14 protein-coding genes (1 of these 14 running past the window's edge) are annotated in these 57671 nt (G+C 70.0%); 7 read left to right on the top strand and 7 right to left on the bottom strand.

Annotated elements, in window-relative coordinates:
* The 6 genes in view from FL344_RS16870 to FL344_RS16845 are tightly spaced (at most 14 nt apart) and all read right to left on the bottom strand, a layout consistent with a single transcriptional unit that may run on beyond the window.
* A protein-coding gene (locus FL344_RS16870; protein ID WP_141619255.1) for a non-ribosomal peptide synthetase crosses the window boundary here: on the bottom strand, window positions 1-2681 show its 5' portion. The gene continues 1867 nt to the left of window position 1, outside the view; 2681 of the gene's 4548 nt are visible here — the first part of the coding sequence; the start codon lies at window positions 2679-2681; its stop codon lies off the left edge, out of view.
* Complete coding sequence (locus FL344_RS16865) at window positions 2678-9118, bottom strand: type I polyketide synthase (protein WP_141619254.1); 6441 nt, start codon at window positions 9116-9118, stop codon at window positions 2678-2680. The genes FL344_RS16870 and FL344_RS16865 overlap by 4 nt, the downstream gene beginning before the upstream one ends.
* Window positions 9115-24663, bottom strand: coding sequence for a type I polyketide synthase (locus tag FL344_RS16860; protein ID WP_141619253.1), 15549 nt, complete (start codon window positions 24661-24663; stop codon window positions 9115-9117). The genes FL344_RS16865 and FL344_RS16860 overlap by 4 nt, the downstream gene beginning before the upstream one ends.
* A 12-nt stretch (window positions 24664-24675) precedes the next feature.
* Window positions 24676-30249, bottom strand: coding sequence for a type I polyketide synthase (locus FL344_RS16855; RefSeq protein WP_141619252.1), 5574 nt, complete (start codon window positions 30247-30249; stop codon window positions 24676-24678).
* 14 nt (window positions 30250-30263) lie between these two features.
* Window positions 30264-35852 (bottom strand): type I polyketide synthase, encoded by a 5589-nt coding sequence (locus tag FL344_RS16850; protein ID WP_141619251.1) that lies wholly within the window; start codon window positions 35850-35852, stop codon window positions 30264-30266.
* The gene (locus FL344_RS16845) at window positions 35849-42838 is read right to left on the bottom strand and encodes a type I polyketide synthase (protein ID WP_255508217.1); all 6990 of its coding nucleotides are present in this window, start codon (window positions 42836-42838) and stop codon (window positions 35849-35851) included. Before FL344_RS16845 ends, FL344_RS16850 begins: the two co-directional genes overlap by 4 nt.
* Window positions 42839-43530: 692 nt before the next feature.
* Here FL344_RS16845 and FL344_RS16840 point away from each other — a divergent pair.
* On the top strand, window positions 43531-44316 hold the full coding sequence (locus FL344_RS16840) for a phytanoyl-CoA dioxygenase family protein (RefSeq protein ID WP_141619249.1): 786 nt from the start codon (window positions 43531-43533) through the stop codon (window positions 44314-44316).
* 20 nt (window positions 44317-44336) lie between these two features.
* Here FL344_RS16840 and FL344_RS16835 read toward each other — a convergent pair whose 3' ends face one another.
* Window positions 44337-50801 carry a MupA/Atu3671 family FMN-dependent luciferase-like monooxygenase gene (locus tag FL344_RS16835; protein ID WP_141619248.1) on the bottom strand — a complete coding sequence of 2155 codons (6465 nt, stop codon included), beginning with the start codon at window positions 50799-50801 and terminating at the stop codon, window positions 44337-44339.
* A 357-nt stretch (window positions 50802-51158) separates the two neighbouring features.
* On the opposite strand from FL344_RS16835, the gene FL344_RS16830 reads away from it, so the two are divergent.
* The 6 genes from FL344_RS16830 to FL344_RS16805 all read left to right on the top strand — a co-directional run bounded on the left by FL344_RS16830 (window position 51159) and on the right by FL344_RS16805 (window position 57481).
* On the top strand, window positions 51159-52526 hold the full coding sequence (locus tag FL344_RS16830; protein ID WP_141592147.1) for an MFS transporter: 1368 nt from the start codon (window positions 51159-51161) through the stop codon (window positions 52524-52526).
* A 171-nt stretch (window positions 52527-52697) separates the two neighbouring features.
* A complete protein-coding gene (locus tag FL344_RS16825) occupies window positions 52698-53915 on the top strand; it encodes a glycoside hydrolase family 19 protein (RefSeq protein ID WP_141619247.1) in 1218 nt (405 codons plus the stop codon).
* Window positions 53916-54665: 750 nt separating this feature from the next.
* A complete protein-coding gene (locus FL344_RS16820) occupies window positions 54666-55202 on the top strand; it encodes an RNA polymerase sigma factor (RefSeq protein ID WP_228565113.1) in 537 nt (178 codons plus the stop codon).
* Between the two features lie 43 nt (window positions 55203-55245).
* Window positions 55246-55566, top strand: a complete 321-nt coding sequence (locus tag FL344_RS16815) for a hypothetical protein (RefSeq protein ID WP_141592161.1) — start codon at window positions 55246-55248, stop codon at window positions 55564-55566.
* Window positions 55563-56291: an ImmA/IrrE family metallo-endopeptidase gene (locus FL344_RS16810; protein WP_141619245.1), complete on the top strand. Its 729-nt coding sequence runs from the start codon at window positions 55563-55565 to the stop codon at window positions 56289-56291. The genes FL344_RS16815 and FL344_RS16810 overlap by 4 nt, the downstream gene beginning before the upstream one ends.
* Window positions 56292-56293: 2 nt before the next feature.
* Window positions 56294-57481: a hypothetical protein gene (locus tag FL344_RS16805; RefSeq protein ID WP_141619244.1), complete on the top strand. Its 1188-nt coding sequence runs from the start codon at window positions 56294-56296 to the stop codon at window positions 57479-57481.
* Window positions 57482-57671 lie beyond the last annotated feature (190 nt).

Genomic DNA, 57671 nt, shown 5'->3' with positions numbered 1-57671 from the left:
GACGTGACGAACCGCTCCGCCGTCAGCTCCGTCCGGCCCAGGTAGCCCCGCGCGACACCATGCCCGCCGATGTAGACCTCGCCCGGCACCCCCACGGGCATGGGCTCCCGGTTCGCATCCAGCACATAGACCTGGGTGTTTCCAACGGGCCGGCCGATGGTCGGCGTCTCGCCCCGGTTCACACGGGTGAACGTGGAATAGGTCGTCGTCTCGCTCGGGCCGTAGAGGTTGAAGACATCTCTCACGTGGCCCAGGGCGTAGATGGAGTCAACCAGTGCTCCCGCCAACGCCTCGCCCGCCAGGTTGACGATGGTGACCGACGCCGGCACCCCGCCCCCTCGCAGCAGCGCGCCCATCGCCGAGGGCACGGTGTTGACGAGCGTCACCTCCTTCGCCGCGGGCAGTTCGGGCAGCTCCAGCGCGTTCTTCGCGACGATGACCTTCGCCCCACAGCACAGGGGCGTGAAGATTTCGAAGACGGACAGGTCGAAGCAGATGGACGTCGACGCCAGCGTCCCCGCCAACGACTCCGGCGAGAAGACACTCTGGGCCCACTGCAAGAAGGCCACGGCGTTCCGGTGGTCAATCATCACGCCCTTGGGCTTGCCGGTGGAGCCCGAGGTGTAGATGAGATACGCGAGTGAATCGGGCGTCGTGACACGCCCGGGGTTCACCTCCGGCTCGGCGCCGAGGGCGACGGCATCCGCGTCCAGGCACACCACGCGTGCCTCGGTGGCGGGAAGCTCCGGGAGCAGCCGCTGCTGCGTGAGCAGCACGGGCACCTGCGCGTCCTCGAGGATGAGCGCCAGCCGCTCCTTCGGGTAGGCGGGGTCCAGTGGCACGTAGGCGCCGCCGGCCTTGAGGATGGCCAGCAGGCCGATGACGAGGTCCTCCGTCCGCTCGACGCAGAGGCCCACGCGCGCCTCGAGCCGCACGCCCAGCCGCCGCAGGTGATGGGCCAGTTGGTTCGCCCGGCGGTTGAGCTCGGCGTAGGTCAGCGTCCGCGTTCCGCTCACCACGGCCACGGCGTTCGGCGTCCGCTCCACCTGGGCCTGGATGAGTTCGTGCATGCACAGCGCCGGGACGCCGAGCACCGGGCCGTTCCAGGCCGTGAGCAGCCGCATCCGCTCTTCCGTCGACAGCACGGGCAGCTTTGACAGTGGCGTCTCTGGTTTCGCGACGACGGCCTCCAACAGCACCTGGAGGTGGCCCACCATCCGCTCCGCCGTCGAGGCGTCGAAGAGCTCACGCGAGTATTCGAGCATGCCAGCCAGGCCCTGTTCGCCAGAGGCCAGGATGAGGGACAGCTCGAACTTGGCGACGCCTTCCACGCTGCCGTCGGGTGCACCGCCCAGGAAGGACCAGCGCGTCCCGGGCAGGTCCAGCGTGGGCGCGGGGATGTTCTCCAGCGTGAAGCAGGCACGCACCAGCGGGTTGAGCCCGCCCTCACGCGATGCGCCGACCGCCTTCACCACTTCGCTGAAGGGCAGCGCCTGGTGGTCCTGGGCGTCGAGCACCGTCTTGCGCGCCCGGGCCAGCCACTGCGAAAAGGTCGGGTCACCGGACACGTCACTCCGGAGCACGAGCGTGTTGGCGATGAAGCCGATGAGGTCCGGCGGCACGCTCCCCCGGTTCGCGGTCACCGTCCCCACGCCGAAGTCGAGCTGCCCCGAGTAGCGATGCAGGAGCGCGGCGAACGCGGCGTAGAGCACCATGAAGAGACTGCACCCTTCACGTTGGCCGAGCTCGCGCAGCGCCTCGCTCAACCCGGGCGAGAAGGCCACGGGCACGGTCGCACCCCGGTGGCTGGTGGCGCTAGAGACACCCCGGTCCACGGGGAGCTGAAGCGGCGGCAGTCCCTGGAGCTTCTCCTTCCAGAAGGCCCGCTCCCGGGCACCAGCGGCCCCCGCCAGCCATGCCTGCTCACGCAGGGCCGACTCGGCGAACTGCATGGACACGGGTGGCAAGGCCGCGGCCTGTCCCCGTACGAAAGACGCGTAGAGCGCCGACAGCTCCCGGACGAAGACGCCGAGCGACCAGCCATCCGTGATGATGTGGTGCTTCGTCACGAAGAGCGCGGAGTCGTCGGCGTCCAGGGACACCAGCGTCACGCGGAACAGGGGGCCCTGGGCCAGGTCGAAAGGCTGCTGGGCCAGGGCCTCCGAGCGCCGTTGGACCTCCTCGTCGCGCTGCACCTCCGACAGCCCCCGCACGTACACGACGCTCAGCGTCGCGCCCACGTCGGGCGACGCGATGACCTGCCTTGGACTCCCGTCCACCTCCGGGAAGGACGTCCGGAGGACCTCGTGCCGACGGACCAGCTCGTCCAGGCTCCGGCGCAGCGCCACCGTGTCCAGCGCGCCGCGCACCCGCAGCCCCAGGTGGACGTTGTACTGCGCGGTGCCCGGTGACAGCCGGTCCAGGAACCAGAGCCGCTCCTGCCCGCTGGACAGCGGGATGACCTGGGGCCTCGTGATGGGCTGCTCAGGGCCACTGCCCACCTCGTCGCGCGCGGTGTGCTTGCGCAGGAACTCGAGGATGTCGGCCTTGTTCGCCGCCAGCTCGGTCCGCAGCTCCGGCGTGAGGACGGCCTTGCCTGCCTCCACCACCAGCTTGTCACCGTCGACGCGCAGGCGAACGCCCCTCGCCGCGAGGGTGCCCAACAGCTCCCGTACACTCATAGGACGAAGACCTCGTTGTCGTTGGTTGCGGCCGCCTCTGCCTGGATTGCGAGCGTCTCGACCAGGGCGCGATCCATGACTTCACTCTGGAGATGCGCACAGAGCGCCTCCAGCGTCGGGTGCTTCCAAATCAGTGACGCCGGGAGCGACAGCCCCAGTCCCGACGCCAACCGGTTGCGCAGCTCGAGCCCCATCAGCGAGTCGAGCCCGAACCCTTGGAGCGGCGCTTCGGCGTCGATGCGCGCGGAGTCGAGCCGGAGCACCCGGCCCAACTGCTCGCGAACGAACTTCTCCAGCGCCACCCGCGCGTCCCGAGGTGTCGCCGTCCGCAGGGCTTCAAGCAGCGCCACATCCCGGGCGGCCTGCGCGCCCTCCCCCGCGCTGGCCGGGACGAGCTCCGACAGCCAATGCGAGGACTTCGCTCGCGGATAGAACTCCACCCACTTGCGGAGGTCGAGCGGCATGACCGCCATCTGCGTCACGTCGCCATCCAACAGCCGGCCCAGGATGGCGTTGCCTTCCGCGGGCGTCAGACTGTCGGAGCCCCGCTGAGCCAGGCGCTCTCCCCGGTTGGACTGCGCGGCGGCCAGACCGACCTCGGAGAAGGGTCCCCAGTTGATGCTCAAGCCCGGCAGCCCCAGCACCCGGCGGTGATAGGCCAGCGCGTCGAGGAAGGCATTGGCCGCCACGTAGTTTCCCTGCCCGGGTGCGCCGAACAGGGAGGCCGCCGACGAGTACAGCACGAAGAAGTCGAGCGGCAGGTCGCGCGTCAGGACATGCAGGTTCCAGCCCCCGAGAACCTTGGGCGCCATCACCCGGCGGAAGCGCTCCACCGTCTGCTGCAACAGGACGCCGTCATCCAGTACACCCGCCGCGTGGATGACGCCTCGCAGCGGTGCTCCACCCTCGGCGATCTCCCCGAGTACCCGGGCCAGCTGAGGCCGGTCGGACACATCCGCCGCCATCACCCGCACGCGCGCCCCCTCCGCTTCGAGCGCGGCCACGTCCGCCTGTTGCGCTGACGTCAACGTGGCGTCACGCCCAAGGAGGACGAGGTGCCGTGCGCCCTGCTCCACCATCCACTTCGCCACCGCGAAGCCTAGTCCTCCCAGGCCGCCCGTCACCAGGTACGTCCCATCCGCGCGGAGTCGCCGAGCCCCCGTGGCCGGCACCACCACGCGTGCCCCGGGATGTTTCAGGGTGAGCGTGCTCACCTCCTTCACGGTGGAGGGCAGGCCCCCGGCCTCGGAGGCGTCCTTCACCTCGCGCCACAGCCGGGCGAACCGATCGGGCTTGCGGCGCGCGAAGGTGTGCACGTCGACCACGCACCACGCGACGTTCGCATCCCCGGCTGAAGGCGCTTCGGACGTCCCTCTCAGGTCGATGACGCGAGCCCCCTCCGCCAGCACGGCGAGGCTCGGCTCAAGGCCGACAGCGCCCGGCGCGATGACCGCCAGGTCCAGCCCTCGGCCTCCCGTCATATCCAGCAGCCCCGTAGCGAATGAGGCGTCCGTGGGGTCCACGACGTGGGCGGCGCCGAGCTCCAGCAAGGAGGCCCGCTGCTCATCCGTCGTGGCTTCGGCGAAGACCTCCGCCCCCATGCGCCGTGCCAACTGGATGGCCGTTCGCCCGAGTCCGCTCGAAGCCCCGAGGACCCATACACGGTCTCGCTTCTCCAAGCGTCCCAGGTGGAACAGGCCGCACCAGACAGGCAGCACAGTCGCTGCCAGCGCCGCGGCCTCTTCATGCGACGACGAGGGCGGACGCGGCGCGGTGTGCCCAATGGGCACGCACAGGTGTGACCCGAGGCCCGACGTCACGAGCGCGATGCGCTCCTCGCCCACCGTGACGTCCTTCACGCCCTCGCCCACCGCCACGATGCGCCCACTGCATGCGGTGGCACCTGCTTCGTCCCAGCGCTCCGGGCTCGACGCCCCGCCGGGCCCCGGACGCGCCGCCACTTCGACTTCGAGTTCGACCTCTCCAGGCCCCGGCGGACGGCGGGTCGCGGACCGGTACTCCTGGCGCCCCTGAGCATCACGCTCGACCCGGAAGGATTGGCCCTCGGCGGGGACGATGGCCTCATGGGAGGCCCTGCCGGGTGTGCCACGAACGATGCGGCCGACATGTCGCCCATCAGGGCGGAGGGAGATTTCCTCCTCCGCGTCCGCCACGAGCAGCTCGCGCACCAGCGCGCCGGTGGCGTCCTCGGTGCGCATGACCGCGGACACGTCCACCCGTGTGCACTTCAGCTCGGCGTGCTCCTGCGCGAGCGTGCGCCCCAGGCCCCACAACGGCGCCTGCACGACGTCCGAAGCGGAGCGGCTGTCCGAACCATGGTGGACCCCCTTCGTGACCATCCACAGACGTGGCGGACTCGACAGGCCCATCCGGGAGAGCCCCTGCACGAGGTGCAGCACGCCGCCGCAGCCCATCAATGGGTCCACGTCGTCCGATTCCAGCCCCGTCAGGTGAATCACGCCGCGCGCAGCGGCCCCCTTGCCGAACGTCTCCGCCAGCACCTCATCGAAGGCCATCGGCGACGACACGTCCACGATGCGGCGGCCCGGCTTGGAGCCACCCAGGTCGATACGGGTGACTTCGCCCTGGCGCGCGCGGAGCTGTGACTCCACCGTGTCCGCCAGCTCGCTGCCATCCGTGATGAGCAACCAACGTCCGCCCGCCTCGGTGCCCTGTGCGGGGAGCTGCTCGACGGAGGGGGCATGGCGCCACGCCTGGGCGAAGTAGAGGTCCCGGCCCTCCGCATCAGCCACGGGAGCATCCAGTTGCTGAACCCGCAGCCCCAGCGCCTCCAGCAGCAGCGTGCCGGACGCATCGCGCAGCACGAGGTCGAACTCGTAGACGGCCCGGCGCGTGCCCTCGGGTGTCCGCATCCGGACGTGGCAGAAGCCCTCCGTCTGGGGCGGTGCGTGAAGCCGCAGGTTCTCGAGCGCCACCGGGACGGCGGGCCCCGCGTCCTGTGGCACGTCCTCCGGAGGCACCGCGGCGGACACCAACTGGAAGCAGGCGTCGAGCAACGCGGGATGGATTCGATACGCCGAGGCCCGCGCGGCCAATGACTCCGGCAGGCGGAGGTGACCGAGCGCCTCCCCTCGCCCTCGCCAGACCTGCTGCACGCCCTGGAACGCGGGCCCGTAGGCCACGCCGTTGCGTGCCAGCGTCTCGTAATGCGCCGCCTGGGTCAGGACGTCGGGGCAACGCTCGCGGATGGCCTCCAACGATTCGGACGCCTGCCCCGCCTGCCCTGCGTCCAAGAGGCGGAGCCTGCCCACGACGTGCGTCATCCACCCCGCTGCTTCCGCCTTCTGGCTCGACAGCTGAAACGTGAGGGTGCGGCCCTGCTCGCCGTGCAGCGCCAGTTGGACGGTGCGCTCCTGGCCCTCGGGCAGGAGCAGCCCCTCCTTGAAGGAGGTGTCGACCAGCTCGTGCGCGGTGCCTCCCGACATCGCATGCGCCGCGGACAGCGCCATCTCCAGATAGGCCGCGCCTGGCACCACCACCGAGCCCGCCACGCGATGGTCCGCGAGGAACGAGGGCTCGCTCGCGCTCAGTGTGGATTCCCAGAAGCGGGTCTCCTGCTTCACGGAGGTCGTGAAGGAAACGCCCAGGAGCGGATGGGCACCCGCCCCTGCTCGAACGAAGCGGCCTCCCGCGGCACGCGTGGGCCTCAGCTCCAGCCAATGCCGTTCCCGCTGCCAGGGATACGCCGGCAGTGCCACGCGCCGCCGCTTGTCCGGATGCAGCCGGAGCCAGTCCACGCGGTCCACTCGGGTGGCCAGCGCCCCCAGTGACGCGAGCAGTGATGGCCACTCCTCCTGTTCCCGGAGGAGGCTCGGGACGACCAGGCCACGTCCGGAGGCGTCACCTTCCCGCAGCATCGCGTCCACGAAGGGCACCAGGATGGGATGCGGGCTCAGCTCGATGAACAGGACGTTCCCGTCCTGGATGAGACGCTGCACCGCGTCCGCGAACAGCACGGGCTGACGCAGGTTGCGCACCCAATACCCGGCGCTCAGCTCCCGGCCGTCGATGGGGGCGCCCGTCACCGTCGAGTAGAGCGGCACCGTGCTTCCCGTCGGACGGATGCCAGCCATCCGCTCCAGCAAGTCCTGCCGAAGCGGGTCCATCTGTGGGCTGTGGGACGCCACGTCCACCTTCACCCAACGGCAGAAGACCTCGCGCTTCTCCAGGCGCTCCAACACCTCCTTCAGCGCCGCCGGGTCTCCCGAAAGCACCGTGGCCTTCGGACCGTTGCTGACGGCGATGGCAATCCGGTCCTCCGCGCCCCGAATCTCCGCTTCGGCCTGTTCACGCGAGAGGTCCACCACCGCCATGGCGCCCTGGCCGCTGACCCGCCGGAGCAGCTTGCTGCGCTCGCAGATGATGCGCGCGGCGTCGTCCAGCGACAGCGCCCCCGCGACGTGGGCCGCGGCGACCTCGCCCATGCTGTGCCCCACCACCGCGTGCGGCTCCAGGCCCAGTGAACGCCACACCGCCGCGAGCGACACCTGCAAGGCGAACAGCGTCGGTTGGATGACGTCGATGTCATTCCAGCGCGGTTGCTGACCGGGGTTCGTCAACAGCTCGCGCAGCGACCAGTCCGTGTAGCGGCCCAGTGCATCGTGGCACCGGTCGATGCCCTCACGGAAGGTCGTGTCCTGGGCGTACAGCTGCCGTCCCATGCCGAGCCACTGCGAGCCCTGGCCGGGGAACACAAAGACGACCTTCTGGCTGTTGCTCCGGCGCCCCACGGAGAGACCGGGGTGGCTCTCTCCAGCAGCGAACGCATCGAGCTGCGCGACCAGCTCCTGGGGAGACTTCGCCGCGAGCGCGAGCCGGTGGTCATGGTGCGTGCGGCACAGGGCCGCCGTGTAGCTGAGGTCCGCGAGCGTTCCCACGTCCTCGCGCTTCAGGAACGAGCTCCACGTCCGGGCCAGGTCGGCCAGCGCTGGCGCCGTCTTGGCGGACAGGACGACGAGCTGCGCGGTATCGACCTCGGAAGCGGCGGGCGTGGCCGCGGGCGCGGGGGCTTCTTCCAGCACCACGTGCGCGTTGATGCCACTCAGGCCGAAGGAGCTCACCCCCGCGATGCGCCGCCCCTCGTGGGCCGGCCAGGGGACTCGCTCCACGGGGACACGCGCGGGGATGCGGTCCCATTCCACGTGGGGATTGGGCGTGTGGAAGTGCAGGTGCGGCGGTATCTCCTGGTGCTGGAGCGACAGAATCGTCTTGATGACGCCGGCGATTCCGGCCGCCGGCTCCAGGTGGCCAATGTTCGTCTTCACCGAGCCGATGAAGAAGGGCCGGTCCTCCGGACGTCCCTTGCCCAGCACGGCCCCCAGCGCCCGGAGTTCTATGGGGTCGCCCAGCGGCGTGCCCGTGCCGTGGGCTTCGATGTAGCCCACGAGGGCCGGCGGCACGCGCGCGTTCTCCAGCGCCTTCGACACGACGGCTTGTTGCGACGGTCCGTTGGGCACCGTCAGTCCGCCGCTGGCCCCGTCATGATTGACGGCGGAGCCACGAATCAACGCGAGGATGTCGTCGCCGTCACGCTGCGCGTCCGACAGGCGCTTGAGCACGAGGATGCCGCAGCCCTCCCCGCGCACGTACCCGTCGGCCGCCGCGTCGAAGGTCTTGCAGCGGCCGTCGCTCGCGAGCGCCTGCATGCTGCAAAGGCAAATCGTCGTCTCGGGGGACAGGATGAGATTGACGCCGCCCGCGAGCGCGAGATTGGACTCGCCGCGCCGGAGGCTCTCGCAGGCCAGGTGGAGCGACACCAGGGACGACGAGCACGCCGTGTCGACTGGCATGCACGGCCCCTGCAGGCCCAGCACGTAGGAGATTCGCCCCGGGACGAAGCTGTAGCCGTTGCCCGTCGCCATGTACCCGTCGAAGCGGGTCGCGTCGTCTTCCTTGAGCAGGCGTGCCATGTAGTCGCTGGACATCACGCCCATGAAGACGCCCGTCTTGCTGCCCATGAGCTGCCCAGGCGCCACGCCCGCGTTCTCCAGTGCCTCCCACGCCACTTCCAGGGCAATGCGCTGCTGTGGGTCCAGGCTCGCCGCTTCGCGCGGCGCGATGCCGAAGAACTCGGCGTCGAAGTGCTCCACGTCATCGAGGAAGCCGCCGCGGGTGCCGTACATCTTCCCCGGCATCCCGCGCGTCGCGTCGAAGTAGCCCTGCACGTCCCAGCGGGACTCGGGCACCTCGCGCAGCGCATCCACGCCGTCTCGAAGGATCCGCCAGTACGACGGTCCATCGACAGCGCCACCAGGAAAACGGCAACCCATGCCGATGACGGCGATGGGCTCGGTCCGGGCGCGTTCCACCGCATCGAGGCGGGCCTGCATCTTCTCCACGAGCAACGCGGCGCGCTGCAACGCGGAGGGCTCAGCTGACTTTGGCGAGTTGCTCATGTTCCTTCTTCCATCAGTGCGGCGAGCTTCGCTTCGAGCGAGGCGGCAAGCTCATCCGGCGACAGCTCCATGATTCGATCGAGAAGCGCCGTGTCCTGAGCCGCTCCCTGTCCTTCCTCGGCCGGCTGCGGCTCCTGGCCGAAGACTTCGCCCAGCAGGTAGGCCGCGATGGCCTCCGCCGTCGGGTAGTCGAAGACGAGCGTCGAGGGCAGCGACGCACCGACCGTCTTCTGCAGCCGGTTGCGCAGCTCCAGCGCCATCAACGAATCCATGCCCACTTCGAACAGCCGCTGCCGTGGCTCCAGCGGCGTGGATGCATCCAGGCCGAGCACCCTCACCGCCGCATCCAGGACGTGCTCCAGGAGCAGCGCCATGCGCTGGCGGGGTTCCGCGGTGTCGAGCCGGCGCCGCAACTCCGAGGCCGACGGGCCGTCCGCCTCGGACTCGGCACGCACCTGCCCTGCCACGTCGGCGAGCAGCGTGGGCGCCGCCCCCCGTGGGAACTGCGCCAGGTAGCGCGACCACTGCACCTGCAACAGGGTGAGTTGCGGCTGCGCTCGGCTGAAGGCCTTACCGAAAGCCTCCAGCGCCTCGGCCGGGGTGAAGGCCTCCACACCTTGCGCCTGGTAGCGGGACGCGAGCTCCGCGGCCATGCCCACCTCGGCCCAGGGTCCCCAGTTGATGCTCAGCGCCGGAAGTCCCAGGGCACGCCGGTGATGCGCCAGCGCGTCCAGGAAGGCATTGGCCGCCGCGTAGCTTCCCTGCCCCGGCGCGCCCAGCAGGGACGACGCCGACGAGTACAGGACGAAGAAGTCGAGCAGCTTGCCCTGCGTCAGCGTGTGCAGGTGCCACGCCCCGTCCACCTTGGGCGCGAGCACCCGGGTGAACCGCTTCCAGTCCTGTTGCAGGAGGACGCCGTCATCCAGCACGCCCGCCGCGTGGACCACGCCGCGCAGAGGCGCCAGCTTCTCCGCTTCATCCAAGGTGCGACGGACGTCCTCCTGCTTCGACACATCCGCCTGGAGCACGAGCACCTTCGCGCCCGCCGTCTCCAGCGCGCGGATGGCCTCTTGCGCTTCCGGCCTGGGGCCGCCGCGCCCGATGAGCACCAGGTTCCTGGCGCCCTGCTCCACCATCCACCCAGCCAACGCGAGGCCCAGGCCGCCGAGCCCGCCCGTGAGCAGGTAGCTCGCCTCGGAGTTCAGGCGCGGCAACTCCGTCCGCGCCACGTCCCGCGAGGCGCGAAGACGGGCCACATGCCGTTGCCCTTCGCGAATCACCACCTGCCGCTCACCGTCCGTGGCGCCCAGCTCGCGCCAGATGGCGACGGCCGCGTCACCCGGTACAGAGGAGGGCTCCAGGTCGATGAGCGCGCCTGCCAGCTCGGGGTGCTCCTGCGAGAAGACGGCGCCCAGGCCCCAGAGGGGGACCTGCTCCATCGCCAGCGGCGTGGGACGCGTGTCGAGCGCGCGAGCGCCCCGCGTCACCCACCAGATGCGTGCGGTGAAGGTGGAGTTCGCCAGGGCCTGCGCCAGGGACAGCGCGCTGCCCGCTCCCAGTTGGTGCGCCTCTCGCAGGGCCTCCACATCCTCCCCACCGGGCCCACGCAGCGCCCAGAGGTGGACGATGCCGCCCAGGGACTCGCCGGGAAGCACCGCCTCCTGGAGCAGCCGCGCGTAGTCCTCGGGCCGCTGGGCATCCAGCGTGAAACGCCCTTCACCATGACGGATGAACGCCGCTCCCGGATGGACCAGCACCGGACGGCCGCCTTGCTTCCGGATGCGCTCCGCGAGCGCCTCCGCGGTGCCCGAGGTGTCGGCGAGCACAATCCAGCAGCCGGCTTCGGGCGAAGCCTCGGGCACGGGCTGCGGCTTCCAGTCCAGTTCGTAGAGGGAGTCCCGCTGGCCGTGGCGCAGCACCGCCATCAGGGCCTCGCGCGGCGCTCGCTTGTGCTTCAACCCCTCAATCTCGATGAGCACCTGCCCCTCCGAGTCGACCACCAGGACGTCGCCGGTGATGACCTCGCCCACCGCCTCCTCCGCGTCCCGTCGCACGGCGTAGGCCCAGACGGAGCCGGTCGGCTGCGCGTGGAAGCGGAAGCGCTCCACGGAGATGGGGACGTAGACGGTGCTCAGCATCGCGTCCTCACGGATGAGGTCCGTTCCCATCGCCTGCAGGAACGAGTCGACCAGCCCCGGGTGGACGTACAGGCTCCGGTCATCCAGGTCCGTGGGCAGGCGCATCTGACACAGCGCCTCGCGGCCCCCACTGTGGATGCGTTCAATCCAGCGGAACGCGTGCCCCAGGTTGAAGCCGATGTCCCAGTTGCGCTCGTAGAGCCCTCCGTCGAGCTGACGCGCGCAGCGGGCCTCGATGTCCTTCCGCGAGAGGGGCGCGGGACGGGCGGAGCCGTCTCCCACCACCAGCGTTCCCGTGCCATTCAGCAGCCATCCCTCGGTCTCCTCGTCGGCGGTGGAGGAGAGGCTGTAGAGCTCGAAGTCGTACCGGCCCTGTCCCTTGGGCGCGAGCACGAGCTGGACGAGCTGTTCCTCGTCGTCCGCGAGCACGATGGGCTGCGAGAAGACGCACTTCTCGATGGTGTACGGCCCTGCGCCGAACGACTGCGCCGCCGTCGCGATGATGCGTGCGATGTGGCACGAGCCGGGCACGACGATGGTGCCGTAGAGCCGGTGGTCCTCCAGGAACGGCAGCGACTGCGCGCTGTAGCGTCCCTCGAAGACCAGCGACTTGCTCAAGGGCGAGCGCACCCGCTGACCGACGAGCGCCTGCGCGGTGGTGTGCGTGGAGGCCGTGCGGGGCGTCTTGGGGGCATCCAGCCAGTGCCGCTGGTGCTGCCACGGGTAGACGGGCAGCGCGACACGGGCGCGGTGGCGCTCGCCATTCAGCGCGCTCCAATCCACATCCACGCCCTGGGTGTAGAGCGCGGCCAGGCTGGAGAGAACCTGCGCCTGCTCGGGCTGCCCCTTGCGCAGCGATGGCAGCCAGGTGCCCGCGTCGTCCCCAAGGCCCTTGAGCGCCATGCCCATGAGCGTCGGATGCGGGCCGACCTCGACGAAGACGATTCCCCCCAATGCCCGCAGCGCCTTGAGTCCGTCGTGGAAACGCACGGCCTCTCGGACGTGGCGGCGGAAGTACCCGGCGTCGAGCACCGTGCCCTCCTCGAGCACCTGCCCCGTGACGTTGGACGCCAGGTGGATGCGCGGCGCCCGGAAGGTGAGGTGTCCCGCCGCCATCTCGAACGCATCCAGCATCGGCTCCATCAACGGCGAGTGGAACGCGTGGGACACGGTGAGCCGCCGGACCTTGAGGCCCTGCGTCTGGAACGCGGCGGAGAGGGCCTCCACTGCCTCACGCTCGCCCGCGATGACGGTGTCCGCGGGCCCGTTGACCGCGGCAATCGACACCCGGTCCGCATACGGAGTCAGCGCTTGCGCGACGACCGCCTCGCTCGCCGTGATGGACACCATCTCCCCATTGCGAGGCAGCTCCTGCATGAGCCGCGCGCGCCTGGTGATGAGCCGGAGCGCGTCCTCGAGTTCCAGCACTCCCGCCACACACGCGGCCACGTACTCACCCACGCTGTGCCCCAGCACCGCCCAGGGCTCGACGCCCCAGGAGCGCCACAGCTCCGCCAGGGCGTACTCCAGCGCGAAGAGCGCCGGCTGCGTGTAGCCGGTGTCGTCGATGCGCGCGTCCGCCCCGTGCATCACGGAGAGGAGTGAGTCGCTCCACTCGCCCTCGAGCAGGGCGTTGCACCGGTCCAGGGCCGCACGGAAGACAGGCTCCGTCTCGTACAACTCACGGCCCATGCCCGCGTACTGCGCGCCCTGTCCCGTGAAGACGAAGACGACCTTGGGCTCCTCTCCCTCGAATCGGTGCTGGGCCAGCCGGGGCACTTCCTCCCCTCGGGCGAAAGCCTGCAGCCGCTCCCGGGCCTGCTCCGCCGTCTCCACCACGAGCGCCATGCGGTGAGAGAACGACGTGCGCTGCGTGTTCGCCGCGTGGGCGACATCCGCGAGCGACAGCTCCGGCCGCTGGGCGATGTGCTCCCCGACCCGGACCGCGAGCTGCGCGAGCGCCCCCTTCGTCTTCGCCGACAGCGCGAGCACCTGCGCGCCGCGCTCGGCCTGCGCCTTGACGGGCTCCGGCCGAGGCGCCTCCTCCACGACGATGTGCGCGTTGGTGCCGCTCAAGCCAAAGGCGCTGATGCCGGCGATTCGTGGACGCGCCCGCTCCGGCCACGCGGTGACTTGCGTCGGGATGTCCAGCGGGAAGCCGTTCAGCTCGATGTGCGAGTTGAGCTTCTTGAGGTGCAGGTGCGGCGGAATCACGCCGTGCCGGTGCGCCAGGACGACCTTGATGAGCCCGGCGATGCCCGCCGCGGCCTCCAGGTGGCCAATGCTGGTCTTCACCGAGCCCATCAGCAACCGCTGCTCGGGCGTGCGTCCCTCGCCGAGCACGTTGGCCACGGCGCGGACCTCGATGGGGTCACCGAGCGACGTGCCCGTGCCGTGCGCTTCGATGTAGTCCACGTCCGAGGGCGCGACGTTCGCGTTGGCCAGGGCGGCGCGGAGGACCTGCTGCTGGGCATCCCCGTTCGGCACGGTGAGCGCGCTGCTCGGACCATCGTGATTGACGGCCGAGCCACGGATGACGGCGAGGATGTCATCGCCATCCCGCTTCGCGTCCGACAGGCGCTTGAGGACGACCATGCCGCAGCCTTCGCTGCGCACGTAGCCGTCGGCGGATTCGTCGAACGTCTTGCACCGTCCATCCGAAGAGAGGGCCCGGAGCTGCGCCAGGTAGATGGTGGAGTGCGGCGCGAGCGTCATGTTGACGCCACCCGCCAGCGCCAGGTTGGCCTCGCCACCACGCAGGGCCTGGCAGGCGAGGTGCACGGCCACCAGTGACGACGAGCACGCCGTGTTGAGGCTCATCGCCGGCCCCTGGAAGCGGAGCAGGTAGGCCAGCCGGCCCGCGGCGAAGCTCGCGTCGTTGCCGGTGGCGATATAGGCGTCACCCGCCGCCGACGCGCTCCCCACGCCGTTGAGCATCGCGTACTCGTTGCTGCCGATGCCGACGAACACCCCCGTCTTGGTGTTGGCCAGCCGCGCGGGCGCGAGTCCCGCGTGCTCCAACGACTCCCAGGCGACCTCCAGCAGCAGACGCTGCTGTGGGTCCATGTTCGAGGCCTCGCGAGGCGCAATCCCGAAGAACTGGGCGTCGAACTGGTCTGCGTCGTCCAGGAAGCCGCCCCAGCGCGTGTACGTCTTGCCAGGGACGCCCGGCCGCGCGTCGTAGTAGTCGTCTACCTTCCAGCGCGAGGCGGGGACCTCGCGGATGGCATCCACGCCGCCCTCCAGCAGCTTCCAGAAGGCGTCCGGGCCGGAGGCCTGTGGGACGCGGCAACCCATGCCGATGATGGCAATGGGCTCCGTCGCGTTGCTGACGACGCGGCTTGTCTCCTCCTTCGCCTCCTCCTCCAGCCGGAGCACGTCCTTGAGCAGATACGTGGAGAGGGCCAGGACGGTCGGACGGTCGAAGGCGATGGTGGACGGGACCTGGACACCGAAGCGCGCCACCAGCCTGCGCCGAAGCTCCACGGCGGTGATGGAGTCCATGCCCGTGTCGAAGAAGCCCTGCTCCAGCTTCACCGCCGCGCTGGAGGCGAAGCCCAGCACTCGGGACACCTCCTCACGCACCCACGACGTCACCAGCTCCTTGCGCCGCGCGGGCGTGGCGTTGCGCAACTGCGCCAGCGTCTCGCTGCCGTCCACCGGGGCCACCGGCGTGGGCACGGAGGGAGCACCGAGCACCTCCAGGAGCGGTCGGGGCGCCCGCGACTCGTACACGGACTTGAAGCGGCTCCAGTCAATCTGCGCCACGCTCCGCTGCGTCACGTCCATGGCGAGCAGCGCTCCGAGCAACTGGAGCCCGCCCTCCACGGTGACACCGCGCACGCCGATGCGCTCGAACCAGCGCAGTCCTTCCTCGGCGACCATGCCTTCGGCCGCCCACGGCCCCCAGTTGATGCTCAGTGCATGCTGGCCCCGCGCGCGGCGGTGGTGCGCCAGCGCATCGAGGAACTGGTTACCCGCGGCGTAATGCCCCATCTGCGCCGAACCCCACACGGCCGAGCCCGACGAGAAGTAGACGGTGAAGTCCAGGTCCAGCCCCTGCGTGAGCTGGTGCAACACCCACCCACCCGCCACCTTCGGGCGCAGGATGGACGCGAGCGCCGCCTCGTCCATGGCCTCCAGCGATACCTGCGTGGAGACTCCCGCGGCGTGAATGACGCCCTTCAGCGGAGCCGGTCCCCGCTGGACGGCGTCGATGACCTCCGACATGCGCGCCGCATCCGCCACATCCGCGCTGAGAGCGTGGACGACGGCGCCCTCCGCTTCCATGGCCTCGATGGCGGAGACCTGCCGGCCCACATCATTGTCGCGGGGAATGGCGGCCCACGCGTCGCGGCTCGGCAGCCCCTTCCGGCCCAGCAGCACGAGGTGCCGCGCGCCCTGGGAGACGAGCCAGCGTGCCACGTGGAGTCCCAATCCGCCCAGACCACCCGTGACGAGGTACGTCGCATCCGCGTGAAGCGTGAGGCGGGCATTGCCAACGGCAGGCTCCGAGGGAACCAGCCGAGCCACGTGACGGGTGCCATCGCGGAGCGCCGCCTGGTCCTCGCCATCCGCTCCGGACAGCTCGCGCCACAGCGCTTCCACCTCGCCCTCCGGCGCGGCGGGGTCCAGGTCCAGCAAGCCGCCCCAGACCTCCGGGTGCTCCAGCGCCAGGACACGGCCCAGGCCCCACAGCGGCGCCTGTACGGGCGAGCCGCTCGTGACGCTGCCCACCGGCTGGGTCCCCCGCGTGCACAGCCACAACCGGGCGCCGCTCGCGGACGGTGACTTCACCAGCGCCTGCACCAGGCGCAGCGCCGCGTGGACGCCTCGTTTCTGCGCGGACTCCACCTCCGCGAGCGTGGGCTCCGCGCCGGACACGGTATCTGCGCCCCACAGGTGCACCACGGCCTTCACCGGCCCCACGTCCTGGAGCAATTGCGCGTAGTGCTCCGCGTTGTCCGGGTGGATGGACCGCACCTTCTGGCCTTCGACCGCCGCGACCTCTCCGGGGACGACCAGCCAGCACGGTTCGCCCAGGGCTTCCAGATGGGCCGCCAGCGCGGCACCAACACCCTCACGGTTCCCGAAGACGAGCCAGGCTCCCTCGCCCCTGGGCGCACGCGGCGAAGGCGCCCCCCGCTCACGCGCGTGCCAGGTGATGTCGTAGACCCATCCACCCGGGCTTTGGCCATTCGACGTGTCCGCGCTCCGGGCCACGGAGGCCCGGGTCAGCGCCTTCACGGGGGCATCGTCAATCCAGTACCGCGAGCGCTGCCACGGGTAGAGCGGCAGCGACGCGAGACGGCCTCCCTCCGGGAAGAGCCGACTCCACTCCACGGGGTAGCCCTTCACGTGGAGCCCGCCCAGCGCGCCCAGCATCACCGTCTGGCCAGCCCGCCCCTTGCGCAGTGACGGCACCGCCGCGCCTTCCAGCTCACGGCGTCGCAGCGCCTGCTCCACGTACCGGCCGAGCGCGGGCTGAGGCCCCAGCTCGACGAAGAGCCGGTGCCCTTGCTCCAGCAGCGCTTCCACCGCCGCTGAGAACCGCACGGGCTCTCCGACATTGCGCGCCCAGTACGCCGCGTCGAGTGCCGTGCCGTCGATGGCCTCGCCACTCACCGTGGAGAACATCGGGACGGACGTCGGCCGCGTTTCGATGTAGCCCAGGACCTGGGTCAGCTCCGCCTGGAGCGGTGCCATCTGATGGCTGTGGAAGGCGTAGTTGACGCCCAGGTCCCTCGTGGCGACACCTCGCGTACGCAGTGCTTCGAGGACCGCTGCGAGCGCCGCCGGTTCACCCGACAAGACGACGCTCCGGGCGTCGTTGATGGCCCCCACCGACAGCCGGCCCGCGTAGGGCGCCAGCTCGCGCTGAGCCTCGTCGGGCGACAGTTCGACGGAGGCCATGCGGCCCTGCCCCGTCGCCTTTTGCATGATGCGGCTGCGGTGCGCTACCAGCCGAGCGGCCTCGGACAGGCTCAGCGCTCCAGCCACATGCGCCGCGGCCACCTCGCCCACGCTGTGTCCCACGACCGCGGACGGGACGACGCCCAGTGCACGCCATGCGGCCGCGAGCGCGACCTGGATGGCGAAGATGGCGGGCTGGGCCACCTCCGTCTCCTCCAGACGGGACTCGGGCCCGTCCGCCATCAGCGCGTCGATGATGGAGTTCCGGGTGTGCGGAGCCAGCGCCGCGTCCACGTCACGCAACGCGGCGGCGAAGTCCCCGTTGCTCGCGAAGAGGTCACGCCCCATGCCCTGCCACTGGGAACCCTGGCCTCCAAAGACGAACACCACCTGTTCCCGGCGTCCCTCCGCGACGCCCGTCGTCAGGTACGGAGGCGCCCCGCCTTCGAGGAACGCCAGGAGCTGTTCGCCCCACTCCACCGCCGTACAACCAGCCACCGCCAGCCGGTGTTCGTGGGGGTTGCGCCGCAGCGCCGCGGTGTAGGCCAGGTCTTCGATCCGCGGCGCCGCGTCCCCAGGTTGAGCCAGGAGCGCGTGGTACGAGCGAACCAGGGCTCGCAGCGCGCCCTCGCTCCTCGCGGACAGCGTGAGCAGCCGCGCGGCGGTCTGGGTGGCCTCGGGCACGGGCGAAGACGCGGGGGCCTCTTCGACAATCACGTGCGCGTTCGTCCCGCTGATGCCGAACGAACTCACCGCCGCGTAACGGCGCCGCTGGGAGACGGGCCACGGCTGTTGCTGCGTCGGGATGGCGAAGGGCGTGTCCTCGATGGAGATGCGAGGGTTGAGCGCCTTGAAGTGCAGGTGCTTCGGAATGGCCTCATGCCGGAGCGCGAGCAGCACCTTGATGAGGCCCGCCATGCCGGCCGCTGCCTCCAGATGACCGATGTTCGTCTTCGCGGAGCCGAGGAAGCAGCGCGAGTCATCCTCGCGCCGGTGGCCATACGTCTCCCGAAGGGCCTCCACCTCTATCGGGTCGCCGAGCGGCGTGCCGGTGCCGTGGGCTTCGATGTAGCCAATGTCCTTGGGCGACACCTGGGCCGCTGCCAGTGCCTCGCGAATCAGGGCCTGCTGCGACAGGACGTTGGGCGTCGTCAGGCCGGTGGAGCCACCATCCTGGTTCACCGCCGATGCGCGAATCACGCCCAGGACGTTGTCTCCGCTGGCCAGCGCGTCGGAGAGCCGCTTCAGCACCACGACGCCGCAGCCCTCACCCCGGACGAAGCCATTCGCCCGCGAGTCGAAGGTCCGGCAGCGCCCATCCGGAGACAACGCCGTCAGCTTGGAGAGCCAGGAGCTGGGCCGCTGCGACAGGAGCAGGTTGACGCCGCCCACGAGCGCCGCGTCGCACTCGCGGTTGCGCAGACTCTGGCCGGCCAGGTGCAGGGCCACCAGCGAGGACGAACAAGCCGTGTCCACCGACATGGCCGGCCCCCGCAGGTCCAGCAGGTACGAGAGCCGCCCGGCAATCACGCTGTTGGAGCAGCCGATGACGGAGTAGACGTCGCCCTCCACGTCGCGCTCCGCCTGGAGCATCGCGTAGTCATTGCCGCAGACGCCGACGAAGACGCCCGTCCGAGTGCCCGACAAGCGCGCCTTCGGCAGGCCCGCGTCTTCCAGCGCCTCCCACGCGACCTCGAGCAGCAAGCGCTGCTGCGGGTCCATTGCCACGGCCTCACGCGGCGCAATCCCGAAGAACTCCGGGTCGAAGCCATCCACCCGGTCCAGGAAGCCACCCCAGCGCGTGCCCTTGTGCTCCGCCGCGTCCGTGCTGCTCTTCCAGCGGTCGGCGGGCACCTCGCGGACTGCGTCCACGCCTCCACTCAGCAGCCGCCAGTACGCCTCCGGGTCATTCGCGCCGCCCGGGAAGCGGCAGCCCATGCCGACGATGGCGAGCAGCTCGGGGCCCTGCGCCGTCGTCCCCACCGCCGGAACAACCTGCGCCTCCTTCACCACCGGACGCGCCGTGACGCGCGACTCGGCGTCGAGGACGGGCTCCAGCTTGCCGAACAGGTGCGCCGTCAGCGTCTGCACCGTGGGATAGGCATAGGCCAGCGTCGCGGACAGCGTGAGCTTCAGCCCGGACTCGAGCCGGTTGCGCAGCTCCAGTCCGGTCAGGCTGTCCATTCCGAGGTCGCCAAACGGCTGCTCGGGGTCGATGCGCGCCGGCTCCATGCGGAGGATGCGTCCCAGCTGCTCACGCAGGTAGCCCTCCAGCAATCCCCGCCGCTGGGAAGGCTCCGCCGCCGCGAGCATCTCCCGCGCGGTCCCCTTGCGCGAAGCCGGCGTGCTCACCCGTTCCTGCATCAGCGCGGAGAGGAAGGGCGACTGCGCCGCGCTCAGGTAGAACTCACGCCACTGCCGCAGGTCGAGCGGCACCACGGCCACCTGCGCGGCCTCCTTCGCCAGCAGGCGCCCCAGCGCATCCAGGGCTTGCGCTGGCGGCATGTTGCCCACGCCACGCAAGGCCAGGCGGTCGCCCCGGTTCGTCGCCACCGCGGCCAGGCCCACTTCGGCCCAGGGGCCCCAGTTGACGCTCAACGCGGGGAGTCCCGCCGCACGCCGGTGGTGCGCGAGCACATCCATGAAGGCGTTGGCCGCCGCGTAGTTGCCCTGTCCCGGCGAGCCGAGCATCGACGCGGCGGAAGAGAACATCACGAAGAAGTCCAACGGACGGCCCAGCGTCTGGGCATGCAGATTCCACGCGCCCTGGACCTTCGGCGCCAGGACCGTGCGAAGCCGCTCCGCGTCGAGCTGCGCGAGTACACCGTCGGCGATGACACCCGCCGCGTGGACGATGCCGCGCAGCAGCGGCAGCTCCGCATCCATCGAAGCCAGCAGGCGCGTCACGTCGTCGGCGCGGGTGACGTCCGTCGCGTAGACGCGCACCTCGGCGCCGCTCGCCCGGAGCTCGTCCAGCGTCCGGTTCGCCTCGTCGGTGGGCGCGCTCCGGCCGGTGAGCGACAGGTGCCGGGCGCCTCGCTGGATGAGCCACTTCGCCACTTCCAGCCCGAGCCCGCCCAGGCCGCCGGTGATGAGGTACGTCCCCTCCGCCGAGAGCTCACGGGGCTCCGTCGCCTTCCCGCCAACAACACCCCGCCCCAACCGGGCGACGTGGCGCTGACTTCCGCGCAACGCAATCCGGTCCTCCGCGCTGTCCGCGAGGAGCTCCGCGGCCAGCGACGTGACTTCCTCGGGGGACGGCTGCGCGCTCAGGTCCACATGAGCGCAGCGCAGCTCCGGGTGCTCATGGGTGATGACTGCCGCGAGGCCCGCGAGAGGAGCAGCCGCCGGAGCCCCCGGCGCCGAATCCCGGGCGAGGACGTGCAAACCCGACGTCACCAGCCACAGTCGCGGTGCGTCGCGCCAGCCCCGCTGGGCCCACGCCTGGAGCAGGGCCACGACGCTGTTCCCACTCAGCGTCACGGCCTGCTCGAAGGTCTCTGGCTCCGCCACGCTGGACGCCACGTCGAGCCCGTACAGGTGCACCATGCCCTTGCACGGCGACTGCTCGCTGAAGGCGTCTCGGAGGAGCGCCTGGAAGTCCTCCAAGCGCGACGGGTTGACGCGGTAGTGGTCTTCAGAGAGCCGCGCGTAGGCGGGCCCCGCCTCCACCACGACGCTGACCTCGGCGTGCTCCGCGAGCCCCCGGGCCAAGGACTGGCCGACGCCACGCTCATCCGCGAAGACGAGCCACCGGCCCGCCCCCCGCCCTGCCACGGCATCCTCCCGAGCCACGCGAGGCTGCGGCTGCCACTGGACGGAGTACGTCCAGCGGTCCACTTCATCGGCAGGCTGGCTGCCCGCGGAGACCTTCTTGCAGACCAGCCGCTGCACCTCCGCCACCAACCGTCCCTGGTCATCCAGGAGGGTGACGTCGCACTCGATGGCGCTCGCCCCCGAAGCGGCCCCATTGACGATGCGGACGTGACTCCAGAGCGCGGCCTCCGCCGGAGCCAGGGCGCGCAGCCGGGAGAAGGACGAAGGGACATACACCCCGCCTTCGCCGTCCACGCCTCCCAACGCCGCCGCCAGGACCTGGAAGCAACCGTCGAGCAACGCGGGGTGCAGGCTGTACCGGGCGTCCTCAGCCGTCCGCTCGCCCGCGAGCTGCACACGGCCCAGCGCCTCACCCTCCGCGCGGTAGAGCTCCGTGACGACGCGGTAGCTGGGGCCATAGTCCAGGCCGATGTCGCGAAGGCCCTGGTAGTGCGCCTCCACCGACACCGGGGTACTCAGCCGCGCACGCAACGCCTCCAGTCCAGCGGGCTCCGCGATAGCCGAGTCGCCCTGGCGGAGGGTGCCTTCCGCGTGGAGCGTCCAGTTCAACTCATCCGACGGCGTCTCCCGCAGCACGGGCGCGCTGAAGAGCCGGAACGCGTGCGTCCCTGAACGCTCCGTGGAGAGCCAGAGCTGGAGCACCCGTTCCTCGTCCTCCGGGAACGCCATGAGCGCGCTGAAGCTCACCTCCTCCAGGGATACGGGCGCCCCCAGCGTCTGTCTGGCCGCGCTCAGCGCCATGTCGGCCATGGCCGCCGCGGGCAAGGCGGGCACGCCCTGGACGCGATGCTCCGACAGCAGCGGGAAGTGCTTCGGGCCCAGTTGCACCTGCCACAGCCGGGAGACATCCCCCTGCGCGGACAGGTCGATGCGCTCACCGATGAGCGGATGCCCGGAGGTGGACCTCGACGTCCGCGCCTCACGGGACACGGGCTCCATCCAGAAGCGCTCGCGCTGCCAGGGGTACGTGGGCAGCGGCACGAGCTGGCCCTTGCTCGGGTACAGCCGGTTCCACGCAACGCGGTGGCCCGTCGCGTAGAGGGCGCCCAGCGAGGACAGCATCGTGTGCCGTTCGTCCGCTCCACGCCGCAGGGACGCCAGCACCACGCCCTCCGCGTCCGCGGCGCCCAGGGTCTGCTCGACGGCCGGGAGCAGCACGGGGTGCGGACTCACCTCGATGAACACGGAGTGTTCGCTCGCCAGGAGCCGCCGTGTCGCCGCCTCGAAGCGCACCGGGAGGCGGAGGTTGTTGCCCCAGTGGACGGCGTCCAGCTTCGTGCCATCCAGGAACTCACCCGTCACAGTGGAGCAGACGGGCACCTGCGCGGCACGCGGGGAGATGCGCGCCACGCGGCCCTCCAGCTCGCGGCTGATGACCTCCACCAACGGCGTATGCGACGGCACGTCCATCTTCACCCAGCGGGTGAAGACACCGCGCTGCCCCAGCGCCGCGACTGCCTCCTGGAGCGCTTCCGGCTCCCCCGACAGCACCTGCGACCGGGGGCCATTCAGTCCGCCCAGCCAGAGCTTGCCGCTCCAGGGACGGATGGCCTCCTCTGCCTCCTCCACCGACAGCTCGACCAGCGCCATGGTCGCGCCTCGGCCACCCAGGCTCCGCATCAGCTTGCTGCGGTGACAGATGATGAGGCAGGCATCCTCCAGGCTCAGCGCGCCAGCGACGTGTGCGGCGACGACCTCGCCCATGCTGTGCCCCATCACCGCGTCGGGCTCGATGCCCCACGAGCGCCACAGGGCTGTCAGCGCCACCTCGACGGCGAAGAGGACCGGCTGGTTGATGTCGATCTCCGCCAGGCGCGAGCGCTGCTCGTCCGCGGCGATTTCGTCGAGCACGCTCCAGCCCAGATGGGACCGCAGCGCCAGGTCCACCTGGACGAGCGCGTCCCGGAACACCGGCTCCTGCTCCATCAGTGCCCGGCCCATTCCTGCCCGCTGCGCGCCCTGCCCCGGGTAGACGAAGACGACCTTCCGGCGCGCGCCGAACGCCTTGCGCCCCGTCCAGGTGCCCTCGGGCAGCTCACCTCGCGCGAAGGCCCGGAGCCGCTCCGCCGTGCGCTCGGGGGCGTCCGCCAGCACCGTGAGCCGATGGGTGTGATGCGTACGGTGGGACGACGCCGTGTAGCAGACGTCGGAGAGGCTCGCCGCCCCACCGCGGCCCAGGCGCTCCGCATGACGCTCCGCGAGGGACTGGAGGGCTTCACGGCTGCGCGCGGACAGGGGCAACAGCTCCGGCCGCTGCGGCAGCGCCTCCTTCGCCGCCGGAGCGGGCGCCTCTTCGAGGATGACGTGGGCGTTGGTGCCGCTGATGCCGAACGAGCTGATGCCCGCGCGGCGGGGCTGTCCGGCGGCCGTCTCCCACGGGGTGAGCCGCGTGGGGATGGTGAGCGCGCTGCCCTCCATCTGGATGCGCGGGTTCACCTGCTTGAGATGCAAATGCGCCGGGATGCGCTGGTGACGCATCGCGAGGACGACCTTCATGATGCCCGCCACGCCCGCCGCGGACTCCAGGTGTCCCAGGTTCGTCTTCACCGAACCGATGCCACACACGCCACCATCCGCGCGAGGCGCACCGTACGTCTCGCGCAGCGCCTCCACCTCGATGGGGTCACCGATGGGCGTCCCGGTGCCGTGCGCCTCCACGTAGCTCACCTGCTCCGGCTTCAGCCCCGCGCTGTCCAACGCCTGGCGGATGAGGGCCTGCTGCGAGAGCACGTTGGGCGTGGTGAGCCCGGTCGACTTGCCATCCTGGTTGATGGCCGAGCCGCGAATCGTCGCCAGGATGTGGTCGCCGTCCGCGAGCGCATCCGACAGCCGCTTCAGCACGACGATGCCGCAGCCCTCGCCACGGGTGAAGCCGTTGGCGGAGGCGTCGAACGCCTTGCTCCGGCCGTCCGGCGCGAGCGCCTGGAGCTTGGCCACGAGCTGCACCGACTGCGGCGAGAGAATCAGGTTCACGCCACCAGCGAGCGCCATGTTGCATTCGCGCGCGCGCAGGCTCTGGCAGGCCAGGTGGAGCGACACGAGCGAGGATGAGCACGCCGTGTCCACCACCAGGCTCGGGCCCTGGAAGTTGAAGAGATAGGACAGGCGGCCGGAGAGGACACTGGCGGCAACGCCCGTGGCGCTGAACGCGTCACCTGTCTCCGGCTGCTCCACCTGCATGCAGTGGTAGTCGTCATTGCAGGCGCCGATGAAGACGCCGCTGCGGCTGCCCGACAGCTTGTCGACGTCCAGGCCCGCGTCCTCGAGCGCCTCCCACGCCACCTCCAGCAGCAGGCGCTGTTGGGGGTCCATCCGCACGGCCTCGCGGGGGGAGATGCCGAAGAAGCCCGGGTCGAAGCCGTCGACCGCGTCCAGGTAGCCGCCCCAGCGCATCGCGCCTTCCGTGAGGCCGGAGACGTCCTCCCGAGGCCACCGGTCGAGCGGAATCTCCCGCACGGCGTCGACGCCCCCTTCGAGCAGACGCCAGTACGCCTCCACGTCGTCCGCCTTCGGGAAGCGGCACGCCATGCCCACGATGGCGATGGGCTCCTTCGCGGCGCCCTCCACGGCATTCAGCCGCGACTGCATCTTCTCCAGCGCCACCAGCATGCGCTTGGCGGGAGACAGCTCGTTCGACTCGTCAGTGCGATTTGCCATGTCGGAATCTCTTCAATCAGCCAGCGCGGCGAGCTTCTCCGCGAGCAGCGCCTCGGCTTCGTCGTCCGAGAGTTGCTTGACGTTGTTGACGATCGCGGCTTCGAGCGTGGCGGCTTCATCCCGCGGCTGCTCCGCCTGGGTCGTGATGGGAAGTTGCAGTTGTTCAGCCAGGTGCACGACGAGCGCCGCCACCGTCGGGTGCCGCCAGACGAGCGTCGCGGGAAGCCTCAGGCCCAGGCTGGCTTCGAGCCGGTTGCGAATCTCCAGCCCCATCAGGGAATCCAACCCCATGCTGCCCAGGGGCTCCTGCGGGTCGATTCGCGAAGGCGCCAGCCGGAGCACATGGCCGGCCTGTTCGCACAGGTGCGCCTCCAGCAACGACGCGCGCTTCAACACCTCCGCGGCCCGGAGCGTCTCCACGAAGGCACCGCGAACAGCAGGGATATTCGCGGCGCTGGCCTGCTCACGCGCCAGCCGTGACAGGAAGGGCGAGCGCGCCGCCGTCAGGTAGAACTCGCTCCACTGCCGCAGGTCGAAACGCATCACCACCACGCGCGACAGAGGGCTGCCCAGGATGCGGCTCAACGCCTCCAGCGCTTGCGACGGTGGCATGGTGTCCACGCCGCGCTGGGTGATGCGTTCCCCGCGCGCCTCGGCCGCCGCGGCCAGACCCACACCGGCCCAGGCCCCCCAGTCAACGCTCAGCGCTGGCAGGCCGAGCCCACGCCGGTACGCCGCCAACGCATCGAGGAAGACGTTGGCCGCTGCGTAGTTGCCTTGCCCCGGCGAGCCCAGCAGCGAACCCGCCGCGGCGAACAACACGAAGTGCTCCAACGGCGCCGATGCCGTCAGCGTGTGCAGATGCCAGGCGCCGTGGACCTTGGGCTCCATCACCGTGCGCAGACGCTCGGCGGTGAGGTTCACCAGCACGCCGTCATCGAGGACCGCCGCCGCGTGGAAGACACCCCGGAGTGGAGGCATCTCCGCCGCCACCTCTCCCAGCACCCGCTCCAGGTCCGGGCGCGCCGCCACATCCGCCTTGAACACCCGGACTTCGACGCCGCCGGCACGCAGCGCATCCAGCACCGGCTGCGCCTCCGCGGACGCGCCCTTGCGCCCCAGCAAGGCCAGGTGGCGAGCACCCCGGTCGACCAACCACTCCGCGAGCTTCAGGCCCAGGCCACCCAGGCCACCGGTAATCAGGTACGTGGCATCGGCTCGCAGCTCCGCCGGCGCCGCAGTGCTGCGCTCCATGCGCGACAGCCGCGCCACGAACCGCGCGGAGCCCCGGAGCGCGACCTGTTCCTCCGGACTCGACGCGAGGAGCTCGTCGGCCAGCGCCCGAGCCTGGACCTCATCGCGAGCCCCCAGGTCCACGCTGCAGCACCGGAGTTCGGGATGCTCCAACGTGAGCACGCGTCCCAAGCCCCAGAGTGGCGCCTGCTCGACATGGGCCACCTGCTCACCCGGCTTGACGGCCTGGACACCTTCCGTCACCAACCACACCCGAGGCATGTCCCGGAAGCCCGACGCGACCAGGGCCTGCGTGAGGTGGAGCGCGCTCGCCGCGCCAAGCGTGCGCGCCTTCACCAGCGCATCCGCGCCAGCCTCAAGGCCGGGAACGTCCAGGCTGAAGAGGTGCACGACGCCACTGCATGCGGGGCGTCCGGCGCCGAACTCCGCGTCGAGAATCCGCGTGAAGCCCTCCGCTCGTGACGGATCCACCACGTAGTGGCCGGGCTCGATGAGCCGGGTCTCCTCGCCGTGGGAGACGAGGATGCACCGCTCCCCACGCTCGCTCAGCACCGCGCGCAGCTTCGCGCTGAAACCAGCACGGTCCGCGAGCACCAGCCAGGTGCCGGGCGTGGACTCCGAGACGGCCGTGGGCGTCTCGCGTGGCGCTTCCTGCCAGTCCACCCGGTACATCCACTGGTCGATTTCATCCGCGGACCGGCGCCGCACCGCATCCAGACGGCGCGCCATCAGGCCGCGGGCCTCCATCAGGACGTTGCCCTCCGCGTCCAGCAACGTCACATCGGCTTCAATCGAGCCTGGGCCACTGCCCGTGCCCGGCCGGACACGAGCGTGACTCCACAGCGCATGTCCGGGCCGCCCGTGCATGCGCAGCGAGTCCACCGCCACCGGGACGAATGTCTCTCCCCTGCGGTCCCCCAGCCCCGCGCCGTTGATGGCTTGCAAGCAGGCATCCAGCAGCGCCGGATGGAGCTGATGCGCCGTCATCTCCGCCGCGACAGAAGGCGACAATTCCAGGCGCGCCACCGCCTCGCCCTCCCCCTTCCACATCTCCTTCACCAGGCGGAAGCTGGGTCCGAAGTCGACGCCCCGCTCCAGCATGAGCTGGTAGTGCTTCTCGCCCTCCAGAAGCTCAGGGCACCGAGCCCGCGCCTCGTCGAGCGCGAAGGGCTCCGCTCTCGTGCTTTCACTCAAGCGCCCTTCAGCGTGCAGTGTCCAAGCCCCGACGCCGTCCACCGGACGGCTGAAGACCTGGAAGCGACGGGTGCCATCCATCTCCGGAATGACGCGCATCTGAACCGACAGCGCCTCTTCCCGAGGAAGCACCATCATCTCCTGGAAGATGACGTCCTCCAGCGCGAGCCGTCCCGGCCCGAAGGCCTCGGAGGCCCCCGCGAGCGCCATCTCCAAGTACCCGGTGCCGGGGAGCACGACCTCCCCATGGACGACGTGGTCCGACAGATACGAAGGGCTGTCCGCGTACAGCTCCGTCTGCCACAGGTGCGCGCCGTCCTGGCCCGCCAGGGACAGGTGCGTGCCCAGCAACGGGTGGTGGCCAGCGTCCCGAGCACGGCGGGTCCGCGTGGACGACTCAATCCAGAAGCGCTCGTGCTGCCACGGGTACGTGGGCAGCGCCGCGAGCCGACCCCGCACGGGGTGCTGGCGCTCGAGGTCCACCTCGTGCCCCACGGCGTAGAGCGCGCCCAGGGACGACAACATCGCCCCGCGCTCGTCTTCGTCACGGCGGAGCGAGGGCAGCACCGTCCCCTCTCGTCCGAGGTGCCGCAGGTGTTGCTCCACGGCGGGCAAGAGGATGGGATGCGGGCTCAGCTCGATGAAGAGGTCATGGCCGTCGACCGCGAGCGTCTCGATGGCCTTCGAGAACAACACCGGCTCGCGCAGGTTGTCCGCCCAGTAGCCGGCACGGAACTCCGCGCCATCCGTCATCCGCCCCGTCACCGTCGAGCAGATGGGCACACGGGACGCGCGCGGCGCGAGGTCCTGGAGCGCCGCGAGCAGGTCGGGCCGCAGCGGGTCCATTTGAGGACTGTGCGAGGCCACGTCCACCTTCACGAAGCGGCAGAAGATGTCCCGTTGCTTGAGCCGCTGGGCGATGTCCTCCAGGGCCCCAGGAGCGCCCGACAGCACCGTGGAGCGCACGCTGTTGCTCACCGCGACGGAGACCTGCGACTCCCAGCCGTGAAGGGCCTGCTTCGCCTCTTCCAACGTCAGGTCCACCAGCAGCATGGAGCCCTGCCCGCTCACGCCTCGAAGCAGCCGGCTGCGGCGGCAGATGACCTTCGCCGCGTCCTCCAGGCTCAGCGTTCCGGCCACGTGCGCCGCGGCCACCTCGCCCATGCTGTGCCCCACCACGGCGTCGGGCTCGATGCCCCAGGCGCGCCACAGTTCCGCCAGCGCCACTTCCATGGCGAAGAGAACGGGCTGGATGACGTCGATTTCATGGAGGCGGCCCTTGCCCTCTTCGGCGGCCAGCTCCCCCAGGACGCTGAAGCCTGCGCACGCCTGGATGGCCGCGTCGCAGCGCTCCACGGCCTCGCGGAACGCCGTCTCCTCGGCCAGCAGCTTCCGGCCCATGCCCAGCCACTGCGAGCCCTGCCCCGGGAACACGAAGACGACCCGGCGCCGGGTCTGCCCCGATGCACGTCCCGTGGCCGCGCCCGGCACGGGCTCTCCACGCGCGTACGCCCCCAGCTTCTCCTCGAGTTCAGCGTGCGTGTGGCCCGCGAGCGCGAGGCGGTGCTCATGGTGGGAGCGCGACAGGGCCGCCGTGGCGCAGACGTCGCGGAGTGACGCCTCCGGATGCGCGGCGAGCCAATGCGCGTGGCTCCCGGCCATGGCCTGGAGCGCCTCCGGACTGCGCGCCGACAGCACGAGCAACTCCGCGCCACGAGCGGGGACGGCAGGCCGTGATGACGGAACCGGCGGCTCCTGCAAGATGACGTGGGCATTGGTGCCGCTGATGCCAAACGCGCTCACGCCAGCGAGGCGAGGCTGCTCGGCGCGGGGCCACGGCTGGAGCGCCGTGGGAACGACGACGGGCGCCCCGTCCAGGACGATGTCCGGGTTGAGGCGGTGGAAGTGCAGGTTCGGAGGAATCGCCTCGTGGCGCAGCGATAGGGCCGTCTTCAGGATGCCCGTGAGCCCCGCCGTCGCTTCGAGGTGCCCGACATTCGTCTTCACCGAGCCAACGTACAGTGGCGTATCCGCGCTCCGTCCCGCGCCCAGAACCCGCGCCAGCGCTTGCAGCTCGATGGGGTCGCCCAGCGACGTGCCCGTTCCGTGCGCCTCGACGAAGGAGACCTGCGAAGGCTTCAGCCCCGCGCTCGCCAGCGCCTGCTCGATGACCCGCTCCTGCGCCGGTCCGTTGGGCACCATGAGCCCACTGCTGGCGCCGTCCTGGTTCACCGCCGAGCCCGCGACGAGCGACAGAATCTCATCGCCGTTGGCCAGCGCATCCGAGAGCCGCTTGAGCACCAGGACGACGCAGCCCTCCGCGCGCACGAAGCCATTGGCGCCGGCATCGAAGGTCTTGCACCGTCCGTCCGGCGCCAGCCCTCGGCTGCTGGAGAGGGCAACGGTCGGGTCCGGCATCAGCATGAGGTTGACGCCAGCGGAGAGCGCCAGATCGCACTCGCGGTTGCGCAGGCTCTGGCAGGCGACGTGGAGCCCCACCAGTGATGACGAGCACGCCGTGTCGATGGACATGCACGGCCCCTGGAGGCCCAGCGTGTACGCCAGGCGGCCCGCCGCCGCGTTCAGCGAGGTCCCTGTCAGGTGATAGATGTCCGGCGCATCGCCGAGCTGCCGCGCCTGGAGCTGCGCGTAGTCGCTGCCGATGATGCCCAGGAAGACACCGGATTTGCTTCCCGCGAGCTGGTCCGGCGGCTGGCCCGCGCGCTCCAGCGCCTCCCACGCGACCTCCAGCAGCATCCGCTGCTGCGGGTCCATCCGCGACGCTTCCCGGGGCGAGACGCCGAAGAACGCGGCGTCGAACTGGTCCACGCCGTCGATGAAGCCACCCCAGCGAGCATAGGTGCGGCCCCGCTTGCTCGGGTCGGGGTCGAAGAGCGCCTCCGCGTCCCACCGCTCACGCGGGACCTCGGTGATGGCGTCCACCCCCTGGCTCAGCAGGCGCCAGAAGTCCTCGGGTGTCCGCACGCCTCCGGGAACGCGGCAGGACGCACCGACGATGGCGATGGGCTCCGATCGCGCGCGCTTGAGGGCTTCGCTCTCCGCGTGCAGGTCGAGCGCCAGCAACGCGAGCCGCTTCGGAGAGAGGCTCGAAATCTTCTCGTAGAATTCCTTGCTCATCGCAGTCGTCCGATTCAGCTCAGCTTCAGGGCAATCAACCGCTCGACTTCGTCGTCCGACAGCTCCGAGACTTGCGCCAGCCGCTCCGACAGGTCGCCGACGTCCGAAGGCACCGGGGATGACTTCTGCACCGGAGCCGCCGCCACCGTGGGCAACGGGATGTCCACCGCGGTGACGCTCCCCGCCAGACGCTTCGCCAGCGCCACGACGGTGGGGTGGTCGAACGCGAGGCTCGCGGGCAGCTCCTTCTCGAGTCCACGCTGCAACACGTTGCGCAGCTCCACGGACATCTGGGACGTCATCCCCATCTGGAAGAAGCCGCGGTCCACGGGGGGCAAGTCGGTGGGAGCGAAGCCGAGAATGCGCCCCACCTCGCCCTGGATGCGCTGCACGAGCGTGTCGAACCGGCGCTCAGCAGGGAGCGCTTTCAACTCCGAGAGCAACCGTGCCCGCGAGTTGGCACCACCGTTCGTAGCCGGCGACGCTGCGCCCATGTTCATCAGGAAGGGCCGGCGACGCCGAGCCTCCCAGATGGGCTTGAGCACGGACCAGTCCACGGAGGCGACCGTCTTGTGGCTCGCGCCCGACCGCAGCACCTGTCCCATCGCATCGAGCGCGCGCTCCGAGGCCATGGGGTTCAGCCCAAAGCGTGCGTAGCCCCGCGCGTTGTCAGCGCGCTCTCCGCCAATCTCGTCCCACGTCCCCCAGTGAATGGCGGTCGCGGGCAGCCCTTCGGCCCGGCGGTGGTGCGCCAGCGCTTCCAGGAACTGGTTGCCCGCCGCGTAGTGCGCCAGGCCGGAGGCGCCCCACAGCGTGGACGTCGACGAGAACATCACGAAGAAGTCGAGCGAGAGGCCGCGCGTCAGGTCGTGCAGCACCCAGCTCCCGAGCACCTTCGGACGCATCATCGCCGTCGTGGCGGCGACATCCAGGTTCTCCAACCGGCACTCCGTGATGAGCGCGGCGGCATGAATCACGCCGCGCAGCGGAGGCAGCGTCGCCGCCATGTCGCGCAGGATTGCCGCCATCCGCTCGCGGTCCGCCACGTCCACGGCCATGGGCGTGACAGTCGCCCCGAGCGCCCGGAGCGACTCGAGTTCCTCTCGGCGCCGCACCGACGCCGCATCATCCGCACCGGAGACCCCACTGCGGCCCAGCAGCACCAGGTGCCGCGCGCCCCGCTCCACCAGCCACCGCGCCACCTTCAGCCCCAGCCCGCCCAGGCCGCCCGAGACGAGGTACGTCGCATCAGAGCGCAGGCGCAGTGCCTCCTCGGCCGTCCCTGTCCTTCCCCGTGTGAGCCGGGGGACCAGCGAGCGCCCATCTCGGAAGGCGAGCTGGTCCTCTCCATCCGTTCCGAACGCGGAGACTTCCCGCAGCACCGAGGTGACTTCATCCGGCGACCGAGTCGGCGGCAGGTCGATGAGGCCGCCCCAAACGCCCGGCTGTTCCAGCGAGACGCTCCGGCCCATGCCCCACAGGGGTGACTGGGCCAGCGACACACGTTCGGTCCCCACGCCCGTGACCTGCGCGCCCCGAGTCACCACCCAGAGCCGCGCACGCCCTGGCACCTCCATGAGGGCCTTCACCAGGTGCAGCGCCGCCACCGTGGACGCGGGCACTGCCGTCTGCCCATCCAACGTTTCGTCGAGGCCCCACAGGAAGAGCGCCCGGCCTTCGTGGCCAGCAGCGAGCGCTGGAAGCTCTCGCAGCAAGCGCGCCATGTCCTCCGGCCGCTGCGGGTCCACCACGAAGCTCCGCGTACCCAGGCGCTGGAAGGCGTCCCCCGTGGTCACCGTGACAAAAGGGGTGCCCTGACGCCGCAGCTCCTCGGCGAATGCCGCGCCCCAACCACCCCGGTCCGCGAACACAAGCCAATCCGTGGGAGCCGACTGGGGTGTCCCCGCCGGCCGCGGCTCCCACGACACGTCGTGGAACCAGTCCTGCGCGCGGACCTCTCCCAACACCTCGAGCAGCCGCTCCACCGCCACGTGCCGCAACCGGACACCGCGCGCCACCGCGACCGGGCGACCCTCCGCGTCCAGCAGGGACAGTGTGCCCAGCCGCTCCTCAGGACGAGACGCTGGCGAAATGGATACGTGAGCCCACCGGATGTCCGCGCTGCCAGGGACGCACTCGAAGGAGTCGATGCCCAGGGGCATGAAGAGCGCTGCCTGCCCCGGTTCGGCCGCCAGCGCGAGCGCGAGCGTCTGGAGCGCGGCGTCCAGCAACGCGGGATGAAGCTGATACTGGGACGCCTCCTGAAGTCGCTCCGCGCCCAGCACCACCCGGCCCAACGCCTCCCCCGGCCGCCGCCACGCCTCGCCCAGTGTCCGCAGTGGCTCGTCGTACTGGACGTTGCAGCGCTCCAGCTCGCCGTAGACCGCCGCGCCCGGGACATGCTCCACACAGCGCGCACGGACCGCGTCGATGGACGCCAACGCGCCCATCGAGGCACTGAGCACCTGGACATGGCCCCGGCAATGGCGCACCCATCCCGCCTCGGACGAGGTCCCGCCCACCGCGCGGCTGTGGATGTGGAACTCGTGCTTGCCTCCTGCCTCGGAAGAGAGGTGGACCTGCACGAGCCGCCGCTGGGTCTCCGGCAGCACCAGCGCCCGCTCGAACTCGACGCCGGACAGCACCCGTCCCCCAGTGCCCAACGCATCGGCGGCGGCGCTCAGCCCGAGCTCCACCAACGCCGAGGCAGGAACGACCGCGACGCCACCCAACCGGTGCGCACCAAGCCACGGCAGCGAGTGGCTCCCCAGCTCCAGCTCGAAGACCTGGCCATCGACGCCGTGAGCCACGCTCACCGGCCGGCCCTTGAGGGACGTCCGCGGCTCGACCATCACCGCCACGGGCGTGGCCACCGCGTCCAGCCAGTACCGCTTGTGCTGCCAGGGATAGGTGGGCAGCGGGAGCGGCGCCCCACCCTCCGGGAAGAAGCGCTTCCACTGCACGGGGAGTCCCGCGAGGTACAGCGCACCCACGGACTCCAGCAGCACGGTCCGCTCAGCCTCCTCGCGGCGCAGGGACGGAAGCGTCACGCCCTCGCGGCCCGCGTGCTGCAGGCATCGCTCCACGGCGGGCAGCAGAATCGGGTGCGGGCTCATCTCCAGGAAAACGGAGTGCCCAGCCTCGGCGAGTTGCAGCACCGACGAGGAGAAGAGCACCGGGTCGCGCAGATTGCGGACCCAGTAGGCGGCATCGAAGCCGGAGCCGTCACAGGAGGCGCCGGTCACCGTGGAGTGAATGGGCACGCTGGAGCGTCCGGGCCGCACCGCCGAGAGCACGGAGAGCAGCTCGTCCCGCAGCGGGTCCACCTGCGGACTGTGCGAGGCCACGTCGACCTTCACCCAGCGGCAGAAGACGTTGCGCGACTCCAGCTCGGCGCGAATTGCTTCGAGCGCGGCATTGTCCCCCGACAGCACCGTGGAGGTCGGACTGTTGCTGACCGCGATGGCCACGCGGTCCTCGCGGCCCGCCAGCGTCTTGCGCGCGTCCTCCAGGGTCAGCTCCGTAGCGAGCATGGCCCCCTGGCCGCTGATGCGCCGCAGGAGCTGGCTGCGCAGGCAGATGATGCGCGCCGCGTCCTCCAGGGAGAGCGCGCCCGCGACGTGCGCCGCGGCCACCTCACCCATGCTGTGCCCCACCACCGCGTCCGGCTCGACGCCCCAGGAGCGCCAGAGCGCGGACAGCGCCACCGCCATGGCGAACAACACCGGCTGCACGACGTCGATGTCCTGGAGCCGGGAGTCCTCTGCGGGTGCGCGCAGCACGTCAATCAGACGCCACGTGACGTGGGGCCGCATGGCCTCATCGATGCGCTCCACGGCCTCACGGAAGACAGGCTCCTGTTCCAGGAGCTGCCGCCCCATGCCGGCCCACTGCGAGCCCTGCCCCGGGAACACGAAGACCGCCTTGCGCCGGGTATCCGTGTCCGTCGCCGCCGGAGCAGGCCCCTCCAAGGCAAACTCCCGAAGCTGCCGCGCCACCGCCTCCGCCGAGTCCCCCGCGACCGCCAGCCGGTACTCGTGATGGGTCCGCCGCAGCGCCGCGGTGAAGCAGACATCCCGGAGCGGCAACTCCGGGGACGACGTGAGGACGTCCGCGTACTTCCGGGCCAATGCTTGAAGCGCGGAGGGTGAGCGCGCGGACAGCGGCAGCAGGTAGGCCCCGCAAGAAGGCGCAGGGGGCGCCGCCGCGGCCACGGGGGCCTCTTCGAGAATCACATGGGCATTCGTGCCGCTGATGCCAAACGAGCTGACCGCCCCCCGGCGCTTGCGCGTCTCCCGCGCGGGCCAGGGGTGCAGCTTCGTGGGGACCGTGAGGGATTCACCGCCGAAGTCGATGCGCGGGTTGAGCCGCTGGAAGTGCGCGAGTGGCGGGACGGCCCCGTGCTGCATCGACAGGACCATCTTGATGATGCCAGCGATGCCGGCGGCCGACTCCAGGTGGCCGATGTTCGTCTTCGCCGCGCCCACCACCAGCGACTGCTCCGCGGTGCGCCCCTGCGCGTACACCTCGTGGAGCGCCTCCATCTCGATGGGGTCGCCCAGCGACGTCCCGGTGCCATGGGCCTCGATGCAGTCGATGTCGGCCGGCTCCAGGTTCGCGCTCTGGAGCGCCTGGCGGATGAGCGCCTTCTGCGCGAGCACGTTGGGCGCCGTCAATCCCGCCGACTTGCCGTCCTGGTTGACGGCAGAACCCCGGATGAGCGCGAGGACGGTGTCCCCCGCCGCCAGCGCATCCGACAGCCGCTTGAGGACGACCACGCCGCAGCCCTCGCCCCGCACGAAGCCGTTGGCGCGGGCATCGAAGGTCTTGCAGCGTCCATCCGGTGCGAGCGCCTGCGCACGGGACACGCGGCTCGACGACAGCGGCGACAGGATGAGGTTGACGCCGCACGCCAGCGCCAGGGTGCACTCTTGCTGCCGGAGGCTCTGCGCGGCCAGATGCAGCGCCACCAGGGATGACGAACACGCGGTGTCCACGGACAGGCTGGGTCCCTGGAAGTCCAGGAGGTACGACAGCCGCCCCGGCACCACGCAGTTGATGGCGCCCGTCACGCTGCTGGAGTCGCGCGCCGCCGGATTCCCTACCTGCAACAGCGCGTAGTCATCGCTGTACACGCCCACGAACACGCCCGTGCGGCTCCCCGCCAGCCGAGACATGTCCTGGCCCGCGTTCTCCAGCGCCTCCCACGCCACTTCCAGGAGGATGCGCTGCTGCGGGTCCATCCGGTGCGCTTCGTGCGGAGAGATGCCGAAGAAGTCCGCGTCGAACTGGTCCACCGCGTTGATGAAGGCGCCCCACTTCGCGCCCAGCTTCTCCTGGGCCTCGGGGTCCATCCGCGCCATGTCCTCACGGGTCCACCGCGAGGTTGGCACCTCGGTGACGGCATCCACGCCGTTGCACAGGAGGTTCCAGTACGACGCCGGGTCGTTCCCTCCGCCCGGGAAGCGGCAGCCCATGCCGATGATGGCCACGGGCTCCGACCGGCTGCCCTCCACCGCGTCCAGCCGCGACTTGAGGTCCATCGCCAGCAGCGCGAGCCGCTTGGGGGAGTACTGCGCAATCTTCTCCGCGAACGTCGTCATGAGCCTTGCGCCATCCTCTGAGCGAACAGCCGCTCGACTTCTTCTTCCGACAGGTCGTCAATCTCGCTGGCCGTCACATCCGCCTGGGGGGCCTTCGCCGGTGCCACCTCCAGCGCGGGCTCGGGGCGGGAGTCCTCCAGCGGAAGCGCCAGCTTCTCCGCCAGGAACGGCGCCAGCGCGGCCACCGTCGGATAGGTCCACACCACCGTCGCGCTGAGCTTCAGCCCGAGCGCCGCCTCCAGGCGGTTGCGAATCTCCATGCTCATCAGCGAGTCGAGCCCGAAGGTCACCAACGGAGTCCGTGGCTCGATGCGCGCGGGCGCCATCCGCAGCACCCCGCCAATCAGCTCGCGCAGGTGCGCATCCAGCAGGCCGCGACGCTCGGACGGACGGGCCGCTTCGAGCTGCTCTCGAATCCGGCTCTTGCCCGCGCTCACAATGGGACGGCTGGACGGCTCCTGCGCCAGCTTCGTGAAGTACGGCGACTGTGCCGCGGCCAGATAGAAGCCCAGCCACTGGCGCGGCTCGAAGGCCATGACGCTGAGCTGCGGCCGCTCCTGTCCCAGCAGCATGCCGAGCACCGCCAGCGCCTTGTCCGGCGCCATGCCGCCCAGGCCACGTGCCTCCAGGCGCTCGCCGCGGATGGACTGCGCCGCCGCGAGGCCCACCTGCGTCCAGGTGCCCCAGTTGATGCTCAGCGCGGGCAACCCCTCCGCCCGGCGGGCCTGGGCCAGCGCGTCCATGAAGGCATTCGCCGACGCGTAGTTCGACTGTCCCGGCGTGCCCAGCGAAGCGGCCACGCTGGAGAACAGGACGAAGTGCTCCAGCGGCAGGTGCCGGGTCTGCGCGTGCAGGTTCCAACTGCCCAGGACCTTCGGCGCCGACACCGAGGCGAAGCGCGCCTCGGTGAGGTTGAGCAACAGTCCGTCCTCGAGGAGCCCCGCGGCATGGAACACGCCACGCAGCGGAGGCATCGCGTCCTCCACCCGAGCCAACGCGCCCGCCACGTCCTCCAGCCGCGCGACGTCGCCCTGGAAGGGCTCCACCCGAGCGCCGGCCTCACGAAGCGCCGCCAGCGCCTGCTCCGCCTCCGCGGAGGGAGCGCGGCGGCCCATCAGCAGCAGGTGACGTGCGCCCTGGGAAACGAGCCAGCGCGCGAGTTCCAGCCCCAGGCCACCGAGGCCCCCCGTGATGAGGTAGGTGCCATCCTCGCGCAGCAGCGTCGCCGGTTCACGGGCAGACAGCGCATCCGCCGCACGAGACAGCCGCGCCACCCGTCGCGTACCACCCCGCCACGCGGTCTGGTCCTCGAACGCGGTCGATGACAGCTCCCGCAGCAGCGCATCCGCCGCGACGTCCGCGCCGCCTTCCAGGTCCACACGGGTGCAGCGCAGCTCCGGTTGCTCCACCGCCAGCACCTGCCCCAACCCCAGGAGGGGAGCCTGCGCCACCGCGACACGTTCTGCCGCCTTGCCCGCGGAACGTGCCCCACGCGTGGCCAGCCAGAGCCGGGGCGAATCCCGCCAGCCCGCCCCCGAAAGCGCCTGCACCAGGTGCAGCACGCTGGTGGTCCCCAGCCGCCGCGAGTCCTCCAGCGCCTGTAGCGTCAGCGCCTCCGTCGAGGCCAGGTCCAGGCTCCACAGGTGCACCACGCCGCGGCAAGGCGGAACGCCCGCGCCCAGCAGGTCCGTGAGCAACCGGCGCCAGTGCTCCGGATTCCGGGGGTCCACCTCGGCACTCCGCGGCCCGGTCAGCCGGTACGCCTCACCGGGCGCGACGAGCACGCACGTCTCGCCTCGCGTGAGGAGCTGCGCGGACAGCCGCTGCCCCACCCCGCCGCCGTCCTGGAGAATCAGCCAGCTTCCCGGCGTGTGCTCGGGCCACGCCAGCTCCGCCGGCAGCGGCCGCTCCTCCCAGTCCACCTGATAGAGCCACGCGCCCAGCTCCTTGCGGGCGGAGGCGCCCGCATCCAGGCGGTACAGGCGCAGCGCTTCGAGCTCCAGCAGCACCTGCCCCTGCTCATCCAGCAACCAGAAGTCGAAGGTGCGCTCGCGCTCGCTCCCGGCCCCTTCCTCACGGACCTTCACTCGCGCCCAGGCCGCGCGCCCGGGACGCTGGAAGAAGCGAATCCGCCCGATTCCCACCGGCACATGCGTCGCCGGAGCGGACGTCGCGGTCAGCGGGGCAAGAAGCTCCACCGCCACCTGCAGTCCCGCATCCAGCAGCGCGGGGTGGAGCCGGTACGCACCCGCCTCCAAGGCCACCGTGTCGGAGACCTCCAGGCGTCCCAGTGCCTCCTGCTCACTGCGCCAGATGCCCCGCAGCCCCTGGAACGTCGGGCCGTACATGAGGCCTTGCGCCTGCCGGCGTTGGTAGTGCGCTTCAGCGGAGACCGCCACCGTGACGCGCGCCCGGAGCGCCTCGGGAGATTCAACAGACGCGCCCGCACGCGCCTCCCGCCGCACCGTCCCCGACGCGTGCTTGCGCCAGGATGTCTCGCCCTCCGCGCGGCTGGCAATCTGGAAGGTGGCGCGGCCCGGCTCCTCCTCGGTCAGCACCACCTGCACGCGCCTCGACTGGCCCGGCTCCAGCGCGAGCATCTCACTGAAGGAGACGTCCTCCAGCATGAGCCCCGTCTCGCCCAGCACCTCCGCGCCGGCGCTCAGCGCCATCTCCACGTAACCGGCGCCCGGGAAGACCACGTCCCCCCACACGCAGTGGTCGGCCAGATACGGGAACGCCGCCGTGCTCACGGTCCGCTCCCAGAAGTGAGTCCCGGGCTGGACGGACGAGGAGAGCGAACCACCGATGAGGGGATGTCCCTTCCGGTCCGCGAGGGCCACGCCCTCCGGCTGCGCATCCACCTCCGCCTCGTCCGGGAGCCAGAAGCGCTCCCGCTGCCACGGGTACCGTGGGAGCGCGACGACACAGCCCTTCACTGGGTGCAGCGCCTTCCAGTCCACCGCGCAACCCCAGGCGTACAGCGCCGCCAGGGACTCCAGCAGGCAGCGGCGCTCGGGCATCTGTCGCCGCGCGGACGCGAGCGCGATGGCGCCTTGTTTCGACTCGCGCAGCGTCTCCTCGATGGGCGCGAGCAACACCGGATGTGGGCTCACCTCGACCAGCACCGTGAAGCCATCCGCCAGGAGTTGCTCGACAGCACCGTGGAACAGCACCGGCTCGCGCAGGTTGCGGACCCAGTAGGCTGGGTGGAAGTCCGCGCCGTCGCTCGTCTGGCCCGTCACCGTGGAGTAGATGGGCACGGGCGCCCCCTGGGGCGCGACACCGTCGAGCACCCGAAGGAGGTCGTCCTTCAGCGAGTCCATCTGCGGACTGTGAGAGGCGACGTTGACCTTCACCCGGCGGCAGAAGACACCCTGGCTTTCGAGCTTCGGCAGCAGCGACTCCAATGCGTCGGTGTCACCCGAGAGCACCGTGGAGCGCGCGCTGTTGCTGACCGCGACGGAGAGCCGCGTCTCGTAGCCGGCCAGCGCCTCGCGGGCCTGCGCCAGCCCCAGCTCCACCACTGCCATGGCCCCCTGCCCGCTCTTGCGGCGCAGGAGCTGGCTGCGCAGGCAGATGATGCGCGCCGCGTCCTCCAGGGAGAGCGTGCCCGCAACGTGCGCCGCGGCCACCTCGCCCATGCTGTGCCCCACCACCGCGTCCGGCGCGATGCCCCACGAGCGCCACAGGGCCGCCAACGCCACCTGCATGGCGAAAAGCACCGGCTGCACCACGTCGATGTCCTGCAGGCGCGAATGCTGCTCGTCCGCCAGCAGCTCCGCCGTGAGCGACCAGTCCACGTGCGGCCGCATGGCCTGCTCGCACGCCTCGATGGCGGACCGGAACACCGGCTCCTCACGCAGGAGCTGACGCCCCATGCCCAACCACTGGGAGCCCTGTCCCGGGAAGACGAAGGCCACCTTGGCCCGTCCCTCGGGACTCACCCGTCCCTCGCTCACACCCGGCGGGAGCTCCCCCCGTGTGACGGCGTCCAGCGCCTCCGCCAACTCCCGTCGCGAGCCACCCACCACCGACAAGCGGTGGGACAGGTGGCCGCGACGCACGCTCGCGGTGTAGGTGACGTCATCGAGCGGCGCGCCCGGCTCCCCAGCCAGGAAGTCGCGCCAGTCCGCGGCCAGCGCCTTGAGCGCCTCCGGGCTCCGCGCCGACAGGGGCAGCAGGTGCACCGACTCCCCGTCGTGGTCCACCCCACGCGCGGCGAGTGCATCCCACCGGACCGGCTGTCCCGCCGCGTAGAGCACGCCCAACGAATCGAACAGCGTGGCGCGCTCATCCTCCTGCCGCCGCAGGGAGGGCACCACGCGGCCCTGCCGCCCCAGGTGCTTCAGCGTCGCGTCGATGGGGTGCCGCAGAATCGCATGCGGACTGACTTCCAGGAACGTGTCGTAGCCCTCCTGGATGGTGTGGGAGAGCGCGCCGGTGAAGAGCGTGGGCCACGCGATGTTCCGCACCCAGTGGGAGGCGTCCGCGCTCGCGCCGTCGATCTCCGCGCCGGTGATGGACGAGATCAAGGGAACACGCGCCGGACGGGGCCGGATGTCCCGAAGCTCCTCGGTCAACGCGTCCGCCAGCACGTCCATGCGGGGGCTGTGCACCGGAACGTCGATGTCCACCTGCCGGCAGAAGACTCCGCGCTGTTGCAGCGACGCGAGCACCTCGGCCAGTGCGTCCACATCCCCCGACAACACCGTCGAGCCCGCCCCCGAGTCGATGGCGCGGAACAACCGCCCCTCGTAGCCCACGAGCAGTTCGGCAGCCTCCGCCCACGGGACGCCCACGACCGCCAGGCTGCCCTTGCCCGCCTGCGTGTGCATCAGCCGGCTCTCGGCGCAGACGACGCGGATGGTGTCCTCGATGTCCAGGACTCCCGCCGCATACGCCGCCGACACCTCGCCGATGCTGTGCCCCACCACGGCGCCGGGCTCGATGCCCCACGAGCGCCAGAGGTCCGTCAGGGCCATCTCCACCGACACAATCGCGGGAAGCCCGATGTCGAGCCGGCTCAGCCGCGCCGCCGCGTCGTCAGCGGCCAGCACTTCCAGCAGCGACCAACCTTCGTACTCCCGGATGAGCGCATCGCAGCGCAGCAGCGTCGCCCGGAACACGGGCTCGGTGTCCAGCAACGGCAGGCCCATGCGGGGCCACTGGCAGCCGTGTCCCGAATAGACGAATACCGGCTTACGGACCGCGTCCTCCGCCACCGTCCCCACGGACACGCCCGGGCGCGGCACGCCCGCCAGGAAGCTCTCCAGGCCCGCACGAAGGTCCTTCCGGGTCCGGACCGTCACCGTCAGGCGGTGCGCCTGCGTGCCCGCGTCCGCTTCGGCCGCGCGGAGCAGCTCGGCCAGTGGCAGGTGCTCCCGGGCCGTCACGCGGTCGAGCAGCCCCTGCGCGGCGCCCCGCAGCGCCTCCGTCGTCTCACCCGCCAGGTGGAGGAGCCGTGCCTCGGGGAGACTGGCCTCTTCCATCACGACGTGGCAGTTCGCGCCCCCGAAGCCGAAGGAACTGACGCCCGCGATGAGCTTCCGGTCGGGCTCCGGCCAATCCCCCAGGGTGTGGTGGACCGCCAGGCCCAGCGCCTCGAAGGGAATGAGCGGATTGGGCTTCTCGTAGTGGAGGCTGGCCGGAAGCGCGCGGTGCTTGATGCACAGCGCGGTCTTGATGAGCCCGGTGATGCCCGCCGCGGCCTCCAGGTGCCCGATGTTCGTCTTGCAGGAGCCGATGAGCAGGGGCTTGCCCCCGGGCCGCCCCGCGCCGAGCACCTCGCCCAGGGCCTGTGCCTCCAGCGGGTCTCCCAGCTGCGTGCCCGTGCCATGCGCCTCGACATACTGCACCTCCGCTGGCTCGACAGCCGCGTTGGCGCAGGCCTGGCGGATGACCTCCGCCTGCGCCTTCGGGTTGGGCGCGGTGAGGCCGTTGCTGCCACCATTGTTGTTGATGGCACTGCCGCGGATGACGCAGTAGATGGCGTCGCCGTCCGCGAGCGCCAGGGAGAGCGGCTTGAGCACCGCCACCCCCGCGCCCTCGCCGCGCACGAAGCCGTTGGCGCGGGCATCGAACGTGTAGCAGCGCCCGTCTGGAGAGAGGGCCCCCAGCTTGGACAGGGACACCGTGCTCTCGGGGGCGATGGTGAGATTCACACCACCCACCAGGGCCAGCGTCGACTCGCCCCTGCGCAGGCTCTCACAGGCCAGGTGCACCGCCGTGAGCGAGGACGAGCAGGCCGAGTCGATGGAGAAGCTCGGCCCCCGCAGCCCCAGGACGTAGGAGACCCGGTTGGCCAGGACGCTGTGGTGGTAGCCCGTGGACGTGTACGAGGAGATGCGCTTCATGCCGAAGCGCTGCAGCGTCATCTCGTAGTCCATCCACGCGGCGCCGAAGCAGACCGCCGTGGGTGAGCCCTGCAGCCGGTCCGCGGCGATGCCCGCGTCCTCCAGCGCCTCCCAGCTCAGCTCCAGCATGAGCCGCTGCTGGGGGTCCATGTGGAGCGCCTCCTTCGGTGAGATGCCGAAGAAGAGCGGGTCAAAGCCATCCACGCGGTCCAGATAGCCGCCCCAACGGGAAATCACCTTGCCGGGCGCCGCGGGGTCTCGATCATAAAGGCGGTTGACATCCCACCGGTCCGGCGGCACTTCCGTAATGGCATCCGTCCCGCCCACGAGCAGGCGCCAGAAGGCCTCTGGATTCGCCGCCTGGGGATAACGACAGGCCAATCCAATAATGGCAATGGGCTCATGGGCCCGGGCGATACGTGCCAGGGAATGCGACGACGCGCCATCCTGCTCACCCGCGAGGTAGCGGGCCAACCCATCCAACGTGGGATATTCCCAGGCAAGCGTGGGCGACAATGAACGCCCCAGCATCGCCCCCACCTCCGCGATGAAGCCGGTGGCCTTCAGCGAATCAAGCCCATACAGGCTGAAGCGCTCTCGGACATCCAGCGTGTGAGCCTCGATTCCCAATCGCTGAGCAAGGACCGCGGTCAAACGAGCCCGCACTTCGGCCAAACCCGCCTTCGACAACCCATTTTGTGGCGACACTCGGACCTCTAACTGGCACGCTCGAAAGCCGGGCTTTTACGCAGCAAACGAGATGACGACGGACGCAGTCCGCCTCCCCCCTCGAAAGACCCGATAAAAGGAAGAACGGATCAATGCCAAATCCATAACGACGGCGCAAGCCCGTCAGCACGAAGCCATTTCGTGCACTTTCACGAGAACCGGACACTCCAAACGGAGCAACCCATGTCTCTCGTTCACCAAGACTTCGAATGAAGCATGCCTGACTTGAGAATCAACAAACCCCGAAGCAAACACATGGGTGACCCCAGTAGAACTAATTGCGAACAAAACACTCCCCCAGACGTGACACACCCGCCCCTCAGAGCGCGCGCCGCCTCCATTTCGGGGAAATCGCAGAACCCATATACATAAAGCCTATCAGTCGCACAGCGTCCCCCAGGGCCGATGCCCACGGGATTCCACCAGCAAACGCAATGGCCTGGATGTGTCCTGCACACGCCAGCCGGCTCCACCTGACGGGCAGCCCGAGCTCCGCGCCGCGAAGCAATCATCGGGCGTATGAATTCTTATGATAAATCAATACAGTGCCGCGCTGCGGGCGACGGGCCCCGGACCACGAGGAGGCAAACCGAATGGAACTTTCCCCAAGCGATGTGGAGCAGTTCATCGAGCGTGGATTCGTCCGGCTGGACCAGGCGTTTCCCCGCGAGCTGGCGGACGCGTGCCGCGAGCTGCTCTGGCGCGACACGGGCTGTGCCCCGGACAATCCGGCCACCTGGAAGCAGCCAGTCATCCGGCTCGGGGACTATGCGCAGGAGCCCTTCCGGCTGGCGGCGAACACGCCCCGGCTGCGAGGCGCGTTCGACCAGTTGGTGGGCCCCGGACGCTGGCTCCCTCGCGGCAGCCTGGGCACCTTCCCCGTGCGCTTTCCCAGCCCGGACGCACCTGGAGACGACGGCTGGCATGTCGATGCCAGCTTCCCAGGTGACGACCCGAGTTCATTTTTCTCCTGGCGGGTGAATGTGGCGTCGAAAGGCCGCGCCCTGCTGATGCTCTTCCTCTGCTCCGACGTGGGCGAGGACGACGCCCCCACCCGCATCCGCGTGGGCTCCCACCGGGACGTCGCCCGCGTGTTGGCCCCTGCGGGAGACGCGGGGTTGACGTTCATGGAGCTGGCCGGGAAGTTGGACGTGTCGGCCCACCGGCCGCTCGCGCTCGCCACGGGAGAGGCCGGCACCGTGTACCTGTGCCACCCCTTCCTGGTCCATGCCGCCCAGCCGCACCAGGGAACCCGGCCGCGCTTCATGGCCCAGCCGCCGCTCCTGTCCCGCGCGCCCTTCGCGGTGCAGGGCCCGGAGGACGACGCCTCGCCGGTAGCGCGCGCCATCCGGCAGGCGCTGGAGGAAACGCGCGCGTAGCCCGCGCGCGCCCCGCGGCGCTACTTCCTGGCGCGCTGACGCTGACGCTTGAGGCTCTCCAGCTGTCGCTTGGCCCGGTCCTGCGCGGCTTCCACCTGGGACTGCGCCGCCGCGGGCCCCTGCCGCGCGAACCGCGCCAGGGTGCTGATGGTGGGGTGCTCCAGCAGCTTCAGCAGGGGCAGGTCCTGTCCCAGCACCGACTTGAGCTGGGTGTGCACCTGCACCATCAGGAGCGAGTGGCCGCCCAGGTCGAAGAAGTTGTCGTGCACGCCCACCTCCTCCACACGGAGGACGCTGCGCCACACCTGGGCAATCTGCTCCTCCAGCTGCCCCTGCGGCGCCACGAAGGCCGCTTTCGCGGAGCGCACCACGTTCGGCGCGGGCAGGGCCTTGCGGTCCACCTTGCCATTGGGCGTCAGCGGGAGCGCCGGCAGCTCCATGACGAGCGACGGAACCATGTGCTCCGGCAACCGCTGAGCCAGGGCGTCGCGCAGCGCGGACACCTCCACGGTGGCGCCCTGCGCGGGCACCACGTAGGCCACGAGCCGCACGTCGCCGGGCACATCCTCGCGCGCCACCACCACCGCCTCGCGCACCGAGGGCTGGGCGGTGAGCGCCGCCTCGATTTCCCCTGCCTCGATGCGGAAGCCACGCACCTTGAGCTGATGGTCCACGCGGCCGAGGAACTCCATGGTGCCGTCGGGACGCCACCGCGCGCGGTCCCCCGTGCGGTACAGCCGGGCCCCGGGCTCACGGGCCCAGGCATCCGGAATGAAGCGCTCCGCCGTCAGCTCGGGCCGGCCCAGGTAGCCACGCACCACGCCCGCGCCGCCGATGTACAGCTCACCCGCCACGCCCACCGGCGCCGGCTGCAGCCGTGCGTCGAGGACGTACAAGCACGTGCGCAGCAGCGGCGTGCCGATGGAGACGACGGCCGCCGTCTCCTCCGGGGCCACGCGCGCCGTGGAGGACCAGATGGTCGTCTCCGTGGGGCCGTACATGTTGAGCAGCTCGGCGGATTCCGGCAGCGCCTTGCGCAGGGACGCGGCCAACGCGCCCGGAAGGGCCTCGCCGCCCACCATCAGCCGTTGCAGGCCGCCCAGCGCCTCGACGGACTCTGGCTCGGACAGCAGCGCGCGCGCCAGGGACGGCGTGCACTGCAGGTGCGTCACTCCGTGCTCGCGGAGCTGCTCGGGAATCGTCTTCGCCGTGCCCGCGCGGCGGCTGTCCCGCACGCAGCGCTGCCGCACCTCGTCCAGCAGCGGCAGGCTGGCCAGCACCGTGTCGGCGGGAATGCCGAAGTCGATGAGGCAGCCCACCTCGTCCACGCCCAGGGCCTGGAGCTGCCCGACGCGCTCGCGCACCGAACGCGGCGTGCCGAACAGGCCGCTCGTCTCGAAGTAGCGGTCGAAGGCATGGCCGGCGAGCCGGTCCAGGTCCGCCTCCGTGGCCGAATCCATGTCGATGCCCAGCGTGCTCCCCAGGCCCCGCATCAGGTCGGCCGAGCTCTTGAGGTAGTTGCGGAAGGGCTGCTCCACCACCTCGCGCACCTTCGCCATGTCCTCGCCGATGAAGGTGTGCAGCATGAGGGTGACGTGGCCCTCGCCCGCGTGGCCCGCGTCGCGCCAGGCCTGACGGTAGAGGGACAGCTTCTTCTCCAGGTCCTCCCACGTCTGCCCCAGCAGGTGCGTGAGGATGTTGCACCCCAGCCGGCCCGCGGTGATGAACGTCTCCGGGTTGCCCGCGGCGGTGAGCCACACAGGCAGCTCCGCCTGCACGGGACGGGGGCGCAGCTTCACATCCACCTGCGCGCCGCCGCCGCCCGGGAAGCGCACCGTCTCCCCGCGCCACAGCCGGCGCACGGTGTCGATGCCTTCCATCATCAGCTCGCGGCGCTTCTCGTATTTCTCCGGCGCGAAGACGAAGTCATTGGCGTGCCAGCCGGAAGCGACGGAGATGCCCACGCGCCCGCCGGACAGGTTGTCCACCAGGGACCACTCCTCCGCCACGCGCACGGGATGGTGGAGTGGCAACACCACGCTGCCTGCGCGGATGGCCACGCGCTTCGTCACCGTGGCGACAGCCGCGCCCACCACGGAGGGATTGGGGTACAGGCCGCCGAAGGCGTGGAAGTGGCGCTCCGGCGTCCACACCGCCGCGAAGCCGTGGGTGTCCGCGAACTTCGCGCCCTCCAGCAACAGCCGGTAGCTGCTCTCCCCGCGCGACACCTCCGCGTCATCCGCGAAGTAGAACAGGCTGAAGTCCATGGGGCGCTTCCGGGCCCCCGCGGCGCGAGCGGGCGCCTTGAGTGAGGCCCCCTCCCCTTGCACCACCACCTTGAAGCCGCGGGTGAGCGTCCACAGCAACTCCAGGACGGAGATGTCGAAGGAGATGCTGGTGACGGCCAACCAGGCGCCCGTGGGCGAGTGGCCCACGCGCACGTCCATGGCGGCGAAGAAGTTGGCCACGCCCCCGTGCGGCACCACCACGCCCTTGGGCCGTCCCGTGGAGCCCGACGTGTAGATGACATACGCCGCGTTGTCGGGCGTGGTCCTCAGGGCCAGCGGTGACGCTGGCGTCGCGGCGTAGGGCTCCGCCGTATCCAGCAGCACGGGGTGCAGGCCGGCCACGGGCAGCGTCCCCGCCAGATGGGACTGCGTGACGAGCACGCGCGCGCCCGAGTCCTCCAGCATGTACGTGAGCCGCTCGCGGGGATAGTCCGGGTCCAGGGGCACGTAGGCGCCGCCCGCCTCGAGGATGCCGAGCATCCCCGCCACCATCTCCACCGAGCGCTCGGCGCACAGGCCCACGCGCACCTCGGGGCCCACGCCCAGGCCTCTCAGGTGCAAGGCCAGCGCGGACGCACGGCGCGCCAGCGCCGCGTAGGTGAGCGTCCCGTCCTCGGCGACCACCGCCACAGCGTCGGGCGTGCGGGCGGCCTGCTCACGGAACTGCGCGTGGATGCAGTGCGAAGCGTCCTGGGAGAGCGGCGCCGTGAAGTCGTTCCAGCGCTCCAGCAGTGAACGGCGCTCCGCCTCGTCGAGCAGCGGCAGGTCCTCCACGCGCGCGTCCGGAGCAGCGACGATGCCCCTCAGCAACGCCTCCAGGTGTCCCGCGAGCCGCGCCATCGTCTCCGCCGAGAAGAGGTCCGAGCGGTACTCCAGCGCGCCCTCCAGCCCTCGCGGCGTCTCCACGACGGCGAGCTGCAGGTCGAACTTCGCCGTGCCCTCCACCGCGCCGTCCGGCACGGGCAGCACCGGGCGCCACTGCATGCCCGGCACGTCCATGTCCACCGGTGGCAGGCTCTCCAACACCAGGTTCGCCTGGAACAGCGGGTTGTCGCCGCCACGGACCGCGCGCGACGCGCCCACCACTTCCTCGAAGGGCAGGTCCGCGTGCGCCAGGGCCTCGTGGAACGTGTGGCGCATGCGGCCCAGCAGCTCCCGGAAACGGGGCGCGCCCGACACGTCCGCGCGGAGCACCAGCGTGCTGGCGAAGAACCCCACCACGTCACGCAGCTCGGCCCGGTCCCGCTGCGCGAAGATGGTGCCCAGGCCGAAGTCGTCCTGACCGCTATAGCGGTGCAGCAGCGCCGCCCAGGCCGCCGCCAGCGTGACGAAGAAGGTGCAGCCCTCGCTCCGGCCCACCGCCTTGAGCGAATCCACCAGCTCGGCCGGCAGCGCGAAACGGTGGAGCGCGCCGCGGAAGCCCGGCTCCCGGGGACGCGGGAAGTCCGTGGGCAACTCCAAGCGCGGCAGGTTCTCCAGCTTCCGCGCCCAGTAGGCACGCTGCCCGTCCAGCGCGCCGCCCAGCCCGCGCTGCCAACGCGCGTAGTCCACGTACTGCAAGGCGGGCGCGCCCAGCGACGCGGCGGCGCCAGCCACCTCCGCGCGGTACAGCGCGGCCAGCTCCCGGGCCAGGACGCCAATGGACCAGCCATCGGTGACGATGTGGTGCTGGGTCATCAGAAGCACGTGCTCCTGGTCCTCCAGCGCCACCAGCGCCGCGCGCACCAGCAGGCCCTCTGACAGATTGAAGGGGGCCTCGCCCCGGGCCCGGGCCAACTGATTCAGCCGCGCGTCACGCTCGGCGGGCGACAGCGCCCGCAGGTCCTCGCGGGCCACATCCAGCGGACGCAGGGGCGGCAGGAGCTGGCGCGGCTGGCCCTCCACTTCGGGGAAGGCCGCGCGCAGCACCACGTGACGCGACAGGAGCCCTTGCAGCGCACGCTCCAGCGCGGGCACGTCCAGCGCCCCGGAGAGCCGGAGCTGGAAGTGGACGTTGTACAGCGCGCTCTCCGGCACCAGCCGGTCCAGGAACCACAGGCGCTGCTGACCGGGAGACAGCGGCAGCTCGCCATCCAGCGCACCGGCCTTCAGCGGCGGCGCGGCGGGCGCGGCGGAGCCCTTCCACGCGTCCACCAGATGCGCGGCGGCGGCTCCCAGCGTCGGGTGCTGCCAGAGGAAGGCCACGGGCAGCGACACACCGAGTTCCTCTTCCAGCCGGCCGTGCAGCTCCAGCGCCATCAGCGAATCGAGCCCCAGGCTGGCCAGCGACGTCTCCGGCGCCAGGGACGCGGGCGCCGTGCGCAGTACCCGCGCGGCCTCCAGGCGGAGGAAGTCCACCAGCAGCGCCGGACGGGCCTCCTCGGACGCCAGGGCCAGGCGCTCGCGCAGGGGCGCGGACGGCGTGGAAGGCACGGCCTCCGGCACCGGAGCGGCCTCCTCGCCCGACACCTCCACCACCTCCAGCGAGCCCGCCAGGAAGCCATCACGACAGGCGCGGCGCTGAATCTTCCCGCTCGACGTCTTCGGAATGCTCCGAGCCTGGAGCAGCACCACCGTGTGCGCATGCACCTGGTGCTCATCGGCGAGCGCGCGGCGCAGCGCGCCCACCACCGCCGCGCCGTCGAAGCCTTCGCGCACGTCGACCTCGGAGACCACCACCAGCCGCTCCTCCCCCTCCACATCCACGGAGAAGGCGGCGCTGCAGCCGGGACGCACCGCGCGGTGCGCGCGCTCCGCGGTCATCTCCAGGTCCTGCGGATACAGGTTCCGGCCCCGGACGATGAGCAGATCCTTGAGACGGCCGGTGATGAAGAGCTCGCCCTCCGGCGACAGGAAGGCCAGGTCACCGGTGCGGAGGAAGGGCCCCTCTCCGTTGGCGAGCCGCGCACCGAAGGCATGCGCCGTCTCCTCCGGACGATCCCAATACCCACCCGCCACGCTGGGGCCAGCGACCCAGACCTCACCCACCTCGTTCGAGGCCCGAGGAATCCGCGTCTCCGGGTCCACGATGAGCAGCCGCTGGTCCGGCGCGCCCTGACCGGAGGACACCAGCGTACGCGCCGTGGGCCCCTCCGCCGCGTCGGACGCGGGCTTCGCGCGCCCCAGCTCCAGCGAGCCGGTGTCGTAGCGCTCCTGCACACAAGGCGTTCCCTTCACGCCGCCGCTGACGATGAGCGTCGCCTCTGCCAGGCCGTAGCAGGGATAGAAGGCCTCGCGCCGGAAGCCAGCGGGCGCGAACGTCTCCGCGAAGCGTTCCATCGTCTCGCGCCGCACGGGCTCCGCGCCGTTGAAGGCCAGGTCCCAGTGGCTCAAATCCAGACGGGCCACGTCTTCGGCGCGGGCCTTTCGCGCGCACAGGTCGTACGCGAAGTTGGGTCCACCACTGCACGTCCCCTTGAAATGAGAGACGGCCTCCAGCCAGCGCAAGGGCCGCTGAAGGAACGCGATGGGCGACATCAGCACGCACGGGAAGCCCAGGTAGAGCGGCTGCAACACCTTTCCGATGAGCCCCATGTCATGGAACATGGGCAGCCAGCCCACGCCCACCGAGCGCTCCGCCTGCAACCCGAAGTCACGCGTAATCAACGACTCGTTGTGGAGGATGTTGGCGTGGCTGACCTTGACGCCCTTCGGGTTGCCCGTGGAACCCGACGTGTATTGCAGGAAGGCCAGCGACTCGGACGTCAGGTCCGGGCGCTTCCAGTCCGCGGCCTCGGCTTCCGGCACCGCGTCACTGGCAATCCACTGCAATTCAGCCAGCTCGGGAGCCTGCGGCGTGAGGAACTCCGCCATCTCCTGGATGGTGCTCGTCGTCAGCACGTAGCGCGCGCCACAGTCCCGGGCGATGGCGCGAAGGCGCGGCAGCGTGCGATCCAACCGCGTGGGGTCCGGCGGGTAACACGGCACGGCGATGACACCGCCATACAGACAGCCCATGAAGCCCGCGACGAACTCCAGGCCGGGCGGGTAGAGCAGCAGCGCCCGCTCCCCCTGCGCCCCCAGGGCACGCAGCCGAGCCCCCAGCGACCGCGCCCGTGAATCCAGCCGCCGGTAGGTCCACTCCTCCACCGGGCCGTCCACGTCTCCCGTCTCCAGGAAGCGATACAACAGCGCGTCGCCTTGGGACTCGGCGCGTTGACACAACACGTCCACCAGGGTGGGGAAACGGTGAGCTCGCGGCTCGATGTGCTCGGTCATGTCTTCTCCTGCGCTGGACACGGCCCGGGTTGACACGCGGCCACGACATCCGGCTGAGCACGGAGAACCCCCCGGCAAACATCTTCCGGCCAAGGCCCCCCGAGCCAACATGCCGCTTCACCCGGAAGAGGAAGCACGCTCGGACCTCGCTTGAGCCCGCCCCCTTGATACAGCGCAGCTTGTGCCACCGACATTGCCTGCTTGTCCATATAAACGATAAGAACGATTATTACAGCGATAGCGGTTCCTGATAAAAAGAACGTGGTATCCAGGTAGACGTCCTGGCCTTGCTCACGAAGACTCTAGCCATGCATCTGACACCGAGCGGCGCACGCCCGCGGAAGGCCCGCTGACGGCATGGCATTCTCAAGCAGGAACGTCGTCACGAACCCTGCCCGGGTCTTCAGTCTCATCTGGCTGGGTCAGCTCATCTCATCGCTGGGGACGGGCCTCACCCAGTTCTCGGTGGGTGTCTACGTCTACCAAAACAGCGACTCCGTCACGGAGTACTCGCTGGCGTCGTTCTTCGGGTTCCTCCCGATGGTGCTGCTCGCGCCCGTCGCGGGCTCCATGGTGGACCGCAGCAACCGTCAGCGGGTGATGCTGCTGGCGGACCTGGGCGCGATGACAGCCATCGGGTTGATGTGGTGCCTTGTCGCGGCGGACCGCGCCGGGCTGTGGCCCCTTCAAAACTGGCACTTCTATCCCCCCCTGGCGATGAGCGCCGCCTTCAGCACCTTCCGCGTCCTGGCCTTCTCCACGACCACGCCCCTGCTGGTCTCCAAGCAGAACCTGGGCCGGGCCAACGGCATGGTGGAACTGGCCATGAGCGCGGGCCAGCTCCTGGGACCCGCGCTGGCGGGCGTGCTGGTGGTGCGCATCGGCTTGCAAGGCGTGCTGCTCATCGACATGGCGACCTTCCTCTTCGCCGTGGCCACGCTGCTGAGCGTGCGCATCCCCCAGCCCGAACCAGACGCCGCGCGGACCGAGGCCAGGAAGTCGCTGTGGACGGACATCGCGCTGGGCTGGCGCTTCATCCGCGAGCGCACCGGCCTGCTCGGACTGCTGGGCTTCAGCTCCGCCGTCAACCTGATCACCGTGCTGGTGACGGTGCTCATCACCCCGCTGGTGTTGAGCTTCACGGACCCGACGACGCTGGGCCTGGTGGTGTCCTGCTCCGGCGTCGGCATGGTGGCGGGTGGAATCACCATGGGCGTCTGGGGCGGCCCGAAGCGGCGCATCCGGGGCGTGCTGGGCGCGGAGCTCGTCGCGGGCGTGGCCTTGCTGGCCGCGGCGCTCCCCGCCAGCGTGTTCGTCGTCGCCTGCGCCGCCTTCGTGTTCATGTTCACCGCGCCGGTGGCCATGGGCTGCTCGCAGGCCATCTGGCAGAGCAAGGTGCCTCCCGCCATCCAGGGACGGGTGTTCGCCACGCGCCGGATGCTCGCGCTGGTCGCCCCGCCCATCGCCGCACTGCTCGCGGGCCCGTTGACGGACAAGGTCTTCGACCCCTGGATGGCGCCGGACGGCGCCCTGGCCAACACCTTCGGCCAGGTGCTGGGCACCGGCCCGGGTCGAGGCATCGCCCTGCTCTACGTCGTCCTGGGCCTCCTGCTGGCGGGCTGCGTCGTGCTGACCGCGTCCTCCCCACGCGTGCGCGGCGTGGAAGACGAGCTCCCAGACGCGCTGCTGCCCCAGGGTATCCCCGCGGCGCAACAGCAAGCCTGAGCCGCCGCGGCGCGTCCGCTGGTCAACGCTTCGCACCTGGCAGTGCCGTCAGGTTATTCCTGTTTTACTGACTGCCGTACAGTCCTTGCGGCTCCGGCCCCCGGAGCCAAGGCCTCCGCCCGCCCCAGGCGCGGCGCGCCCGAGAAACCCTCGACCGCAAGGAGCACAAGCATGTCCGGCAAGTTCGTGTCACGCAGTCTAGCCCTGCTGGGAATCTGTGGGGGCCTGAGCGCCCTGGGAGGCTGTGGCGACGCCGAGCCAATGCCCGCCGCCCTCGAACCGGTGGGCCAGGTGGAAGGCGCCGCCATTGTCGACACCATCACCGAAGGCACCTACGTCATCCGCTCGGTGATGACGAACAAGTGCATCGACGTCGCCTCGTCGAGCACGGCGGACGGCGCCAAGGTGCAGCAATGGGATTGCAACGGCACGAATGCGCAGCGCTTCCGCGTCACGCCCACGTCCGGGGGCTACTTCAGCATCATCAACGTGAACAGCAACAAGGCGCTCGACATCAAGGAGGTGAGCACCGCGCCGAACGCGCTGGTCCACCAATGGAGTTACGGGGGCGGAGCGAACCAGCAGTTCCGCTTCGTGAAGGAAGTGGGCAGCGAGTTCAGCATCCGCGCGCGTCACACGGACATGGCCATTGACGTGTACTGGGGCAACACGGCCAACGGCACGGAGCTGGTGCAGTACCCCTACGAGCAGCGCACGAATCAGCGCTGGACGCTTGACCGCATCGACGGGGGCGGTGGCAACCCCGGCACGGGGCTGGCCGCCATCCTGAGCGAGTCCACGTTCAACGCCATGTTCCCGAACCGGAACCCCTTCTACACGTACAGCAGCCTCATCGCCGCCGCGAACACCTTCCCGGCCTTCGCCAACACGGGCTCACTGGAGACGCGCAAGCGCGAGGTGGCGGCCTTCTTCGCCAACACGGCCCATGAGACGGGCAACTACGTGTACGTGGAGGAAATCAATCGCGGTGACTACTGCGGCTCATGGGGTCCACCGGGCTGCTACTGCGTCGCGGGCAAGAAGTACTACGGACGTGGGCCCATCCAGTTGTCCTGGAATGGCAACTACTGCGCCGCCGGCGCCGCGCTGGGGCTGCCGCTTCACACCAACCCGGACCTGCTGGCCCAGGACGCCAACGCCGCGTGGCGCTCCGCGTTCTGGTTCTGGACCACGCAGGCCGGCGCCGGAACCATGTCCGCGCACCGCGCCATGGTCGACGGCTATGGCTTCGGTGAGACCATCCGCACCATCAATGGCTCGCTGGAGTGCAATGGTGGCAACCCGGGCCAGGTGCAGAGCCGCATCAACAACTATCAGCACTTCACCAACATGCTCGGCGTGAGCCCTGGCGGCAACCTGGGCTGCTGACCCGCGTCACCAAGGTGGGGATGGATCGCACCTCCACCTCACGCCGAACGCCGGGCGGCCTCCTGTTCCAGGCCGCCCGGCTCCAGCACCTCGCCCCGGCAGCACCCGCGTCCGGAACCGGGCAGCCCCCTGCCCCGTCTCCCGAAGGAACGCGCTGCCGCGCCTGACGGCGCTCCCCGCGTCGGCCGCGCTCCCGGAACGTCCCCCCGAGCCGCCCTGGGTTGCATCGGACAACGCCAGCATCCGCCCCGAAGTGTGCAGTTGAGGGATGGGTCTGTCTTTACCACCTGGGTGGTATGGGCAACGCGCGCCAGAACTCCTGAACAGTCCGTGTCTCGCGAAGCCCCCGCGCCTCTCCGGCTGGCATGGCAGGGGACCACGCAGTGCATCACAACATCAGACACTGAAGCAGGGTGTCTTCGCAGACGCCGAGTCCGCGACGACCTGCGCCGTTGGCAAACCTGACTCGTCCACGCCAACGAATGGAGCCCAGGTGCATTGACTCCACTGTCTGCATTACCGTCCATGCACATACCACCCGGGAGGTACAGACACGCGGCGCGCCTGCCAGGAACCATTTGGGTGGCGCAGATGCATGTTTCCGTCGAACTCACCAGTGCGGCTCCGAAGGATCACATGCGCGCACGTATTGAGCGCGTCCACGGAAACTTCCGATGAGGAGTCAGGATGGGAATTCCAACACGAGACGAGGACGTCGCATTGCATGCGCGCATCCTCCAGCGAGAGTCGGTGGCGAACGTGGACGCGTTTGCGGTCTTCGTCGACCCCATCATCGCGGCCGTGAAGTACGCCCGAGGCTGCACCCACGAAATGGCCCGGGACGCCGCCATCGACGTGTTGCTCGACTACCTCGAGGCCCCCGAGCGCTTTGATCCGCAGCGAGGTCGCCTGTTCTCCTACCTGGCGCAATCCGCGAAGAACACCGTCACTGACTGGCAGCGCTCGGCGACGAGGCGCCAGGCGCGCGAAGAAAAATTCGGCCTCCTTTTCGAACTTCTGGGGAGGTCTCCGAATGACTGTTTGGAGCAATCCGCGGAGGTGAAGCGCGTCGTGGAACGCATCGAACAATCCGACCTGTCCCAGGTGGACCGCGCGTTCCTCGGACTCATGCTCCAGGGAGAACGGTCGACCCAGCGGTTCGCCGAGGTCCTCGGCCTGGGGGCGCTCCCCGCAGTCGACATCCAGCGCGAAGTGAAGCGCAACCGTGACCGCATCATGAAGTGGCTGGTGCGCTTTGGAAGGGAGGTTTTCGGTGACGAATCCTGATTGGCTTGAGACTGCGGCCAGGCGGAGCACAGAGAAAGCCTGGATGCTTGGCCATGCGTTCGAGCGTTACCGCGCGATTGAAGGCATCACCACCACGGACCTCGCGAACGAACTGGGTTGCTCGCTGGAAGCGCTTCACTGGCTGTCCCTCTGCCGACGTCCCGTTGGCGCTTCTTTTGCCAGGCAGACCATCGCGGTCGCTCAGCGCTTCGCGGTCAACGAGCGGGTCCTGGTCCGAGTGCTTCGACACGTCGAGGTCATCGACGCCCTGACCTCCGACAACGAAGGCGAGGCGGTGACCGGCGCCAGTCGCATCCAAATCGCGGCGAGGGACCGCATTCGTGACGATGAGGAGACTCCATGATGGGTCGTTGGCTGGATGAGGCCATGGCCATCAGTGGGCTCCAGGAGTGCACCTCCTATCCACGCGACCTGGCCGTAGAGGCCCCCTACCAACTGTCCGTGGAGACGGTGCCCATCCCCAGGCTCACGACAGCGCACGTGGCGGCGTGGACATCGAAGCGGAAGGTTCCGCACCCCATCTCCGACGCCCACCGGGAAATCTACGGATGCATGGTCGCCTGGAAAGGGAGCGCCCTGCTCTTCCACGACACGGGTGACTCGGAGGATGAACAGCGCTTCACCGTGGCACATGAGGTCGCGCACTTCGTGCTCGACCACGTGATTCCCCGCGAGCGAGCCCTGCGCTACTTCGGAGAAGGAATCCTCCCCGTCCTCGACGGAAAGCGAAACCCAAGCCTGGAGGAAAGACTGTCCTCGGTTTTCGGGCAGGTCCCACTGGGCGTCCAGGTCAAGCTCATGGACAGGACCCCATCCGGGCACCTGGCCTCTGGAGCCATTGCGGAAGCCGAACGGCGTGCCGACCGGCTGGCGCTCGAGTTCCTCGCGCCAGCAGAGCTCGTGCGGCGGATGCTCCGTATCACCCCGGGAGAAGACGGCGTCCTGCGGGTGGCCCGCCGCTTCGGTCTCCCTGAAGACAAGGCCAGGGCCCATGCCCGCGCGCTCATGCGACAGGAGCGCGCCCAGCGATTCTCCATCATCGAATTTCTTGGCGAAGACAGGAGCTAGGCATGGCGGGTGGTTTTCACGCCGAAGACGGAGCGGACCTCGTCGGTGACGACGACTTCTTCGACGCGTTTGGAGAGGATCTGCTGACGACGCTCAACCTCGACACATGGTCGCAGGGGCTCGACCTGGCAAGCGTCATGGCGCGGTTCCGAAAGGAAATCGCCAGTGCCGTGGACAAGGAGGGCGTCGTGAAGAAGATCATCCGGCAACAAGTCCTTCCGAAAATCTCCGCGAACTCTCGCGGGGGTGCCAAGGAGGCTGGGGTCTACAGGGCCACGCCCGAAGAATTGGCCACGGTCCATCAGAGCCTGCTCTTCTCCGGGAAGGTGGAGGCCGTCAACAGCATCTCGACGAGCCACGAGAGCCTTCCAATTGGAATCACCCAGATTGGAATCGCCGCGGTGGGTTACGGAGGGACGAGCGGAACCTTTTCTCAGCGGCTGTTCCGGAAGGAGATGTCGGACCAGCGTTCGAATCCAGTTCAAGAGGCACTCGCGTGCATCAACCAGCGGATGGACAGGTCGGCCAGTCCTAACGAGAGGTCGCTTTCCAAACTGGCGCGTCGCGGTATCAAGACCTACGCCGAACGGGCCGTGCTCGTGGACAAGTCCGAAGCGGAGTGGCGTATCGGGCATGGCAATCCATGCGCTTACGAACTGATTACGGGCTCGGGCTACATGAGCCTCCTGCGCGAATCCATCAATGTGCTCAGGCGTCTCATCCTCCAGCAGAAGAAGTTCGTGTTCGTTCCGAGCACCCTCGAGGAGCGGGGCATCCTGACCATCGGTCATGCGCTCCAGGCTGGCGAGTACGTCATCTTCGAAACGCTCGAGCGCTTTGGGAGGCGGGTCATCGAGCAATGGAAGTACGGGGACCGCAGCCAGAACTTCGCGGCGAGGTTCGTGCAGGAATGCTGCCCCGAAGTCATCTCCGGTGTGTTTCGCGCATCCGAGCGAACCCCTCCCCGCTCATTCTATGCGCATCGCGACCACGTCCACCTCGCGGCGCGAGTCGCCATGGCGGACAGCATCCTCCGACCCGAGCGGGGATTCCCCATGCTGCTCGATGTCGCGGAAGCGTCGTGCCGGAGTGCCTTCGGTGAGGATGGGTTCATGGGCCTCGTGCATGACGCCTATGCCCAGGCAGGAGCCAACCTCGAGTTCTTCAACGAGCACAGCAAGCGCCAATAGGCCAGGGGGACCATGAACATGGCTGACGACGGCAGGGGGCAACGCGCGCCGGGTGCCGGGACTTTCCGGGGGCAACCCACCGCAGCAGGACCGGCTGCGACCCGGTCTGGTGGCGTGTCGGAGGATCCAGGCAATTGGGGCGATCCACCGCCCGGTCACCGCGTGGCGAGGCCCACCAACCCTCCCCCAC

This window comes from Myxococcus sp. AB036A, assembly GCF_006547355.1.
In the GTDB taxonomy this organism is placed as follows: Bacteria; Myxococcota; Myxococcia; order Myxococcales; family Myxococcaceae; genus Myxococcus; species Myxococcus virescens.
Note: the sequence above shows the minus strand (reverse complement) of the source record. Positions and strands in the feature narration are given on the sequence as shown.

Bases quoted from the DNA above. Each gene is read 5' to 3' on its own strand.
- FL344_RS16865 (WP_141619254.1), bottom strand. From the start codon at position 9,118: ATGAGCAACTCGCCAAAGTCAGCTGAGCCCTCCGCGTTGCAGCGCGCC.
- FL344_RS16860 (WP_141619253.1), bottom strand. From the start codon at position 24,663: ATGGCAAATCGCACTGACGAGTCGAACGAGCTGTCTCCCGCCAAGCGC.
- FL344_RS16855 (WP_141619252.1), bottom strand. From the start codon at position 30,249: ATGAGCAAGGAATTCTACGAGAAGATTTCGAGCCTCTCTCCGAAGCGG.
- FL344_RS16850 (WP_141619251.1), bottom strand. From the start codon at position 35,852: ATGACGACGTTCGCGGAGAAGATTGCGCAGTACTCCCCCAAGCGGCTC.
- FL344_RS16840 (WP_141619249.1), top strand. From the start codon at position 43,531: ATGGAACTTTCCCCAAGCGATGTGGAGCAGTTCATCGAGCGTGGATTC.
- FL344_RS16835 (WP_141619248.1), bottom strand. From the start codon at position 50,801: ATGACCGAGCACATCGAGCCGCGAGCTCACCGTTTCCCCACCCTGGTG.
- FL344_RS16830 (WP_141592147.1), top strand. From the start codon at position 51,159: ATGGCATTCTCAAGCAGGAACGTCGTCACGAACCCTGCCCGGGTCTTC.
- FL344_RS16825 (WP_141619247.1), top strand. From the start codon at position 52,698: ATGTCCGGCAAGTTCGTGTCACGCAGTCTAGCCCTGCTGGGAATCTGT.
- FL344_RS16815 (WP_141592161.1), top strand. From the start codon at position 55,246: ATGCTTGGCCATGCGTTCGAGCGTTACCGCGCGATTGAAGGCATCACC.
- FL344_RS16810 (WP_141619245.1), top strand. From the start codon at position 55,563: ATGATGGGTCGTTGGCTGGATGAGGCCATGGCCATCAGTGGGCTCCAG.
- FL344_RS16805 (WP_141619244.1), top strand. From the start codon at position 56,294: ATGGCGGGTGGTTTTCACGCCGAAGACGGAGCGGACCTCGTCGGTGAC.